The sequence below is a fragment of the Umezawaea sp. NPDC059074 genome (assembly GCF_042738955.1).
In the GTDB taxonomy this organism is placed as follows: domain Bacteria; phylum Actinomycetota; class Actinomycetes; order Mycobacteriales; family Pseudonocardiaceae; genus Umezawaea.
This window is the reverse complement of record NZ_JBHYHC010000071.1, coordinates 1-46288: the sequence shown is the minus strand read 5'-3', so window position 1 is coordinate 46288 and position 46288 is coordinate 1. Positions and strand designations below refer to the sequence as shown.

Annotated in this window: 43 protein-coding genes and 2 riboswitches; of the genes, 25 read left to right on the top strand and 18 right to left on the bottom strand. The window is 72.6% G+C overall.

Going from position 1 to position 46288, the window contains the following annotated elements; genetic code table 11:
• The first annotated feature begins 263 nt into the window (after positions 1-263).
• The 3 genes from ACFWW9_RS28250 (at position 264) to ACFWW9_RS28240 (ending at position 4131) form a co-directional block, all read left to right on the top strand.
• On the top strand, positions 264-3056 hold the full coding sequence (locus tag ACFWW9_RS28250) for a BTAD domain-containing putative transcriptional regulator (protein ID WP_390384078.1): 2793 nt from the start codon (positions 264-266) through the stop codon (positions 3054-3056).
• A gap of 241 nt (positions 3057-3297) precedes the next feature.
• Entirely contained in the window at positions 3298-3609 is a 312-nt protein-coding gene (locus tag ACFWW9_RS28245) for a hypothetical protein (protein ID WP_390384076.1), read from the top strand.
• A gap of 75 nt (positions 3610-3684) precedes the next feature.
• Positions 3685-4131, top strand: coding sequence for a nitroreductase family deazaflavin-dependent oxidoreductase (locus ACFWW9_RS28240; RefSeq protein ID WP_390384074.1), 447 nt, complete (start codon positions 3685-3687; stop codon positions 4129-4131).
• A gap of 9 nt (positions 4132-4140) precedes the next feature.
• Here ACFWW9_RS28240 and ACFWW9_RS28235 read toward each other — a convergent pair whose 3' ends face one another.
• From ACFWW9_RS28235 to ACFWW9_RS28215, 5 genes are read right to left on the bottom strand one after another with little or no spacing between them, the layout of a single operon-like run.
• A complete protein-coding gene (locus tag ACFWW9_RS28235) occupies positions 4141-4830 on the bottom strand; it encodes a transglutaminase family protein (RefSeq protein WP_390384072.1) in 690 nt (229 codons plus the stop codon).
• Between the two features lies 1 nt (position 4831).
• The gene (locus ACFWW9_RS28230; RefSeq protein ID WP_390384070.1) at positions 4832-5986 is read right to left on the bottom strand and encodes an acyl-CoA dehydrogenase family protein; all 1155 of its coding nucleotides are present in this window, start codon (positions 5984-5986) and stop codon (positions 4832-4834) included.
• 15 nt (positions 5987-6001) lie between these two features.
• The gene (locus tag ACFWW9_RS28225; protein WP_390384068.1) at positions 6002-6376 is read right to left on the bottom strand and encodes an ectoine synthase; all 375 of its coding nucleotides are present in this window, start codon (positions 6374-6376) and stop codon (positions 6002-6004) included.
• Positions 6377-6393: 17 nt separating this feature from the next.
• Entirely contained in the window at positions 6394-6645 is a 252-nt protein-coding gene (locus ACFWW9_RS28220) for a phosphopantetheine-binding protein (RefSeq protein ID WP_390384066.1), read from the bottom strand.
• Positions 6646-8115 (bottom strand): AMP-binding protein, encoded by a 1470-nt coding sequence (locus tag ACFWW9_RS28215; RefSeq protein WP_390384064.1) that lies wholly within the window; start codon positions 8113-8115, stop codon positions 6646-6648.
• A gap of 679 nt (positions 8116-8794) precedes the next feature.
• Between ACFWW9_RS28215 and ACFWW9_RS28210 the strand changes: the two genes are divergently transcribed.
• The 5 genes from ACFWW9_RS28210 to ACFWW9_RS28190 all read left to right on the top strand — a co-directional run bounded on the left by ACFWW9_RS28210 (position 8795) and on the right by ACFWW9_RS28190 (position 14738).
• The gene (locus ACFWW9_RS28210; RefSeq protein WP_390384062.1) at positions 8795-10177 is read left to right on the top strand and encodes a TrpB-like pyridoxal phosphate-dependent enzyme; all 1383 of its coding nucleotides are present in this window, start codon (positions 8795-8797) and stop codon (positions 10175-10177) included.
• A complete protein-coding gene (locus tag ACFWW9_RS28205; RefSeq protein ID WP_390384060.1) occupies positions 10174-10983 on the top strand; it encodes a hypothetical protein in 810 nt (269 codons plus the stop codon). The genes ACFWW9_RS28210 and ACFWW9_RS28205 overlap by 4 nt, the downstream gene beginning before the upstream one ends.
• A 6-nt stretch (positions 10984-10989) precedes the next feature.
• On the top strand, positions 10990-11622 hold the full coding sequence (locus ACFWW9_RS28200; RefSeq protein WP_390384058.1) for a LysE family translocator: 633 nt from the start codon (positions 10990-10992) through the stop codon (positions 11620-11622).
• 210 nt (positions 11623-11832) lie between these two features.
• Positions 11833-13056: a 4-hydroxybenzoate 3-monooxygenase gene (locus ACFWW9_RS28195; protein WP_390384056.1), complete on the top strand. Its 1224-nt coding sequence runs from the start codon at positions 11833-11835 to the stop codon at positions 13054-13056.
• 20 nt (positions 13057-13076) lie between these two features.
• The gene (locus ACFWW9_RS28190) at positions 13077-14738 is read left to right on the top strand and encodes a methyltransferase (protein WP_390384054.1); all 1662 of its coding nucleotides are present in this window, start codon (positions 13077-13079) and stop codon (positions 14736-14738) included.
• Here the strand turns inward: ACFWW9_RS28190 and ACFWW9_RS28185 are convergent.
• Entirely contained in the window at positions 14730-16181 is a 1452-nt protein-coding gene (locus ACFWW9_RS28185) for an MFS transporter (RefSeq protein WP_390384052.1), read from the bottom strand. The two genes, ACFWW9_RS28190 and ACFWW9_RS28185, sit on opposite strands and share 9 nt — an antisense overlap.
• Before the next feature lie 191 nt (positions 16182-16372).
• On the opposite strand from ACFWW9_RS28185, the gene ACFWW9_RS28180 reads away from it, so the two are divergent.
• Positions 16373-17155: an SDR family oxidoreductase gene (locus ACFWW9_RS28180; protein WP_390384050.1), complete on the top strand. Its 783-nt coding sequence runs from the start codon at positions 16373-16375 to the stop codon at positions 17153-17155.
• A gap of 10 nt (positions 17156-17165) precedes the next feature.
• Here ACFWW9_RS28180 and ACFWW9_RS28175 read toward each other — a convergent pair whose 3' ends face one another.
• From ACFWW9_RS28175 to ACFWW9_RS28155, 5 genes are all read right to left on the bottom strand, one after another.
• A complete protein-coding gene (locus ACFWW9_RS28175) occupies positions 17166-17762 on the bottom strand; it encodes a hypothetical protein (RefSeq protein ID WP_390384048.1) in 597 nt (198 codons plus the stop codon).
• A 75-nt stretch (positions 17763-17837) separates the two neighbouring features.
• The gene (locus tag ACFWW9_RS28170) at positions 17838-18761 is read right to left on the bottom strand and encodes an NlpC/P60 family protein (RefSeq protein WP_390384046.1); all 924 of its coding nucleotides are present in this window, start codon (positions 18759-18761) and stop codon (positions 17838-17840) included.
• Between the two features lie 4 nt (positions 18762-18765).
• Complete coding sequence (locus ACFWW9_RS28165; RefSeq protein WP_390384044.1) at positions 18766-19248, bottom strand: poly-gamma-glutamate biosynthesis protein PgsC/CapC; 483 nt, start codon at positions 19246-19248, stop codon at positions 18766-18768.
• A complete protein-coding gene (gene pgsB / locus ACFWW9_RS28160) occupies positions 19245-20441 on the bottom strand; it encodes a poly-gamma-glutamate synthase PgsB (RefSeq protein ID WP_390384043.1) in 1197 nt (398 codons plus the stop codon). The genes ACFWW9_RS28165 and pgsB overlap by 4 nt, the downstream gene beginning before the upstream one ends.
• Positions 20438-22618, bottom strand: coding sequence for a HAMP domain-containing protein (locus ACFWW9_RS28155; protein ID WP_390384041.1), 2181 nt, complete (start codon positions 22616-22618; stop codon positions 20438-20440). Before ACFWW9_RS28155 ends, pgsB begins: the two co-directional genes overlap by 4 nt.
• A gap of 204 nt (positions 22619-22822) precedes the next feature.
• On the opposite strand from ACFWW9_RS28155, the gene ACFWW9_RS28150 reads away from it, so the two are divergent.
• Positions 22823-23728, top strand: coding sequence for a hypothetical protein (locus ACFWW9_RS28150; protein ID WP_390384039.1), 906 nt, complete (start codon positions 22823-22825; stop codon positions 23726-23728).
• A gap of 111 nt (positions 23729-23839) precedes the next feature.
• Entirely contained in the window at positions 23840-24253 is a 414-nt protein-coding gene (locus ACFWW9_RS28145; RefSeq protein WP_390384037.1) for a peptidase inhibitor family I36 protein, read from the top strand.
• Here the strand turns inward: ACFWW9_RS28145 and ACFWW9_RS28140 are convergent.
• Together ACFWW9_RS28140 and map are read right to left on the bottom strand one after the other, a co-directional pair.
• A complete protein-coding gene (locus ACFWW9_RS28140) occupies positions 24142-24954 on the bottom strand; it encodes a BTAD domain-containing putative transcriptional regulator (RefSeq protein ID WP_390384036.1) in 813 nt (270 codons plus the stop codon). The two genes, ACFWW9_RS28145 and ACFWW9_RS28140, sit on opposite strands and share 112 nt — an antisense overlap.
• A gap of 179 nt (positions 24955-25133) precedes the next feature.
• A complete protein-coding gene (map, locus tag ACFWW9_RS28135; RefSeq protein WP_390384034.1) occupies positions 25134-25922 on the bottom strand; it encodes a type I methionyl aminopeptidase in 789 nt (262 codons plus the stop codon).
• A gap of 86 nt (positions 25923-26008) precedes the next feature.
• On the opposite strand from map, the gene ACFWW9_RS28130 reads away from it, so the two are divergent.
• Positions 26009-26272 carry a helix-turn-helix domain-containing protein gene (locus ACFWW9_RS28130; RefSeq protein WP_390384032.1) on the top strand — a complete coding sequence of 88 codons (264 nt, stop codon included), beginning with the start codon at positions 26009-26011 and terminating at the stop codon, positions 26270-26272.
• A gap of 9 nt (positions 26273-26281) precedes the next feature.
• Here ACFWW9_RS28130 and ACFWW9_RS28125 read toward each other — a convergent pair whose 3' ends face one another.
• Both ACFWW9_RS28125 and ACFWW9_RS28120 read right to left on the bottom strand, forming a co-directional pair.
• Positions 26282-27139: an NAD-dependent epimerase/dehydratase family protein gene (locus ACFWW9_RS28125; RefSeq protein WP_390384030.1), complete on the bottom strand. Its 858-nt coding sequence runs from the start codon at positions 27137-27139 to the stop codon at positions 26282-26284.
• Positions 27140-27235: 96 nt separating this feature from the next.
• Positions 27236-28624, bottom strand: a complete 1389-nt coding sequence (locus tag ACFWW9_RS28120; RefSeq protein ID WP_390384028.1) for an aldehyde dehydrogenase family protein — start codon at positions 28622-28624, stop codon at positions 27236-27238.
• 109 nt (positions 28625-28733) lie between these two features.
• Between ACFWW9_RS28120 and ACFWW9_RS28115 the strand changes: the two genes are divergently transcribed.
• Positions 28734-29333, top strand: a complete 600-nt coding sequence (locus tag ACFWW9_RS28115) for a TetR/AcrR family transcriptional regulator (RefSeq protein WP_390384026.1) — start codon at positions 28734-28736, stop codon at positions 29331-29333.
• 18 nt (positions 29334-29351) lie between these two features.
• On the opposite strand, the gene ACFWW9_RS28110 is transcribed toward ACFWW9_RS28115, so the two are convergent.
• Positions 29352-29747: a RidA family protein gene (locus ACFWW9_RS28110; protein ID WP_390384080.1), complete on the bottom strand. Its 396-nt coding sequence runs from the start codon at positions 29745-29747 to the stop codon at positions 29352-29354.
• Positions 29748-29845: 98 nt separating this feature from the next.
• Here ACFWW9_RS28110 and ACFWW9_RS28105 point away from each other — a divergent pair, with 98 nt between their 5' ends.
• From ACFWW9_RS28105 to ACFWW9_RS28090, 4 genes are all read left to right on the top strand, one after another.
• Positions 29846-30814 carry a helix-turn-helix transcriptional regulator gene (locus tag ACFWW9_RS28105; RefSeq protein ID WP_390384024.1) on the top strand — a complete coding sequence of 323 codons (969 nt, stop codon included), beginning with the start codon at positions 29846-29848 and terminating at the stop codon, positions 30812-30814.
• 75 nt (positions 30815-30889) lie between these two features.
• Complete coding sequence (locus ACFWW9_RS28100) at positions 30890-31927, top strand: enoyl-CoA hydratase/isomerase family protein (protein WP_390384022.1); 1038 nt, start codon at positions 30890-30892, stop codon at positions 31925-31927.
• 151 nt (positions 31928-32078) lie between these two features.
• Positions 32079-32654, top strand: coding sequence for an NADPH-dependent FMN reductase (locus ACFWW9_RS28095; protein ID WP_390384021.1), 576 nt, complete (start codon positions 32079-32081; stop codon positions 32652-32654).
• A gap of 47 nt (positions 32655-32701) precedes the next feature.
• Positions 32702-33298: a TetR/AcrR family transcriptional regulator gene (locus tag ACFWW9_RS28090; RefSeq protein WP_390384019.1), complete on the top strand. Its 597-nt coding sequence runs from the start codon at positions 32702-32704 to the stop codon at positions 33296-33298.
• A gap of 40 nt (positions 33299-33338) precedes the next feature.
• On the opposite strand, the gene ACFWW9_RS28085 is transcribed toward ACFWW9_RS28090, so the two are convergent.
• Both ACFWW9_RS28085 and ACFWW9_RS28080 read right to left on the bottom strand, forming a co-directional pair.
• A complete protein-coding gene (locus ACFWW9_RS28085; protein ID WP_390384017.1) occupies positions 33339-35447 on the bottom strand; it encodes a M6 family metalloprotease domain-containing protein in 2109 nt (702 codons plus the stop codon).
• A gap of 186 nt (positions 35448-35633) precedes the next feature.
• Positions 35634-36638, bottom strand: coding sequence for a prenyltransferase/squalene oxidase repeat-containing protein (locus tag ACFWW9_RS28080; protein WP_390384015.1), 1005 nt, complete (start codon positions 36636-36638; stop codon positions 35634-35636).
• A gap of 33 nt (positions 36639-36671) precedes the next feature.
• A riboswitch (cobalamin riboswitch) is annotated at positions 36672-36810 on the bottom strand.
• A 146-nt stretch (positions 36811-36956) separates the two neighbouring features.
• Positions 36957-37025: riboswitch (cobalamin riboswitch) on the top strand.
• Positions 37026-37121: 96 nt separating this feature from the next.
• Between ACFWW9_RS28080 and ACFWW9_RS28075 the strand changes: the two genes are divergently transcribed.
• The 8 genes from ACFWW9_RS28075 to ACFWW9_RS28040 form a co-directional block, all read left to right on the top strand.
• On the top strand, positions 37122-39581 hold the full coding sequence (locus ACFWW9_RS28075; protein WP_390384013.1) for a hypothetical protein: 2460 nt from the start codon (positions 37122-37124) through the stop codon (positions 39579-39581).
• Entirely contained in the window at positions 39578-40432 is an 855-nt protein-coding gene (locus ACFWW9_RS28070) for an ABC transporter substrate-binding protein (RefSeq protein WP_390384011.1), read from the top strand. The genes ACFWW9_RS28075 and ACFWW9_RS28070 overlap by 4 nt, the downstream gene beginning before the upstream one ends.
• Positions 40429-41343 (top strand): ABC transporter substrate-binding protein, encoded by a 915-nt coding sequence (locus ACFWW9_RS28065; protein ID WP_390384009.1) that lies wholly within the window; start codon positions 40429-40431, stop codon positions 41341-41343. The genes ACFWW9_RS28070 and ACFWW9_RS28065 overlap by 4 nt, the downstream gene beginning before the upstream one ends.
• On the top strand, positions 41343-42455 hold the full coding sequence (locus tag ACFWW9_RS28060) for an energy-coupling factor transporter transmembrane component T (RefSeq protein ID WP_390384008.1): 1113 nt from the start codon (positions 41343-41345) through the stop codon (positions 42453-42455). Before ACFWW9_RS28065 ends, ACFWW9_RS28060 begins: the two co-directional genes overlap by 1 nt.
• Complete coding sequence (locus ACFWW9_RS28055; protein WP_390384006.1) at positions 42452-44035, top strand: ABC transporter ATP-binding protein; 1584 nt, start codon at positions 42452-42454, stop codon at positions 44033-44035. Before ACFWW9_RS28060 ends, ACFWW9_RS28055 begins: the two co-directional genes overlap by 4 nt.
• Positions 44032-44847, top strand: coding sequence for an ECF transporter S component (locus tag ACFWW9_RS28050; protein ID WP_390384004.1), 816 nt, complete (start codon positions 44032-44034; stop codon positions 44845-44847). Before ACFWW9_RS28055 ends, ACFWW9_RS28050 begins: the two co-directional genes overlap by 4 nt.
• A 75-nt stretch (positions 44848-44922) precedes the next feature.
• A complete protein-coding gene (locus tag ACFWW9_RS28045) occupies positions 44923-45972 on the top strand; it encodes a hypothetical protein (protein WP_390384002.1) in 1050 nt (349 codons plus the stop codon).
• Positions 45973-46047: 75 nt separating this feature from the next.
• Positions 46048-46288, top strand: a 241-nt coding sequence (locus ACFWW9_RS28040) for an AAA family ATPase (protein WP_390384000.1), incomplete at its 3' end; no start/stop codon positions are given.

Here is a 46288-nt window from a genome sequence, read left to right as displayed (position 1 = left end):
CTCCCCCCCCGGGTGGGGGGTCGCGCCGGAACACCCCGTGCCCGTCCGCTCACCCCCCGGCGCGGCGCACGGCTGGGCCCCAGCCGCGCCCCTCGCGCCCCTTCGGACCACCCTCCCCGCCGCGAACGGCGAAGACCCCCTGTGCCGGTCCTCCGGGGACGGCACCTCCGTGAGGAGTGCCGTGCGACCACCGTGCCCGGAGGGGGTTGTCGCCGCGCCGAATCCGCGTTGAATCGCCTGCTCGACATCGGTAGACAGGAGTCGTGGCGGCCGAGAGCGGACAGGGCGCACCACCGGAGGTCGCGGTCGGTGTGCTGGGCAACCTGGAAGTCCACGTCGACGGCACGCCGGTGGCCATCGGGCACGCCCGGCGCAAGGCCGTGCTGGCGGTGCTGCTGGTCGAGGCCAACCGGGTGGTGCCCGCGGACCGGCTGATCGACCGGGTCTGGGGCGAGGAGCCGCCCTCGCGGGCGCGGTCGGTGCTGCGGACGTACCTGTCCAAGCTCCGCCACGCGCTGGACCGCACCGGGATCACCATCACGTGGCACGACACCGGCTACCTGCTGGCCGTCGACCCCAAGTGCGTGGACCTGCACCGCTTCCGCCGCCTGCTCTTCCAGGCCCGCGGCGCGGGCGGCCCGCGGGCCGCGCTGGCGTTGGCGGACGAGGCGCTGGCGCTGTGGCGTGGCGAGCCGCTGGCCGAGGTGGACACCGCGTGGGCGGAGGCGTTCCGCCACCAACTGCACCAGGAACGCGGTGCCGCCGCGGCCGACCGGATCGACTGGGCCTTGGCCTGCGGCAGGCACGGTGACGTGCTGCCCGAGTTGACCACGGGGGCCGCCGAGCACCCGCTGGACGAGCGCGCGGCCGGGCAGGTGGTGCTGGCGCTGTACCGGTCCGGCCGCCAGGCCGACGCGCTGGAGCACTACCAGCGCACCCGTCGGCTGCTGGGCGAGGAGTTGGGGGCCGATCCCGGCCCCGCGCTGCGGGAGCTGCACCACCGGGTCCTCACCGCCGATCCCGCGCTGGACCTCCCGCCCGCCGAACCGGTCCGCTCGGTGCCGCGCCAGTTGCCCGCGCCGCCCCCGTCGTTCGTCGGCCGAGGTGACGAACTCGACCGGCTCGACAGCGCGTTGGACGCCCCGGCCACGGTGGTCATCTCGGCCATCGCGGGCGCGGGCGGCATCGGCAAGACGTGGCTGGCGTTGCACTGGGCCCACCGCAACGCCCACCGGTTCCCCGACGGGCAGCTCTTCGTCGACCTGCACGGCTTCGGCCCCGACACCGAGCCCCTGGACCCCGCGACCGCCGTGCGCGGCTTCCTCGACGCCCTCGGCGCCGATCCCGGCGGCCTGCCCGCCGACCCCGACGCGCGGGCCGCTCGCTACCGGAGCCTGGTGGCGGGCAAGCGGATGCTGGTGGTGCTGGACAACGCGGCCACCTCCGAGCAGGTGCTGCCGCTGCTGCCCGGCAGCCCGACGTGCACGGTCCTGGTCACCGGCCGCGGCGCCCTGCCGTCCCTGATCGACCGGTACGGGGCCCGGCACCTGCACCTGGGCGTCCTCGCGCGGGACGAGGCGCGGGCGGTGCTGGTCGGACGGCTCGGCGCGGCGCGGACGGCCGCCGAACCCGACGTGGTGGACGAGCTGGTCGACCTGTGCTGGCGGTACCCGCTGGCGTTGTCGATCACGGCCCGCCGCATCGCCACCCACCCCCGCGTGCCGCTCGCCGAGTTCGCCGCCGACCTGCGTGAACTGGGCCTGGACGGGTTGGACGATGTCGACCCCGCGGCCAGCCTGCCCGCCGTGCTGTCCTGGTCGCTGCGCGCACTGACCGCCGAGCAGCGCACGGTGTTCGCCCTGCTGGGTGTCGTCCCCGGCCCCGACTTCGGCCTGCCCGCCGCGGCCTCGCTCACTGGACTGACCGAGGCGCGGACCCGCACGGCCCTGCGCGCCCTGGAGGACGCCTCACTGCTCGACCGGCAGGCCCACGGCCGGTACGCCATGCACGACCTGATCCGCGCCAGCGCCACCACCGCCGCCCGGCGTGACCTGACCGAGCGGGAACGGGAGGACGCGCTGCGCAGGCTGCTCGACTTCCACGCCCACACCGCCCGCGCCGCCGACCGGCTGCTGAACCCGCACCGCCAGCCCATCGACCTCGACCCGCCCGCACCCGGCGTCCACCTCCACCCGGTCGCGGACGTGCCCGCGGCGCTCGCCTGGTTCGACCGCGAGCACGCCTGCCTGCTCGCGGTCCACCGCGCCGCCGTCGCCCACGCGTGGCACCCCGCGGTCTGGAACCTGACTCGCGCGCTGGACAACTTCCACAGCCTGCGGGGCCACCACCACGACCGGCTCGCCACGTGGCGAGCCGCCGCCGAGGCCGCCGAGCACCTGCCGGACCCCACCGCGCGGGCCCACGCGAACCGCGTGCTCGGCTTCGTCCACGCCGACGTGGACCGCCACCAGGACGCCCTCGCGCACCTGGACCTCGCCCTGGTCCAAGCCGAGGGAGACCTCACCCACCAGGCGCACATCCACTTCGCGTTCGCGTCGGTCCGGGAACGCACGGGGGACGACCGCCGCGCCCTGGAACACGCCCGCCAAGCCCTGGACCTGTACCGCGACCTCGACCAGCCAGGAGCCGAGGCCGAAGCGCTCAACCTGGTGGCCTGGTACTCGGCGCGTCTCGGCGACCACGACACGGCTCGCGACCACTGCCGGGCCGCGCTGGCGCTGCACCGCAGCCACCTCCGCAGCCCGGACGGCGAGGCGAACACCCTGGACACCCTCGGCTACGTCGAACACCGCACCGGCCACCACGCGGAAGCGATCGTCCACTACCGCCACGCCCTGGCCCTCTACCGCGACCACGGCTACACCGAGCGCATCGCCCCGGCGTTGGAAGCACTCGCCGGCCCACACGCCGCCCTCGGCCACCACGAGGAAGCCCGCGCCGCGTGGCGCGAAGCACTGGACCTGTACCGGGAGCAGAACCGCACCACCGACGCGGACCGCGTCCACCGCCACCTCGCCGCCCTCGACCACGCGTGATCGTTCGAGGCGTCAGCCCTGGGCCGTCGAGTTCGGCGTCGAAGCCGGATACTGGAGACATCGTTGCCGGACTCGCTGCTGGACACCTACACCGCCGAACGCCACCCGATCGGCGCGTGGGTCCAGCGGTGGAGCATGGCGCAGACCGCGCTCACGATGGCACGGGGGCCGCGCGCGGAGCGCTGCACGGGGTGGTGTCCGACTCCTCGACACGCCGGACGGCGCGACCCACGTGGTGTCCATGATCAGCGGCGATTGGCAGCACTACCCGCTGCCCGGCGACCACCCGCTGATCGGCCGCCGCGTCCCCGACCTGCCCTTGGCCGACGGCACCACCCTGGTGGGGCACTTCCGCGACGGCCGGGCGGTCCTGCTCGACGTCGCCACCGGAGCCGCGGCGGCGGCCGAGGGGTGGAGCGACCGCGTCACGGTCGTGGCCGCGCCGCCGACCGCGTTCCCCGACCAGCCGATGGCCGCGCTGGTCCGCTCGGACGGCCACGTCGCCTGGTCGCGCTGGGCACGGTCGACGCCGACGCCCTCCGCGCCGTCCTGACGACCTGGCTCGGCCCACCCGCCTGAGCCCCGGTCGGTACGGTGGCGGGGCCGACTACGGAAGGGACCCGCCACCATGGCCGTCGCCGACGACCTCGACCGCGCCACCGACTCGCAGTGGGACTGGGTCGCCGAGCAGACCCGCAAGTACCTCGCCACCAACGGCGCCGAGGGGCACGAGTCCAACGGCGTCTTCACGCTCCTGCTCGCCACGACCGGGCGCAAGTCCGGCATCGCGCGCCGGACGTGCCTGATCTACGGCACCGAGGGCGAGGACTTCGTCGTCGTCGCCTCCAAGGGCGGCGACGACGAGCACCCCGAGTGGTTCAGGAACCTCGTGGCGGAGCCGAGCGTCGGCGTGCAGGTCCGCGACCGCCGGTTCACCGCGATCGCCAGGGTCGCGACCCCGGCCGAGCGCGCGACCCTCTGGCCCAGGATGGCGGCCATCTTCCCGTTGTACGACGAGTACGCGCGCAAGACGGACCGGGAGATCCCGGTCGTCCTGCTGTCGCCGCGGGACTGACCCCGCCGACTACCCCTCCGTGCGCGCCAACAGCCTGCGCTGGTCGGCGGCCTCCTCCTCCAGCGAGCCCGCCGTCGTGCGCTGGCTGTTCTCGAACAGCAGCGGGTGCGCGTCGCGGATGCCGTCGACCACCAGCTCGTACGGGAAGTCGTCGAAGCTGCCGTGCCAGTGGACGAACTCCATGTGCTTGCGGCCCTGCTCGTCGTACGGGTGGTAGACGCTGTCGGCCACGCCGTCGAAGTCCAGCGGCGCGATCTGGTACAGCCTGCACAGCATCTTGTTGAACACCGGCGTCGCGCGGATCCACCGGTCGTTCAGGTACACCTCGGTGAGGCAGTGGAAGCGGAACAGGTCGCCGCCGACGAGTTCCCGCAACCGGGGCGACGCCAGGTGGTTGCGCACGTCGCCGAGGACGATCCGGCTCGGCACCCCGGCCGCGCGGACGGCCGCCGCGTACACCAGCGACTTGTGGATGCAGAAGCCGAAGCCGCGGTCGATGATCGCGCTCGCCCGCATCCCCTGGCGGGACAGGTCGCTCTGGTACACCTCGTAGCGCAGGCCGTCGCGCACGGCGTAGAACAGGGCCACCGCGCGGGCGATGGGGTCGGACTCGTCGCCGACGGTGCGGTCCACGAGGTCGCGGACCTGCCGCGACTCGTGGTCCAGCAGGTCGGTCGGGGCGAGGGTCGTCTCGTCCACGTCACGCCTTTCTCTTGTCGAGGCCCAGCATCTTGGCGATCCGGTTGCGCTGGATGTCGGACGTGCCCGAGTAGATGACGCCGGGCACGGCGTTGCGCAGCTCCGCCTCCAAGCCGTACTCGGTGGTGTAGCCGTTGCCGCCGAACACCTCGATCGCGGCGAGCGCGGTGTCCACGTTGGCCTGGCTGGCGACCAGCTTGCTGGTCGCGATGTCCGTGGTGACGTTGTGGCCGCGTTCCATCCGCTCCGCGGTGTCGTACAGCCACTTGGCCGCCGTCTCGGTGGCCGTGCGCATGTCGACGATCCGGTTGGCCACCGACTGGAACGACCCGATCGGCGCGCCGAACTGGACCCTGGTCCGCGCGTAGTCGACGCACCGCTCCAGCCGGTGGCGCATCTGGCCGACGTTGACCACGAACGAGCAGAGGATCTCCCACTTCATCACGTGGTCCAGCACCAGGAACCCGCTGCCGACGCGCCCGACGACGTTGGTCGCGGGCACGACGCAGTCGTCCAGGAACACCTCGGCGAACGGGGAGGTGCGCAGCCCCATCTTCTCGATCGAGCCGCCGACCGTCAGGCCCGGCGTGGTGGTCTCGACCAGGAAGGCGGTCACCCCGAGCGGGCCGGCGTCGGGGTCGGTCCTGGCGTAGATGACGATCACGTCGGCCACCGGGCCGTTGCTCACGAACGTCTTGCTGCCGTTGAGCACCCAGTGGTCGCCGCGGCGGACGGCCGTGGTGCGCATGGTCAGCGCGTCCGACCCGCTGCCCGGTTCGCTGATCGCGTGCGCGCCGATCGTCGAGCCGTCGCACACGCCGGGGAGGTAGCGGTCCTTCAACGCACGAGAACCGAAGCGCTGCAACGGAACCCCCGCGCTGACCAGGTGCGTCGTGACGGAGAAGCAGAGGCCGCCGTCGTGGCACCGGCGGCCGAACTCCTCCAGCACGTACATCGTCGTGAGCAGGCTCTGGTCGAGTCCACCCCACTCGGTCCCGAACGGCAGGCCCAGCACGCCCGACCCGCGGACCAGCTTCCACGCGTCGCGGTCGAACGTGGCGGCGCGCTCCCGCTCGGGGCCGCCGACGTTGAGCGCGTCGCACCACTGCCGGACCCCGGCGCGCAGGTCCTGTTGGTCCTCGCTCCAGTCGAGCACGCTGACACCAACCGATCAGTAGTGGGAGAATTCCGGCTCGTCCAACGAGTGCCGCTCGTCGCCGTGCAGCGCCGGGCTGAACACGCACACCAGCCGCAGGTCCGCTTCCGGCGAGGCGATCAGGTAGTGCGCGTCGTTCTTGTCCAGCGCGTACAACGTGCCGGGCGTTAACGGGAAGCTGTTGCCCTCCAGGTCGACGACCTCGCCCGCGCCCTCGATGCAGTAGCAGGCCTCGAGGTGGTTGCGGTACTGGAGCCGGGACTTCGTCCCCGCGGTGACGATGGTGTCGGTGATCGAGTACCCCAGGCCGTCGCCGGCGAGCAGGAACCGACGGCTGAGGCCGTTGCCCCAGTCCACGACCTTCGCGTCGTCGATGGTGCGAACAATCATCGTGGTGAACCCCTTTTCTACTGCTGCGCGCCGGCGGTGCCGATGAACGCGTTGATGTCGTCGATGGTGCGGAAGTTGTCGGGGGACAGCTCGACGTCGTCGAGGCTGAGCTGGAACCGCGTGCCGAGCCAGTCGATGACCCTCAGCAGCGCCAGGCTGTCGATGACGCCGCCCGCGAACAGGTCGTAGTCCGCGGTGAGCTCGTCGACGCCGATGTCCGGCACGAACTCGTCCACGATGTAGCGGGTGATGACGGCCGTGTGGTCCACCTAGATCACCAGTTCCATGGTTGTGGTGATGTGCTTGCGATCCACCTTCCCGGTGGACGTGCGGGGGAGCGGGTCCTTCGAGACCCGCAGCGTCGACGGCACCGCGGCGGGCGGCAGCCGTTCGGCGCAGTGCTTGCGCAGCACCAGGCTGTTCACCGACCCGTCGGTGCGGACCACGACGTGCAGGAGGTTGCCCGCGCGCTGGTCCGGCACGACGACCGCGGCGGCCTCCAGGACGCCGGAGTGGTCGAGCAGCACCTGTTCGACCGCCAGCGTGTCGACCTGCTGGCCGCGGACCTTGACCCGGAAGTCGGTCCGCCCCTCCAGCAGCAGCGAGCCGTCCGCCGTGCGGCGCACGAGGTCGCCGGAGCGGAAGTAGCGCAGGTCGTCCGCGCCCTCCGGGTGGGCGGTGAACCGGTCCGGCGAGTCGAGGTAGCCGGGTGTCTGGAACGGCGTGGTGACCAGGAGTTCGCCGACGCCGGGGCCGTGCAGCACGGTTCCGTCCTCGCGCACCAGCAGGGCGCGCACCCCCGGCAGGGGAGTGCCGATCGGGATCTCGGTCAGGCCGGGCCGGAGTTCGTGGCTGAAGCTGTCGTTGGTCTCGGTGCAGCCGTAGACGTTGTCGACGCGGGCGTTGGGGAACAGCGCGCGTAGGGCGGGGAGCCTGTCGGGCCGGAACGCGTCGCCCGTGACGACGACCCGGTCCACCCCGTCGACCCGCGCGCCGGGGACGGCCGCGAGCAGCAGCTCGTAGAACAGCGGCACCGCTTGGACCACGTGCACGTCCTGGGACACCAGCAGGTCCAGCAGCGCGACGCCGTCCGTGGCGCGCTCGGGGTCGGCCAGCACGACGCAGCCGCCCGCGCGCAACGTGCCCCAGACCTCCAGCAGGCACAGGTCGAAGTTGAGCGGCGCGTAGTTCAGCACCCGTCTGCCGGGGCCGAGGTCGAACTCCTCGTCCGCCCACAGCGCGAACCGCTCGACGGCGACCGAGGTGAGCGGCACGATCTTCGGGACGCCGGTGGAACCCGATGTGGTCAACAGGAACGCGACCTCGTCGGCGTCGTCCGGCATCGCCTGGTCCGACGGGGCCGCGTGAACGTCCACGACGTGGGTGGTGAGCCGCGCGGCGTTGCTCGTGCCGTCCGCCGTGGCGGCGAGCACGGCCACGCAGCCCGCGCGGTCGTGCAACCCGCTCACCGTGTCCACGGGCAGGGTCGCGGCGGGCAGCAGCACCCGGCGGCCCGCCGCGAGGCAGCCCAGGACGAGCGCGACCGTCTCCGGCGTCTTCTCCGCCACCACGCTCACCGGTCCCGCCGGCAGTTGCGCCACGACCGCCGCCGCCGACCGCGTCATCGCCGCGAGCGCGCCGTACCCGACGGGCGCGCCGCGCCAGAGCATCGCGGGCGCCGAGGGGCTGGTCCTGGCGTGCTCCAGCAGCGCGGGCACGACCTGACTTCGCAAGGCCACCGTGTGGTCCACCTGTCCCAGAGGAATCGGCAGAATGCCGTCGACAAATTCGAAAATCGGATGAGAAGAGGGGGGCGGCGCTCGGAATCAATCGCAACGCCGTGTCCGAAACCCGATACAACACGAACCGCCGACGCACGGCAAGCCCCATTCGCTGGAACACAGAAATTCACTTCGATGACATTGATCGATTGCGCAAACCCGTAGTAGCCGAGTGCCTGGCAACATTAAATTCATACTGTTAATACGACTGTCGGTGACAGGATTCCGCCGTGTTCCCCGCCCAATGGCCCATACTTCCGCGGTTGCACCGTCTCAGGTCGCTCACCGTGGGTGACGCTGTTCGCCGCGATGTTTCGGCGTGGGTATGGCGCTCGACGCAACGTCTCGACCAGCGTCGACACTGCCCAGAGTGGGGCGTGGGGTAGTGTGGTGTGCGGGGCTCGTCGTACACGCTCCGTGGTTGGTCGATTCGCTGTCACGTGTGATGCTCACTCACTCGGCCGTCACCTGGTTGGACCTTGTCGGCCCCGAAACATGGTCTTAACGTCGCTGCGGTCGGGTCGATTATGGGCTGAAGGCGCGCCCACCGTACGGCGCAGCCTGCCCTCTTCGAGCCGCGGGATTATCCGCGTGCCACCACGACGACGTCTCGTGACGCGAATTATGGAGGTTTTTGATGGTCGACCGGATCAAGTACCTGCTTGACGAAGGCGACATCCCCACGACCTGGTACAACCTGGCCGCGGACCTGCCTCCGTTGCACCCGCCGATCAACCCGGCGACCGGCCGCCCCGTGACCAGGGACGAGATGGCCCACACGATGCCGGAGCCGATCATCCAGCAGGAGCTCAGCACCGAGCGCGAGTGGGAGATCCCCGAGCCCGTCCGCCAGATCTACGCGCAGTGGCGCCCGTCGCCGCTGTTCCGGGCGCGCAGGCTCGAAGCGCTGCTCGACACCCCCGCGCGCATCTACTACAAGTACGAGGGCGTCGCGCCGACCGGCAGCCACAAGCCCAACACGGCGGTCGCGCAGGTGTACTACAACAAGCAGGCGGGCAAGCGGGGTCTGGTCACCGAGACCGGCGCCGGCCAGTGGGGCAGCGCGGTCGCGCAGAGCGCGGCGATGTTCGACATGTCCGCCAAGGTGTACATGGTGAAGGTGAGCTTCCAGCAGAAGCCCTACCGGCGGTCGCTGATGGAGACGTTCGGCGCGGTCTGCGTGCCCAGCCCGAGCGTGGAGACCGCGGCGGGCCGCGCGGTGCTGGCGCTGCACCCGGATTCCCCCGGCAGCCTGGGCATCGCGACCTCGGAGGCGATCGAGGCGCACTCGACCGACGACTCCCTCGGGTACGTCCTCGGCAGCGCCGCGAACCACGTGCTGGGCCACCAGACCGTGATCGGCCAGGAGGCGTTGCGCCAGTTCGAACTGGCCGACGACTACCCGGACATCGTCGTCGGATGCGCGGGCGGTGGCAGCAACCTCGCGGGGCTGTCGTTCCCGTTCCTCGGCGCGAAGCTGCGCGGTGGCCAGGACGTCCGGGTGATCGCCGCCGAGCCCGCCGCCTGCCCGACCCTGACCAGGGGCACGATCGCCTACGACTACGCGGACTCCGCCGGTCTCACGCCCCTGTTCCGCATGCACACCCTCGGGCACGGGTTCGTCCCGCCGACCTTCCACGCGGGCGGCCTGCGCGCCCACGGCATGGGCCAGCTGGTCAGCCGCGTGGTCGAGGACGGGATCATGGAGGCGACCGCGGTCACGCAGAAGCGCTGCTTCGAGGCCGCCGTCCAGTTCGCGCGCTCCGAGGGCATCCTGCCCGCGCCCGAGTCGACGCACGCGATCCGCGTGGCGATCGACGAGGCGTTGCGCTGCAAGGAGGAGGGCCGCTCCAAGACCATCCTCTTCGGACTGTCCGGGCACGGTCACTTCGACCTCACGGCCTACGAGCGCTTCTTCGCGGGCGAGCTCGACGACACGATCCTCGACGACGAGACCGTCGAGCAGGCGCGGCAGTCGATCCCCGAGCAGGTGTGGGACCTGGCCAGGGCGGCGAAGTGACCGACGACGGCTGGGGTTGGCGGGCCCGCATCGGGATCCTCGTCATCCACAAGGATCCCGTCCCCGAGGCGGAGATCCAGGCGATGGCGCCACCCGGCGTCGCCGTGTACGCGGCCCGGTTCGAGAGCCCGCGCAAACCGGGCTCGGACTTCCAGGGCGACCACGCCGCCGCGCTCGCGGACTCCCCGGACATCGCGCGGGGGCTGGAGCACCTCGGCCAGCTGCGGCTGGACGTCATCTGCCTGTGTTTCGGGTCGAGCAGCTTCCTCGCCGGGGCGGGGTTCGACGAGCGGTTCTGCGAGCAGGCCACCCTCCGGGCGGGCGGCACGCCGGTCACGACCGCCCCGCTCGCGATGCTCGACGCGATGCGCGCGCTGGGCATCTCCCGGCCCCACCTGGTGAGCCCGCCGTGGTTCACCGCGACCAGCTACGCGGCGGCCGAGAAGTACTTCGCGGACACGGGTCACCCGTTCGCCGGGCAGATGCGGTTCGACCTCGGTGCGGGCTGGCGCGACCGCGACACCTACGAGATCTGGGACCTCGGCGGGCAGTGGGACGTGCGCCCGGAGGAGGTGTACCGGCAGGCGCGGGATTCCCTGCCCGCGCACGCCGACGGCATACTCGTGCCGGGAAGCGGCTTCCGCAGTCTGGAAGCCGTCGAACCGCTGGAGAGGGACCTGGGGGTCCCGGTCGTCACCTCCAACCAGGCCTGCCTGTGGCAGTGCCTGCGGCTGGCGGGGGTGCACGACCCGGACCTCGGGGTCGGCCGGCTGTTCACCCGTTCACTGTCACCGACGGCTGGTTAGGACGACATGCCCACGATCTCGACACTGCTCTTATTCGCCGCCGCCACGATGGCGCTGCTGGTGGTCCCCGGACCTGCCGTGGTGTACATCGTCACCAGAACGGTCGCGCAGGGCCGGGCCGCGGGACTGCTGTCCGTGCTCGGCGTCCACGTCGGGTCCATCTTCTACGTGCTGCTGACGGCGTTCGGGATGTCCGCGCTGCTGCTGGCGTCGGCTACGGCGTTCCAGATCGTGAAGTGGGTCGGCGTGGCCTACCTGGTGTGGCTGGGCGTGCAGAAGCTGTGGCTCCAGAAGACCGACGACGGCTCGGTCGCCGAGCCGCCGCCCATGTCGAACGCCCGCATCTTCGGCCAGGGCGTGCTGGTCAACATCCTCAACCCGAAGACGCTGGTCTTCTTCGTGGCGTTCCTCCCGCAGTTCGTCGACCCGGCCCGCGGCTCGGTCGCGGTGCAACTGCTGCTGTTCGGCATCGGGTTCATCGTGCTCGGCATCCTGAGCGACGGCACGTACGCGCTGCTGGCGAGCGTGCTGGCGGGCCGCATCCGCAAGACGCCGAAGGCGCGCCGCCGCCTCGACCTGTCCAGCGGCGTGGTCTACCTGCTGCTCGGCGCGGTCGCGGCGTCGATCAGCCGGGCCTGACGGGCCCCGACCTCCCCCTCGCCCCGGCCGGGCTCGTTCCCGGCCGGGGCTTCGTCGTTCCGAACCCTTCCCGAACCGGCGTTTTAGTCCGCATCGGACGGAATATCCGGTTCCCCGCACCGCCTGGCGATGCTCGTGCCGACACGATGGAGTGATCATCTCCGCCGCGTCGGCGAGCCGTCGGGTCGCGGCCTCGGCCGGTGATGTCCAGTGCTGCCGCACAGGGACCGGGCGCGGCCCGCGTCCGGGGCGGAGAAGGGACTGGCAGGCGTGGACGACCACACAACCGTGCTCATCGTGGGCGCGGGGCCGTCGGGACTGGTGCTCGGCAACCTCTTGCGCGGCGCGGGCGTCGAGACACTCGTCGTCGAGCGGGCGCAGAGGGAGCAGGTCCTCACCAGAGCGAGAGCCGGGTTCCTCGGGCCCCACAGCGCGAGAGTCCTGGCCGAGCACGGGCTCGGCGCGGGGATGCTCCACAGAGGACGAACACACGGGGTGTGCGCGTTCCGGGGAGGCGACGGCGAGTTCGAGGTGGACTACTCCCGGCGGGGCCGGGGTGAGGCGCACACGGTCTACCCGCAGCAGGACCTGGTCTCCGACCTGATCGAGGAGTACCTGGACCGGGGTGGCGACCTGAGGTTCGGTGTCACGGTCACCGACGTCGACGCGCGAACGGCCACGATCGGCTACCGCGACGCGACCGGCACGGGCCGGGCGAGAGGCCGGTTCCTCGCCGGGTGCGACGGGAGCAACGGCGTGACCCGGCACGCGCTGCCGGAGTCGGTGACCAGGCACCGGCAGGACCACGGCGTGGCCTGGCTGGCGGTGCTCGCCGAAGCCCCGCAGAGCATGGCGGCGGTCACCTACGCCCTGCACGACGACGGGTTCGCGGGCCACATGGCGCGCAGCCCCGACGTGACGCGCTACTACCTCCAGGTCCCGCCCGACGACGACCCGGAAGCCTGGACCGACGACCGGATCTGGGCCGCGCTGGACGTCCGGATGCGCACCGCGGAGTTCGGCCCGCTGCGGCGGGGCCGGATCACCGAACGCCGGATCGTGCACCTGCGCTCCGAGGTCGTCGACCCCATCCAGCACGACCGGCTGTTCCTCGTCGGCGACGCGGCCAGCGCGATCAGCCCGTCGGCGGCCAAGGGCGCCAACCTGGCGATCATGGAGGCCGAACTGCTGGCCCGCGCGCTCGTCGCCGCGCTGCACCACGACGACCACACCGCGCTCGCCGCGTACTCGAGCACCTGCCTGCCGCGCATCTGGCGGGCGCAGGAGTTCTCCCGCTGGATGATCGACCTCCTGCACGGCCCGACCGACGGCTCCGCCGACTTCCAGCGCGGCCTGCGCCACGCGCGGCTCGACAGCCTGCGCGATTCCGACGCCCACCAGCACTTCTTCGCCGAGCACTACGTCGGCATCTGACCAAACGGGGACACACCACCATGATCTCGACAACAACACCCGCGCTCGCGACAGCCGACCTCGCCCGCGTCACCGCGGCGATCGCCCTGCTCGGTGCCACCGACACCGCGTCCGCGCTCGCCGCAGCCCTGCCTTCGCTGGACGAGGACCACCGCACCGCCCTGGCAGGGCACGTCACCCTGGACCACGTCGCACTGCTGATCTTCCCCGAGACCCTCGACGGACTGGCCGAAGAGCTGACGGCGCAAGGCTTCCCGGTCGGCCCGGCGACGCCGAGCGTGGTCGTCCGCGAACGGCTGAGCAGCCGCTACGGCGTGCCGTCCGACGACCTCGACGTGCGCATCCTGCGCGTCCCGGTCACCGACCGCACGGGTCTGCCGCGCGAGGTGGAGCTGTTCGCGATGGCGACGCCGCCGGAACTGGCGCACATCGCCGAGGACGAACGCCGCACCGGTCGCGAGAGCCACTTCGCGGTGACCGTCCGGCGGCCCGATCCCGTGGTGCTGCGGGGACTCCGCGCGAGCATCGCCACCGCGATGCGCCCGGACGGCGGCGGCTACAACGGCCACGAGGACTCCACAGTCCTCTACTTCCGCGACGCGCACGGGGCCGCCCCGTCGTTCCGCAGGCTGGAACTGGTCTGCGCCGGCCGGTTCCCCCGGCTGCTCGCCACCCACCAGCGCGAGTCGTGCGCCGGCACCGAACTGCTGCGCCTGCTGACCGGCGCGTGGGCGACGCGGGCCGTCGCGACCGCCGCCGAACTGCGGCTGTTCGACCACCTGGAGACGCTGGACGACGTGTCGGACCTCGCCGCCGCCACCGGCGCCGACCGGCCGAGCCTGGTCCGGCTCCTGCGCTACCTGACAGCCCTCGGCGTCGTGCGCACGGCGGGCCCGCGCCACGGCCTCACCGAACTCGGCGCGCTGCTGCGCTCCGACCAGCCGGGCTCGATGCGCCCGCTGGCGCTGATGTACGGCGGCCCGTTCTACCGGTCGTTCGGCGCGTTGACCGACTCCGTCCGCGACGGCGAGGAGTCCTACGCGAAGGTCTTCGGCTCCCACCACTTCGAGCACCTGGCCGCCGACCCGGACCTGGCCGAGCTGTTCCACCGGTCGATGGCGTCCAGCAACGCGGTGTTCGCCGGTGTGCCCAGGGTTTTCGACTTCTCCACCGCGCGCACGGTCGTCGACGTGGCGGGCGGCAACGGTGAGCTGCTGTCCCGCGTCCTGCACGCCAACCCCGCGCTGCACGGCGTGCTGATGGACCGCCCGCACGCGTTGACCGCGGCACGGGAGCGGCTGGCCGACGTCGCCGACCGCGTCACCCTCGTCCCCGGCGACTTCACCGAGTCCGTTCCCGGCTTCGGAGACGTCTACCTGCTCTCGCGCGTGCTGCACGACTGGGACGACGACCGGTGCCGAACGATTCTCGCCGCGTGCGCGCGGTCGATGCCCGACCACGCGGAACTGCTGGTGGTCGAACGCCTGCTGCCCGCGTCGGGCGGGGCGGACGACCTGTCGATCCCGTGGGACGTCCACATGCTCTGCAACACCGGCGGCCGCGAGCGGACCGCGTCGGAGTACCGGGCGTTGCTCGCCGACGCCGGTTTCGAGGTCGTGGACACCCACCCGCTGCCGCTGGACGCGCACCTGGTGCGCGCCCGGCGGCACGGCTCACGGTGACGGGACGCGGCGGGCGCGGAGGAAACCCCAGCCCACCAGGAGCGCCGCCACGACCGTGAGCGCGAGACCCGCCAGGGTGACGCCCTGGCGGAACTCCGCGGTCTGCGCGGCCGTCCAGGTCGCCGTGGCCACCTCGCCGGTGAACAGCGCCGCGAGGATGGTCCCGGCGACCGCGACGCCGAGGCCGGTGGCGACCTCGCCCGCCGTGTCCACCAGCGCGGCTCCGACGGTGGTCCGGCCCGTGGGCAGGCCGCGCATCACATTGGTGCCCGCGACGACCCCGACGACGCGCATGCCCGCCGCGACGAGCACCAGGGCGAGCGCGATCCACGGGTAGCCGAGGCGGCCCAGCAGCCCGTAGACGGCCAGCCCGCACACGACCGCCCCGGCGCTCAGCCAGGCGGCCTTGTCGAGACCGACGCGGGTGACCAGCGGGCCGATGAGGGCGCCGCCGCCGATGAGCACGACGACCTGCGGCAGCATCCCCAGCGCGGCCTGGCCGGGCGTCCAGCCCAGGTCGAGCTGGAGTTGCAGGGTCACGAGGTAGCCCAGTCCCGCGGTCGCCAGGCTCGCGGCGGCCTTGAACGCCAGGCCGCTCGACACGAGCGGCCTGGCCACGAGGGCGAGGTCGAGCAGCGGGTGGCGGGCCGTGCGCTGGCGAACCACGAACAGCACGGCCACCACGACGGCGGCGGCCACGGTCAGCCAGGGGAGCGGCGAACCCGCGCCCCCGTCGACGAACAGCGTCGGCGTGACCAGGGCGAGCACGATCGCGGCCGTGCCCAGCACAGCGCCGACGGCGTCCACCGGGTCGCGGTGCAACTCGTCCGCCCGGTCCGCGGGGATGCCGCGGCGGATGCCGAGGAACGCGAGCGCGGCGACCGGCACGTTCACCAGCAGCAGCACCTGCCACGGGGCGAACGCCAGCACGAACCCGCCCGCCACGGGCCCGACCGCGAGGCCCACCAGGCCCACGGTCGAGATCAGCGCCGTCGCCCGGACGCGCAGCCCGTCGTCGTCGAACAGACGGAACGCCAGTGCGAGGGAGCCCGGTGTCGTCATCGCCGCCGCGACGCCCATGGCCGCGCGGACGGCGATGAGCTGCTCGACCGTGGTGACGAACGCGGTCGCCAGGCTGGCCGCGGCCAGCAGCGCGAGACCGACCAGCATGACCTTGCGGCGGCCCACCCGGTCCGCCAGCGCGGCGAGGGCCAGCATCAGCCCGCCGAACACGACGGCGTACACGCCGGTGACCCATTGGAGCGCGGTCGTCGACGCCGACAGCTCACGGCCGATGCTGGGCAGGGCGACGGTGAGGATGGAGTTGTCGAGCATCTCGAACAGGAACACCGCCGACAGCCCGGCGAGCGCCACGCGCGCTTCGCGGAGGGATCGCGGTGGGAGGGGGATCGGGGTGTCGACACCCGAGCGGCGAACGTCCACAGCACACTCCTTCGTGGTGAAGAAGTGGCGGATCGGTCGATACCGCGTGTGCGCGCATGGCCTTGACCACGCGTTTTTACTTCCAGTGCCCCGATCGTACCTCGTGGTCCACCGGCGGGCCCGGTGGGTGCGGGCGGGGAGCTAGGCTCGGGCCGTGATGATCATCGCTTCGGGATCGGCGAGGTAGCGGCGTGGACCTGGGACTGGCCGGGAGGACGGCGCTGGTCACCGGCGCGAGCCGGGGCATCGGCCGCGCGGTCGCCGAGCTGCTGCTCGCCGAGGGCGCGCGGGTCGTGGCGATCGGCCGCGACGAGGAACGCTTGAAGGAGTTGGCCGCCGAGCACGACGGGAGTGCGCTGGCGTGGGCCGCGTGCGACCTGCGGACCGACAAGGGGTGTGCCGCGGCCGTCCAGGCGGCGGCGGACGCGTTCGGCGGCGTGGACGTCCTGGTGAACTGCGCGGGCGCGGCGGGGATGGCCAACGTCCTCGAGGTCAGCCGGGCCGAGATCGAGGACGCGCTGGCACTCAAGTTCCACGGCTACCTGCGCCTCGCGCAGCTGGTCGCCCCGCACATGAAGGCCAAGGGCTGGGGCCGGATCGTCAACGTCTCCGGCGGCGCGGGCACCAGTCCCACGGCCGACAACCTGCCGACCAGCCTGGCGAACATCACCGTCCACAACGCCACCCGCGCGCTGAGCGACGAGCTCGCCCCGCACGGCGTCCTGGTCAACCTCGTGAGCCCCGGCCTCACCCTGACCGACCGGGCCCGCACGCTGTTCGCCGCGCGCTCGGAGCAGGTCGGCGTCCCCGCCGACGAGCTGATCGCGCAGGCCGGGGCGTCCCTGCCCGCGGGTCGGGTCGCGACCCCCGAGGACGTCGCCCGCGCGGTCGCGTTCCTCGCCTCGGACGCGTGCGGCTACGTGTTCGGCTCGGTCCTGTACATGGACGGCGGAGCCCGCCGGGCCACTCCGTAGCCCACGCGGGTCATCCGCCTTCGATCACACCCCGGTCGCGGGGCGCGTCGACGACCTGAGGTGTCGAGGCACTGCCTTCCAGCTGGTCCAGCTGGGCCACGACGTGGGTCAGCCGCTCGGCGAGCCGGGGGATCGTGCTGGGCGGGAGGTAGCTGTCGGCCCCGGCGTCCAGGAGACGGCGGACGGGGCCCTGGTAGCTGATCCCGAACTCCTCGTCCTCCAGTTCCGTGACGACCACCCGCGCCTTCGGGAACAGCGATCGCAGGCCGCCGATGAGCTGCGGGCTCACCGGTGGGGTCAGCAGCACGTCGGCGCTCTTGGGCGCGGCGTTCATGTCCAGCACGATGTAGTCGGGACCCAGCCGGGTGGACAGCGACGCCCGCGCCGACGACGACAGCTTCATGGCCGTGGCCACGACCTTCACGTCCTCGGGGATCGCCGACGGCAGCTCGACGGGCTCGGCGTGCGCCGCGTCGGACAGGCCGGAGATCGAGGCGATGGGCTCGCCGTCGCGGGTGACCACCAGGTTCTCGCCGGGGCCGAGGGCGTCGATGAGCGCCACGAGGTCCGCGGGCAGGCGGTCCGCGTCGACCCGGTCGCCGTCCATCAGCCGCGGGAGGTCGACGGGACGGCGGCGGCTCGGGGACTCGTCACGGAACCGATCTTGCCACGGTGGTCGGGGTCAGAGTCGTTTGGCGGTGCGGAAGGTCCGCGCGTACCCGCCCGTGCCGTCGAGGGTCGACGCGCCGCCGTCGTCGCCGAAGGTCGGGCCGTCGGCGCTCTTGCGGCTGGCCAGGACCCGGCGGTGGCCCTCGTCGTCGATGCCCAGGTAGATGCCGACCTGCGAGACCCGCGCCGACGTGGCGGTGAAGAACAGCAGGTCTCCCGGTTGCAGCCGGGAGTAGTCCCTGGTGTCCGGGCCGACGCGGGTGCCGGGCCCGGTCTCCGCCATCGCCGTGGCGCTGCGGGGGAGTCCGCCTCCCGCGCCGTCGTCACCGCGCAGCGGGTAGCCGGTGCGGTAACCGAAGACCATGCGCACCAGGCCCGCGCTGTCGAGCGGCCCCTTTTCGACACCCAGGTAGCGGTCCACGTCGGCGTCCTCGGCGAACGCGGCGTCGCCCGCGACGCGGAGCCCCGCGCCATTTCGCACGGGTGGCGCGCCGTCGACGTACTGCATCGCCACGGCCAGCACGTCCGGTGTGGTGTCGCCCGCCGCGCCGGTCAGCCACGGGTCGAACCAGTCCTCCCGTTCGGCTCCCGCCATCCACGGCCGAGGTGCGAGCCGGACCCACGCCGTGCTCGTCACCGTGGCACGGGTGTGCTTCGGTTCGCCGAAGGTGCGCGCGGGACCGGTCAGCACGACCGTGCGGGAGCCGTCGGTCAGCGTCGCCACCACCGCACCGGTGGACGTCGTGACCACCGTCCTGGGCGGATCGGTGAGCCGCTCGAACCGGTTGCCGCCCCCGTCCCGGCTCGCGCCCGAGGTCGCCACGACCGCGGCGACCGCCGTCTCGTCCCGCTCCCGCCCCGCGTAGTGCACCGAAGCCGTGCCGGACACCGCGATCACCACGGCCAGCACCAGCCACCGCACCGTCGTCGCCCCCATCTCGTCACACCGCCGGGACGAGGCCGACGAGGACACCGCTGACGAGCACGGTGTAGCTGACCAGGCTCACGCCGCCGGTCGCCAGCAGCGTCGGACCGGGCGGCTGCCGCACGAGCTGGTACGCGATCAGCCCCGGCACCACGAACCCGAGTGTCTGGTGGACGAACAGCAGCGGGAAGTCGGCCTGCACGAACACCACCAGTGACACCTGGAGCACCACGCCGAGCAGCACCACCGCCGCGAACAGCCGCTTGCCGTAGAGGATCACCATGCGCTGCAACGCTTTCGTGCCCGCGTAGGTCAGCGCGGTCATCAGCACGATGATCGCGGCTCTGCGGTAGTCCTCCACGAGCGTCAACGCCAGCCAGCCGGGCGTGATCATGCCGCCGGGGGACAGGTTGGTCGCCAGGTAGCAGCCGAGCGACAGCAGCAGGCCGATCGCGAGACCGATGGTCGCGATCTCCGGCGCCAGTTCCGCGGTGGTCATCCGTGCCCCTCCATCGTCGCGACCGGCAGCTTCGCCAGTTCCTCGATCAGCAGTTCGCCCTGGCCGTGGATGTTGCCGACGGCGACCAGGGACCAGTCGTCGCCGTCCTGCCCGGCGAGCAGGTCTCGCACGAGATCCGGTGCGGACCGGTGGCCGCCGAGGTCGACCACGCGGTCCTGCCAGGCCGCCGGGATCGCCGCCCGCGCGCTGCGGGTGGGCTCGCCGATGAGCACCACGCGCCGGGGTGCGATCCGCGGCACCAGCGCCCCCATCTGGCCGTTGCGCTCGACCCGGTCCGGGCGGCAGTTGACCACCACGTCCAGCGGGTCGCCGATGGCGCCCTGCGCGCGCAGCCGGTCGATGTTCATCAACGTCGACTCGGGGTCGTTGGCGGCGAACACGTTCGCGAACCGCAGCCCGCCCCCGCCGACGCGGTAGTGGTGCACGCGCAGCACGCCGGGATCGGGCGGGGCCGCCCACATCCCCTCCAGCGCGGCCCCGCGCGGCACGTCGAGCAGGTCGGCGACGGCCAGCGCGATGGCCACGTTCTCCTTGAACGTGATCCAGTCGAACCCGCTCATCTCGGCGTCGGTCACCGACTCCGGGTCGACCACCACCAGCGCGCAGTCCCGCTTCGCGGCCTCGGCGCGCAGGATCTCCAGCCGGTCGCGCTCGGCGGTCACGCACACCCCGCCCACCGGCATCGACCGGCAGAGCGAGCGCGCGACGTCGTCGAGCGTCGGCCCCATCTCCGCCAGGTGGTCCTCGCGGACGTTGCACAGCACGCCGATGGTGGAGCGGATCAGCTTGCGCTGGTTGACCTCCTGCAACTCCGGCAGGACGGCCATGCACTCGATCACCAGCGCGCCGGGCCGGTAGGCGGCGGCACGGCGGACGATGCCGAGCTGCTCGACGACGTTGGCGATGCCGAACTTGCGGTACACCGGCTCCTCGCCGCCGTCGGGGTGGATGAACCTGGCCGCGGTCCCGGTGGTCTTCGCCGCCGTGACCACCCCGCCGCCGCGCAGGGCCCCGGCGCACAGGCGGGTGATGGAGCTCTTGCCGCGGATGCCGTTGACCAGCACCCGGTGCGGGATGGCGTGCAGGCGGGCGTAGTGGCGGCGCTGTTCGAGGATCCCGCCCAGCAGCAGCGATCCCGTGCCCAGCAGCAGGACGCAGTAGAGGAAGGTCATTTCGCCACCTGCTCGGCCAGGGGAGCGGTGATCCGGTCGAGCGCGAGCGCCGGTCTGGGCGGGAGGGTCGGGACGGCCGCCAGCTCCCGTCCGCACAGCTCCACACAGGACGCGACAGTGCCGATCTCGTCCTGCCGCTGCGGATGTCCGTCACCGGCCCGCGAGCCCGCCGCGACCAGTTCCGCGGCCTCGGCGACCCGGCGCAGCGGCCGCACGACCACCAGTTCGTGCCAGCCGCCCAGCAGGAGCGCGAGCACGGCGACGACCAGGGCCGCGGCCCGTGCCCCGTCGCGCACGGAGTTGTTCGCCCCTACCGGGTCCTCGGCCACGACGACCCAGCCCAGCGCGGCCGCGGCACCGGTGCGGGCGACCGCTCGGGCCGTGACCAGCGTGACGCCATCGACGCGGCCGGGGGAGTGGCCGTCGCGCACCTCGGCCGTCGCGGCGCGCAGGGCGTCGTCGTGGAGCCGGTCGAACGCGAGGTAGCCGCGGGTGTCGACGATCGTGCGGTCACCGGCGTCGACCACGCGCACCCTGGCGCCCGCGGGTTGCAGCGGCGCGACCAGGCGGGTGATGTCGAGTTCGCCGACGAGCGTCCGGCCTCCGGACAGGCCCGCGTAGGCGTACACGACGGGCACGCGGCCACTGGTGTTGTGCTGGTGCAGACCCGAGCCGTCCGTCGGGAGAACGCCGTCGCGCAAGGGTTTCCGGCCACCGCGCTGGTGCACCGCGCCGTCGCGGGAGGTGGTGTAGACGCTGCGGAACGCCGAGTCGGCGGCCAGTTGGTCCACCAGCGGTTGGAGTTGGTCCGGTGGCGTGCCCCCGGCGAGGCGGGCCGCCGCCCGCAGTTCCGCCAGGCTGCCCGCGACACCGGACCGGAGCGCGTCGGCGGAGCGGTCCAGCCGCAGGCCCTGCTCGGCGACGAGGGCGGCCGGGACGTCGGAGCGCTGCTCGCCGAGGGTGAGCAGGACCGCGCCGGACCAGAGCAGCAGCCCCGCGGTCACCAGCCCGACCAGCACCCGCGCGGGCACGGTCCGGTGTCGGGAGGGGGAGGGGGTGTCGGGGTCGCCGCGCAGCCGTCGACGGCAGCGTTCCAGCGCCACGGCCGTCCGGCGCGCTTCGGCGAGCCGGGGCGAGCGCACCGGGGCGTCGCGGTCACCGGAGGCGACGGCGAGCGCGTCGGCCCGCAGCCGCCGGATCGGCGCGACCAGGCCGCGGCGCAGCAGGAGCGTGCCCGCGACGGCGAGCGCCAGCAGGGCGCCCGCCGGAACCAGACCGGGCCACCGGGCGGGCGCGGCGTCGGCGGGCAACCAGGTCGCGGTGACCACGGCGAGCCCGAGACCGCCGTCGGCCGCCCCGGTGCTGACCGGCGCGTAGGCGATGACCGGCACGACCGGTCGCGGTCCCCTGGTGGTGGCTCCGGTCAGCACGCCGGAGCCCGTCGGGGCGGTCGACGCGGCGGTGCGGAGCAGGTCGCCCACGTCGGTGGGGATCTCCGAGCCGACGTCGCCGAGGACCGTCCCGTCGGCCGACACGAGTCGGACGAACTGGTCGGACGGTGGCACCGCCAAGCGCAGCGCGGTGGTCACCACGAGGGCCTGACCAGCGCGGACGCCGGTCAGCGGCACCGCGCTCAGCACCAGGGGCACGTCACCGGACCGCGCGACCGGACGCACGGTGAGGCGGCCGAGGCCGACTCCCGCCAGCGCGTCCAGCGGGACGGGTTCGCCGCGGGCGGCCAGCAGCGCGCGGGAACCGGCGTCGATCAGCGCCGTTCCGCGCCACGACGGGTAGACGGTGCTCAGCGCGGTGAGCAGCCTGCCGGTGTCGGGGTCGTCGAGCGCGTGCGAGCCCGCCGCGATCCGGAGGTCGTGGGCGGTGGACGTGGCCGAGGCGGCGACCGTCTTGGCGAGCGCCTCGGCGTCGTGGCGACGGGCGGCGGCGACGCCCGCGGGGGAGTCGCCGCCGTGGACCGCGAGCGGGCTCCCGGCGCCGAGGGCGAGCGCGCAGAAGCAGGCGACCAGGACCAGGAGCACGAACCCGATGGCCGAGGGGACGCCCACGCCGCGGGGGAAACCGGCTTCCGGCAGTCTTTCCTGGAGTCGGTCCGACGGCCGCCGGGTCGACGGCGGGGTGGACTCGGGAGTCGACGACGATGTCGCGCCGCGAGTGCGCATGCACGCTCCTAGATCGGATCGGACCGGCTGATCCCCGAGCGGCGGCGGCACCACGGGTAATTAGTTAGGAAAGTTTCCTTCCTATCTCGGCTCAGGATGGTCCGGCCCGGACGAGCTGTCAAGACCCACCCGTTCGGCCCAGCGGTGACCACGGAGTTCACGGATGTGAAGCGGCGCAAGGGATTCCGTGTACCCTCCGGACCGGTGAGCTGCGAGAAGGCTGTGCGGTCCGTCCTCGCCCTGCTGGTCGTGCTGTGCGCGGTGGTGGCGTGCGGTGCCCTGGACGACGATCCCGGAAAACGTTTTCCGGATCCGAACTCGCCCGCCGTCCGCATCGCGGACTTCACCGCCGGGCTGGCCGCGGACCAGCCCTACCGGCCACCGGACGCCGCCGAACGGGCCGCGGCGGCCCGCGGTTTCGCCGACGCGGTGTCCCGGACCGGGCCCGCGAACCCCGACCTGGCGGGGCTGGGGTTCACGGCCGTGGACCTCGTCGACCCGGAGACCGGCAGGCCGTACACGGCGATCCGGAGCGAACCGGGCACCAATCGGGCGTGGGGGCTCTACCTCGTCGACCGCTCGGCACCGCCCTCGCTCGCCGTCGAGGTCCCCCATCCCGCGTTCGACCTGAAGACGGAGCTGGTGGGCCTGGACCTGTTCCGCCGCACGCCGGGGGCGGTGCTGATGATCGCGGGCGCGCACCGGCGGGCGGGCGGCGGCCGGGCCGACGTCGCCCACGAGGTCGACTCGGTGTTCCACGTCGTGGCGGCGGACCTGGTCGGGCGCGGGCTGGCACAGGTGCAGGTCCACGGTTTCGACGACGGGTCCGCGCCGGGGTACGACGTCGTGCTGTCGGCCGGATCGGGCGTCGCCGGTGACGCGGCGACCAGGGTCGGTGAGGGCTTCGGGCGAGCGGGTCTGGCCATCTGCCTGGCGTGGGAGCAGGTCTGCGCGGGGCTGGAGGGGGAGAAGAACGTCCAAGGTCAACTCGCCAAGACCGCGGGCACGGTCTTCCTCCACGTCGAGCTGAGCCGCACCGTGCGCGACAGCGCCGACTCCCGCGCTCTCGTCGCGAAGGCGTTGGCGGACGCCAAGATCGCTTCGCCTTGAGCGGTGATCGGTCCACAGTGGAGGAAGGAAGGTTGTTGTTAGAAAGTACTTAGCGCGGTCGGCCACCCTGGTCCACAGGCACAAGGCCTAGTCGACCAAGGGGGAATCATCGTGATTCGCAAAGCACTCGCACTGCTGGGAGGGGTCGTGGCGACGGGGGCGCTGCTCGCCGCCGCCCCGGCCCACGCCGCCGGACCGAAGGTCTACACCGCCACCGGTGACGACCCGATCTCCATCGCGGCCTACAGCTCCTGTCCGGCCGCGCGGAGCTGCACGTTCAACAACCTCAACGGCGGCACGCCGTACGGGTCGTTCGCCTCGGGTGACGGCGACCTCGCCGACTCCAGCGGCCCGCGCGGGCTCAACAACAGCACCGAGAGCGTGTGGAACCGCACGGGCCAGGACTGGTGCTACTACGACGGCGGGGGCTTCAGCGGGCTCATCTTCATCGTGGGACCGGGTTTCCAGGGCAACCTCGACCCGGTGGACCGCAACAAGGTCAGCTCGTTGCGCATCTGCCCCTGATGTCGGGCGGCGGTCCGCGGCCAGTCCCGGCCGCGGACCGCGTCACCGCGCAGGATCCTGGTGTGCAGGGCCCGGAGGTCGGCGGACGGCTCGACCCCCAGTTCCTCCACCACCGTGCGGCGGTAGGCGGTGTACGCGCGCAGCGCCTCGACCGGCCTGCCGGACACCGCCAACGCGGTCATGAACTGCGCCCGGAACCGTTCCCGCAGCGGGTGTTCCGCCACCAGTTCGGTGAGTTCGCCGACCAGGTGCGCGCCGCGGCCGAGGTGCAGGTCCGCGTCGACGCGGTCCTCCAGCACGGCCATCCGCACCTCGTCGAGCCCGTCCGCCAAGGGACCCGCGCACCGCAGGTCGTCCAGCACCGGACCCCGCCAGCGCGCCAACGCCGTCCGCAACCGGGCCGCGCCGCGCTCGACGTCGCCGTCCGCGAGCAGCCGCCGCGCGCACGCCACGTCGTCGCGGAACACGTCCAGTTCCAGTTCCGCGGGCTCGGCCCGCAGCCGGTAGCCACCCCTCGCGGTCGCGATCCGCTCCCGCCCGAGCAGCCGTCTGGTCCGGCAGATGATGCCCTGGAGTTGCGGCCTCGCCGACGCGGGCGGGCACCGCCCCCACAGCTCCTCCGACATCCGCCCCGTCGACACGACGTCGTTGGCGTGCGCGACGAGCAGGGCCAACACCGTTCGCGATTGGGGTGTCCCCACCTCGATCTCCACCCCGTCCCGCTCCACCCGAAGCGGTCCGAACAACCGGAAGTACCACATCCCGCACCCCCCTGCGGTCCCTACGCCGGTCCCCACCGGCGCTCTCGAGGGTACAAGCGGCGAAGTCCGAGGGCCGTCACACGATGGGGTGACGACCGGTCACGGCGGGTCCCGGTGGATCACGCCTGCCGGTGCGCGAGGTGGTTCGACGCCGTCAGGATCAGCGGATCGCCCTCGGTGACGGCGATCGTGTGCTCGCTGTGGGCGGTGCGGGAGCCGTCGGCCGAGCGGATGGTCCAGCCGTCCGGGTCGTAGACGATCTTGTCCGTGGTGCGGGCGAACCACGGCTCGATCGCCAGGGTCAGGCCCGGCTTGAGCACCAGCCCGCGCCCCGCCCGGCCCTTGTTGGACACGTGCGGCTCCTCGTGCATGGTGCGGCCGAGGCCGTGGCCGCCGAACTCGGTGTTGACCGGGTACCCGTACCGCTCGGCGACCGCGCCGATCGCCGCGGAGATGTCACCGAGGCGGTTGCCCGGCCGGGCGGCGGCGATGCCCGCGTCGAGGGCGCGTTCGGTCGCCTCGATGAGGTGCTCGTCCTCGGGGCGCGGGGTGCCGACGATCAGGCTCCGCGCGGAGTCGGCGACCCAGCCGTCGATGGACACGGCGATGTCCAGGGTCAGCAGGTCGCCGTCGACCAGCGCGTAGTCGTGGGGGAGGCCGTGCAGCACCGCGTCGTTGACCGAGAGGCAGATGACGTTGCGGAACGGACCTCGGCCGAACGACGGGGCGTAGTCCCAGTAGCAGGACTCGGCTCCCCGCTCGGCGATCAGCTCGCGGGCGCGGGCCTCGAGGTCGAGCAGGTTCACGCCGGGCACGGCCCGCTGGGCCAGGTCGTCGAGCAGTCCGGCGATGAACGCGCCGGTGACGCCCATCGACGCGACCTCCTGCGGGGTCTTCAGTTCCAGCACGTGCGGTCCTTCCGGTGGTTGGTATTAAAATACCACCCTAGCGGATCCGTCGGTATTTTCATACCGGTACCGGGTAGACTGGCCGCATGGTTCGCCTCCCCCTCACCGCCGAACAGCTCGCCGCGGGCAAGCGGCTCGGTGCCAGCCTGCGCCACGCGCGGGGTGAGCGCACCCTCGTGGACGTGGCGCAGTCGGCCGGGATCTCGCCCGAGACCCTCCGCAAGATCGAGACCGGCAGGCTGGTGACCCCGGCGTTCCCCACGATCGCCGCGCTGGCCCGCACGTTGGGCGTGTCGCTGGACGACCTCGCGGACACCCTGGTCCCGGTCGACTTCGAACGCACCGGCTGACCTCGGGCCCTAGCCCTGGGCGAAGACGGCGAGCGGGTCGGTGTGGCGCGGCTCCCAGCCCAGCTCGCGGCGGGCCTTGGCGGGGGTGAACCGCTGGTCGAGGGCGAACGCGTCGGCGATCGGACCCATCTCGGCGCGGGCCTGCTCCAGGCTGATCGACGTGGTCTTGCCCTCCAGGCCGACTCCGCGGGCGACCGCCTCGGCGATCTCCCGCACGGTCGGGTCCACGCCGCCGACACCCAGGTAGACCGACCCGGCCTCCGCCGACAGCGCGGCGACGTAGAGCCGGGCGAGGTCGTCGACGTGCACCAGCGCCCAGTGGTTCCCGCCGTCGCCGAGGTAGGGGATCGCGCCGTCCCGCACACCGGGCTGGACGAAGAAGTGGTCGATCAGCCGGTTGTCGCCGCCGTAGAGCAGCCCTGGCTGGACGACCACCGGCCGTCCACCCTCGCCCGCCCGCGCCAGCACGGCTTCCTCGACGGACTTCCGCCACGCCACCAGCGCGGGCGGGTTCCACGGCGCGGACTCGTCCCGCACCCCGTCGGTGTCGCCGTACACCCAGCAGCCACCGGTGTGCACGTACGTGCCCGCGCCGACCCCGTCCATCATCGCCTCGGCCGCGGCCAGGTCCTCCTCACCCGAGGTCGCCTGGGCGAGGTGCACCACGGCGTCCGCTCCCGCCGCGGCACGCCGGAGGACCTCCAGATCCGCCAACCCCCCGCGCACGGCCGTGGCCCCCGCCGCCACGACGACGTCCTCGGCCCGCTCACTGCGGGCCAACGCCTCCACGTCGTGCCCCTGCCGGACCAGTTCCGCGATCGTGGCCCGACCGATGTACCCGGACCCGCCGGTGAGGAAGACCTTCATCGTTGCTCCTTGGTTCGTGGTGTGCTCCTCCACGATGAGCCGCGCGCGGGCGTCGCGTCCAAGACCTGTTCGGTGCTCGGTGATACCCGCAGGGCATCAGGCGATGCCGTAGGTCTTGATGTTGGCGAACTGGTCCATTCCCGATCGGCCCAGTTCGCGGCCGATGCCGGAGTGCTTGGTGCCGCCGAAGGGGATCTCGATCGGGGCCCGGAGGTAGGTGTTGACGCCGACGTTGCCGGTGTCGAGGCGTTCCGCGACCCGCAGCGCCTCGGCCTGTTCGCCGAACACGCTGCCGCCCAAGCCGTAGGGCGAGCTGTTGGTCAGCTCGACGGCCGCGTCGGCGTCGGCGACGCGGTAGATCATCGCCAGCGGGCCGAACGCCTCCTCGGAGTAGAGGCGCATGTCGGGCGTGATGTCGGCGAGCACGGCGGGCTGGAAGAACGCGCCGGGGCGGTCGACGCGGCCGCCGGGGACGAGGACGGTCGCGCCCTTGTCGACGGCGTCCTGGTACTGGGCGTGCAGCAGGTCGGCGGCGGCCTCGCTGCTGACCGGGCCGACGGTGGTGGTCGGGTCGAACGGGTCGCCGAGCACGACCCGGTCGGCGAAGCCGTCGACGAACCGCGCGATGAACTCGTCGGCGACCCCGTCGGTCACCATGATCCGCTTGGGGGAGATGCACATCTGGCCGACGAGGAACAGGCGGCAGGCGACCGCGACCGCCGCGGCGGTGGGCACGTCGGCGGAGTCGAGCACGATGAACGCGTCCGAGCCGCCGAGTTCCAGCACGGCGGGCTTGACGTGGCGGCCCGCCTGCTCGCCGACCGACGAGCCCGCCCGGTCGGAGCCGGTCAGCGTCACGGCGCGGAGCCGGTCGTCGGCGATGTAGGTCGAGACCTGGTCGATCGAGACGAGCGCGGTCTGGTAGACGTGCTCCGGGAACCCCGCCTCGGTGAACAGGTGGTCGAAGAACAGCGTCGACCCCGCCGAGATCTCGGCGGGCTTGAGCAGGACCGTGTTGCCCAGCATCAGGTTCGGCGCGGTGGCCCGCATCATCTGGTACATCGGGCCGTTCCACGGTTCGACGCCGAGCGTCACGCCCATCGGCTCGCGGCGGACGATCGTCCGGCTCAGGCCGGGCACGTCGAGGACCTCGTCGGCCAGCAGTTCCTCGCCGTGGTCGGCGTAGTAGCGCAGGATGCCGGTCGGCATGGCGATCTCGCCGAGGGACTGGGCGAGCGGCTTGCCCATCTCCAGCGTGACGAGCCTGCCCAGTTCGTCGCGGTTCGCCTCGATCAGGTCGGCCAGCCGCCGGAACAGCCGCGCCCGCTCGGCGATCGGGACCTGCCGCCACACGGGGAACGCGGCGTGGGCGCGGGCGAGTAGGGCTTCCGCCTCGGCGTCGGTGGTGGTGTCGAAGGTCCGGACGACCTCGCCGGTGGCGGGGTTGGTGGTCGCGTACCTGCGGGTGGTCAGGGTCGAGGTCATGTCGTTGACGCTCCAAGGGGATCGACTTCTGTAGTTGCGACTACAGATTAGGATCGGCTCGAGCGGGGTGTCAAGATGGGCCCAGTCGAGCAGGGGGAGGGCGCGCGCGGTGAGGACCGGACGACCAAGGGGTTTCGACGTCGACTCCGCCGTGGAGGCGGCGCTCGCACTCTTCATCGAGAAGGGCTACGAGGGCGCGGCCCTCGGCGAGCTGACCTCCGCGATGGGGATCAACCCCCCGTCCCTCTACGCGGCGTTCGGCAGCAAGGAAGGCCTGTTCCTGCGCGCGGTGGAGGTGTACTCCGACCGCGTCACCGCCTCGATGACCGGCTCGCTCGGCGCGGCCACGGCGTATGAGGCCCTGGCGGCGATGACGCACAGCGCCGCCGACTTCTACACCGAGCCGTCGAAGCCGCCGGGCTGCCTGCTGGTCCAGGGTGGACTGACGGCGGGCGACCGCGCCCAACCGGCGCGGGCCGAACTGGCGAAGAGGCGCGAGGCCAACCGGGGGCTGGTGCGGCAACGCCTCGAAAGGGCAGCGCTGGAAGGCGACACCTCGGTGGTGGGCGACCCGGCGGTGATCGCCCTCTACGTCTCGACCGTCACGAACGGGATCGCCGTCATGGCCGCCGACGGCGCGACGCGGGAGCAGTTGCACGACACGGTCGACACGGCCCTGCTCTCCCTCAAGGGGCCCCTGCCGGGGTGACCGGCAGGGGCGGCGACGTCACGCGACGGCGGTTCCCTCCAGTTCGACGAGCTGGCCGGGGATGGCCAGCCGCGTCACGCCGAGCATCGTGGTGGTCGGGGCCACGCCTGCGGCCCCCAGTCGGGCGGCCAGCACGCCGTAGTGCGGGAACAGCAGGTCGACGTCGGTCGTGTAGACGGTGAGCCGGACGAGGTTCGCCAGCGACATGCCCGCCGCGTGGAGCACCGCCTCCAGGTTGTCCAGGCTCAGCGCCACCTGCGCCGCCATGTCGCCGTCGTGCAGGGGTTTCCCGTCGTCGCTCATCGCGGTCTGCCCGGAGCAGTAGAGGGTCCGGGTGTGCCCGGACACGACCTCACCCTGGTTGAACCCCAGCCCCAGCGACCACGTCGTCGGGTTGACGGCCTCGCGTTGCACTGCCACATCAGCTCCATTTCGCTTCACCTGTCGTGCGTGAGTCGATCTTCTCGGCGAATCACGACATCCTCTGTCGGGTATTCCGCTAGGTTTTCCGGGTGCGCGCCGACCGGTTGGTCTCGCTGGTGTTGTTGCTGCGCCAGCGCGGCAGGCTGACCGCGGACGTGCTGGCCCGAGAGCTGGAGGTGTCGACGCGGACGGTGCTGCGCGACATCGAGGCTCTGTCGGCGGCGGGCGTCCCGGTCCACTCCGAACGCGGTCGGCACGGCGGGTTCGCGCTGCTGCCCGGTTTCCGGACCGAGTTGACCGGGCTGAACCACGACGAGGCCCTGGCGTTGCTGACCTCGGGATCGGGGCGCGGCGAGCAGGTGTTCGGCCTCGGCTCGGCGCTCGCGTCGGCCCTGCGCAAGGTGGTCGACGCGCTGCCCGAGGGGCATCGGGCCACCGCGAGCGACGCGGCCGGTCGGTTCCTCGTCGAGCCGGAGACCGACCTGCTCTCGCGCAGGCGGACCACCGAGGACGTGCCCGCCGCGGTGATGACCGAGGTCCGGCGCGCGGTGCTCGCCGGGCGCCGGCTCCGCATCCACTACGCGGCCGCCGGTCATGAACCGGTGTGGCGGACCGTGGACCCTCTCGGCCTGGTGACCGTGCGAGACCGGGGCTACCTGCTGGCCACACGGGCCGGAGCGGACCGCACCTACCGCCTGACGCGCGTGCTGGCGGCAGAGGAACTCCCCGAACCGGCGTCGCGACCGGCCGGGGTGGACCTGGACCGCCTCTGGCGCGACCGCTGCGCGCGGTTCCTGGCCGACGGCCACCTCACCGTGCTGGTGCTGGTGACCCCGGCGCGGCGGGAGGACCTGCTGAGGACCGCGGTGGCCGTGCGCGCCGAGGAGGCCGAGGCCGACGGCAGGCTGCGGCTGGAGGTGACCTTCCAGGACGCCTGGCACGCCGAGTGGGCGTTGTGGCAGCTCGGCGCGGCAGCGGAAGCCCTTGCCCCGCGGTCGTTGCGCGCGTCCCTGCACGCCCGCGCCGCCGCGCTCGCCGCCCGGTACGCGGGCGGGTGACGGATGTCTCGGTCCACCAGATAGTCGGACGTCCTACTATGCGGTGACCCGAACAACCGAGGCAGGAGCAGCCCGATGGAGCCCGACGACGTCCTCCTGAGGCGAGAGGGCGGCCTCGGCCGCATCGTCCTCAACCGCCCCCGCGCGATCAACGCCCTCACCCACGGCATGGTCACGGCGATCGACGCCGCCCTGACGGCGTGGGCCGTGGACGACTCGGTGCACGCCGTCGTCCTCACCGGCGCGGGCGAGCGGGGCCTGTGCGCGGGCGGCGACATCCGCGGCATCCACGCCGACATCCGCGCGGGCGGCACCGCGTCAGCGGACTTCTGGCGGGCCGAGTACCTCCTCAACGCCTTCATCGCCCGCTACCCCAAGCCCTACGTGGCGATCATGGACGGCATCGTCATGGGCGGCGGTGTCGGCGTGTCGGCCCACGGCGATGTCCGCGTGGTCACCGAACGCACCGCGCTCGCCATGCCGGAGGTCGGCATCGGCCTCGTGCCGGACGTCGGCGGCACCTACCTGCTGTCCCGTGCGCCGGGTGAGTTGGGCACGCACCTGGCGTTGACCGCGGCCGTGGTCGGGGCGGGCGACGCGGTGGCGTGCGGCCTCGCCGACCACTTCGTGCCCACCGAGCACCTGGCCGCCTTCGTCGACGCGCTGGCCGAAGGGGTCGACGGCGCCGTTCGCGCCTTCGCCGGGCCCGTACCCGCCGCGGAAATCGCGGGGGAGCGGGAGTGGATCGACGAGTGCTACGCCGCCGACACCGTCGAGGAGATCCTCGACCGGCTCCGCGACCACGGCTCGCCGGAGGCGAAGGACGCCGCCGAGCGGATCCTGGGCAAGTCGCCCACCGCCGTGAAGGTGACGCTGCGGGCGTTGCGCCGGGCCCGTGACCTGCCGTCGTTGGAGGACGTGCTGGTCCAGGAGTACCGGGTCTCCACGGCGTGCCTGCGGTCCCCGGACCTGGTCGAGGGCATCCGCGCCCAGGTCGTCGACAAGGATCGCAATCCGCGCTGGAACCCGTCCGCGCTGGAGGAGGTCGCCGACGAGACCGTCGAGGCCTTCTTCGCCCCGCTCGGTGGCCGCGACCTGGAGGTGCGCCGCTGAGAGTGTGACCCCCCTCATGCCGGGAAGGTAAACGGGGTACGGTCCGTTTAAGCTGTCGTGGTGCTCGCGGCGGCCGGACCGGCTCCGTGGCTCCCACCGTCCACAACGGACGCGCACGAGGCAGAACCACTACAGGAGCAGGGGAATCACGATGACCCGCATCGGCATCATCATCGGCAGCACCCGTCCGGGGCGCAACGGCGAGCAGGTCGCGCACTGGGTGCACGAGCAGGCCTCGCGGCGCACGGACGCCACGTTCGAGCTGGTCGACCTCGCCGACTACCCGCTGCCCCACCTCGACGAGCCGATGTCGGCCGTGATGGGGCAGTACCAGAACGACCACACGAAGGACTGGGCGGCGGTCATCGGCTCGTTCGACGGGTTCGTGATGGTGACGCCGGAGTACAACCACTCCACGTCGGGCGTCCTGAAGAACGCCATCGACTACCTGTACGCGGAGTGGAACGACAAGGCCGTCGGGTTCGTGTCCTACGGCGCGGTCGGCGGCGTGCGCGCCGTCGAGCACCTGCGGCTGGTCGCGGGCGAGCTGAAGCTGGCGGACGTGAAGACCAACGTCGCGCTCTCGATGTACTACGACTTCGAGGAGTTCCGCCGCCTGGCGCCCTCCGAGGTGCAGACCGGCGCGCTCACCAGGATGCTCGACGAGCTGATCACGTGGACCACCGCGCTGGCCCCGCTGCGCGCGAAGGCGGTCGCCGCGGTCTGACCCGGCCGCGGTCGTGCGGGCCGGGGCCCGCGGTTACGGTTGTCGGCGTGGAACCGATCTCCCTTGGCCGTCCGCGTGAAGAGCGGTCCGACGCGGTGCGCAACCGGGCGCACCTGATCGAGGTCGCCCGGCTGATGGTGGACGAGCTCGGCGTCGACAAGGTGACCATGGACGGCCTCGCCGAACGGGCGGGTTTGGGCAAGGGCACCGTGTTCCGCCGGTTCGGCACCCGCGCGGGCATCTTTCACGCGCTGTTCGACCGCGAGGAGCAGGAGTTCCAGCAGCGGGTGCTGAGCGGACCGCCCCCGCTGGGTCCCGGCGCGCCCGCCGTCGACCGCCTGGTCGAGTACGGCCGGGCGCGCGTGGAGTTCCTCGTGCGGCACCTCGCGCTCGCGAGGGCGGCCATCGCTCCGGGACAGCCCGTGCCGTCCGGCCCCAGCCCGTCGCAGTTCCACGTTCAGGTGTTGCTGCGCGAGGCCTGCCCGGACGTCACCGAGATCGGCACCCTGGCGCTCCAGCTCACCGCCGCGCTCGAATACCCGATCGTGCTGCACCTCAGCGCGCCCGAGGGCTCCGGCCCGTCTCCGGTGCCGGAGCACCTGGCGGACACGTGGAAGATCCTCGTCGACCGCCTCTGCCGCTGAGGGAACGCGGGCGCGACCAAGCGCCCGCGTTCCCCGGCGACTACTTCCCGACCACCGTGCAGGAGGCGGTCGCGGTCTTGGTCGGGTCGCTCTCCGAGGTGGCCGTGAGGGTCACCGTCGACACCGCCGCGCCGCCGTCCCGCTTGGCGTGCACCGGCACCTCCACCTGACTGCCGAACTTCGCCGTGGCCAGGGCGTTGGGCACCGACACGGACCACCCGGCCTGCGCCTTGGCCGACACCCGGTACACGTCGTTGCCCAGGTACTGGCCGACGGGTTCCGGGTGCTGCCCGGCCGGTGGAGCGTCGCGGCCGGTGTTGACCAGCGGGAACTTGCACGTGGCCACGCCGTCCGCGCCGACCCGGCCGGTCGCGGGCTGCACCCGCACGCCCCGCCGCTGCGGGCCCGCCCCGTCCAGCGACTTGACGGCCACCGTGTAGGACAGGACGCCCTGGCGGTCGCGCTGCACGTCCAGCACGTAGAAGTGCAGCCGGTTGGCCTGGTCGACGTACTCGTACTCGCTGCCCGAGTTCGTGCCCGCGTGGAAGAGGGCGTCCGCGAGCTGCCGGTAGTCGCCGACCGTGATCGGCACCCTGGTCCCGTCCGGCAGCACGTAGTCGGTCATGCCGATGTCCTGCGGGTTGGCGTCCACCACCCACGCGAACGGGGCCTGGTCCTCGTTCTTCGTCTTGGCCAGCAGCACGCCCGCGTCCGGCGTGAACGAGTCCACGCCCATCCGGTCCACGACCTCGACCGTGTAGTTCTGGTAGCCGCGGCCGTCGCAGAACGGATCGGTCCGCACGTCGCAGGCCGGTGCGAGGTCACCGGTGCCCAGCGCGATGTTCACGCCCGACAGCCCGGTCGCGCCCGGTTGGACGGTGCGGGCGGTGACCTTGGCGACGATCACCCCGGAGGCGGCCAGCGCCTCCCGCGACAGGCGCAGCACGTTGCGCTCGTCGACGATGCCGAGCTTGATCTTGTTGCGCAGCATGTGCTGCGCGCCCATCGACCCGCCCGCCGTCGCCGGGATCACCCACCGCGAGTGCGGGCCGCCCGGACCGTTGAACGAGCCGCGCGACAGCATGTCCCAGATGCCGTTGTAGTCGCGGCGAGGTGGGGTGCCGTACGGGTTGTTGTAGTTGTCGCCGATGCCGAGCAGGTGGCTCAACTCGTGCGCGTACACGCCCTGGCCGGAACTCTCGGCCTGCGTGGACGACCCGCCGCCCGCGTTGGGCCAGATGCTCGACCCCGCGGCCCACGACGTCCAGTCCACGTACCGGGTGCGCGACCAGTTCGGCAGGGCGGGATCGGGCGGGCCGAAGTCGTCGGTCACGTCCTCCTTGGTCGGGAACTTCATCATCCCGAACTCCTGCCACGTCCCGGACTCGTCCTGGCCCGCCGACAGGAAGTACACGAAGTCGAAGCCCTTGGGCACCTCCGCGCCGACGTCCGCCAGCCACGCGGCGTTCCCATCGGTGCGGATGTTGCGGTTGCACGAGTCGCCCGCCGGGCAGCCCGTGCCGCCCTGGAACTCCATCGCGTACTCGTGGTCCTTGCCCGGCATCGTGTACGGGCCGAACCCGGTCAGGTCGACGCCGTAGCGCCCGCCGGAGTCCTCCATCCAGTACTCGTTCACGGTGTGGCCGCGGTTGAGGGTGTTCGGCTTGTTGAGGAAGTCCTGGTAGAACCGGGCGACCTGGTCGCGCGGCACGCCGCTGGCCTCCGCGCTGGGGTTGCCGAACACGGTCGACTGCTTCGGCTGGGTCACGACGAACGGCTGGTTCGGGTAGTCCAGCAGGACCAGCGCGCCCTTGAAGTTGCGCACCGATCCCTTGACCGACGGGTCGGCCCAGTTCGTGCCGGGGATCTTGCGGTAGTCCGCCTCCCACGTCATGTGGTCGGGGTTGACCCAGTTCTGCGGGTCAACGGGACCGGGGAACCCGGCTTTCGCCGCCACACGGGCGGAATCGCGGGACTCCTGCCACGGCTGCTGCTGCGGCCAGTGGTCGAACTGCCAGTGGTGCAGGGGGTCGTCGAGGGGAGCGGCGGTCACGCTGGAGGTGCCCGCGACGAGCGCGGCGACCGAGAACAGCGTCGTGATCAGCAGTGCGGGGCGCCGAAGCCCACGACGGACAGGTGAGTGGTCCATGCCACCTCCGTGGAGTAGAACCCCTCACGCTAGCCACCGGCGATCACCCGTCGGGCGTTGTCAGTTAACGGAAATCCCCGACGCGCGGTCGGTCCGGCTCCGAGGGCTCCGTCGTGCCTGCCATCCATATGTCCACAAAGGACTTTCCGGGTGGTTTCCCGTGGAAACCACCCGGAAGGTCTTCGCTCACGGGCAGGTCAGGACCGGGGCCTGGGCGACGCCGCCGCCGTTCAGCGACGACAGCGGGACACCCGTCAGGCCGAGGACGGCCTGCGCGGTCGCGCGGGGCGCGGTCGACTGGTCGAACCCGGTCGCGTCGTAGGCGATCGCGCCGCGGTCCGCCACGGCGCCCGCGCAGCCGACCTGCAACGACCGGAGGAACTGCCGTGCCTTGACCGCGGCCACCGGGCGGTGGCCGGCGAGCGCCTCGGCGGCGAGGCCGGTGCTGTTCGCGTTCGACGCGCCGGCGCCGACGCCGAAGCCGCCGTCGGTGTGCTGCTGGGTGACGAGCCACCCCGTGCCCTCGGCGGCGTTCACCGTGTCGCCGGTGGCGCGCAACGCCTGCACGACCATCGCGGTCGAGTCCACGTCACTGGCGCACGGGGTCGCGCCGAACGTGAGCGGGAAACCCCCGTCGGGGCACTGGGTGCCCGCGAGGAACGCCACGGCGGTCGCGGGCGCGCCCGACGGCGTGCGGTCGAGGGCCAGCAGCGCGAGCGACTGGGTGAAGGCGTTGCTGTAGTCGCCGAAGTCGGAGCGGTCGGAGAACCGGCCGGACGGCGTGAGCAGGGAGAGCAGGCCCGCCTTGAGGTCGACGCCGCCGAACGACGCCGGGTCCTTGCCGCGGACCTGCGCGGCGAGCATCAGCTTGGCGTGCGCTCCCGCGTAGGCCTCGGTGCCGCCGCCGACGTACCCGGCGGTGACCTCCGGCCTCGCCAGCCAGGTGATCGCCTTGCCCGCGTTGGTGTTCGACGTCCGCGAGGCGGCGAACGCGAAGATCGCGTCGATCGTCAAGCCCTGGTCGGGGTACTTCACCCCGCCGAACTCGACCTCGAACCGTTCACCGTCGACCAGTTGCCGGGCGAGCCACCCGGAGGCGGCGTCGGCCTTGGTCGTGGTGGCGGTCGCCGTTGGGGCGGCCACCAGGCCGAAACCGCACAGCAGGGCGACAGCGAGCGCCAAACGTCTCATGAGGAACCTTTCCCGCACTTCCACGACAGGAGTTGGTGGATCACCGCGCGGGGCGGGTAACCGGGCTCGCCCCCGGAGGGGCACACCGTTGCGGGTCAGCGCCGGGCTCTCACCGGACTTCCCCCGCTCCGCGCTGAATGGAGTTGGACGGACCACAGGCTCTCATCCCACCGGCCGGAAGAGTCGGGCGAGTGCTTCGGGAACCCGCACCACGTCCGCGTTGTGATGTCCGCAACCGACTCCGTCGGCGGTGCCGTTCGGCGGAAACCGGGTGTTAGCCTCGGCCGCCACCACAACTGAACACCGCCACCCGTGCAGGGGAAGCCGGTCGAAATCCGGCGCTGTCGCGCAACCGTGGGCCACGTTCCTGTGGCGAGTCGGGTTACCGCGCGGGTGGCTGAACCGTCCAACCCGCTGTCGCGATGAGCAGGGGTGACTTCGGCGTTCCGCGCCTGTCCTCCTCGTGCCGCAAAGGAGGAGAGCATGCGTCGTCGCCGGATCGGGGCGGCACTGGCGTTCGCCACCGCCGCTGGCCTGGTCGCCGCCCTCGTCGCGGGCACGGCCGTCGCCGCCGGTGATCGCGCCGCGGCCCGCTCGAACTCCCGGTGGCTCGCCTCGAAGCTCGCGCCGGACGGCACGCTGGAGAACCCCAACGGGGGCTCGCTGCCGGACTACGGCCTGATGCTCGACGTGCTGTTCGCGCTGCACGCGTCCGGCGACGGGGCGCTCGCCGCGCCCGTCGTCGACTACCTGGACGACAAGGGCCACGCGACCGACTACTACACGTGGGACGCCCTGGTCCCGGACTCCGGGTTCGACGCCATCATCGTCGGTGGCGCGGCCGCGAAGGTGCTGGTCGCCGCGCAGATCGCCGGACGCGACCCGCACAGGTTCGACGGCCACGACATGGTCGCCGAGACCCGTGACTCGATCCGGCGGTCCGGCCCGGACAAGGGCCGGATCAGCGACTACTCGAAGAACCCCGACTTCGCCGACTTCGTCACCAACAACGCCAACATGTTCGGCCAGGCGCTCGGCGTGATCGGCTTGGCCGCGGCGGGGGAGAACGACCGGCTCGCCCTCGACACGATGCTCACGCAGCAGTGCTCCGAGGGGTACTTCCGGATCTTCTTCGGGTACATCCCGACGACCGAGACCGGCGACCACGTCACCCCGAACGGCTACAAGGTCTCGACGTGCGACGAGGGCAAACCCTTCGACCTGTCCTCGCCGGACGGCGATACGACCGGCCTCGCGCTGTCGGCGATGCTGGCCGCGAAACGCGCCGGGGCCGAAGGGCTCGACGAGCCGATCGGCCGGACGGTCTCGTGGCTCACCGCGCACCAGACCGCGAGCGGTGGTTGGGGCGGCGGCGTCGGCACCGAGGCGGCGAACACCAACAGCACCGGCCTGATCGTGCAGGCGCTCGCCGACGCGGGCGGCTCCGACAGCGCGGTCGACCGCGGCGTCGGCTACCTCAAGTCCGCGCAGGCCACCGCCGAGGCCGACGGGGGCACCTCCCTCGCGGGCGAACTCGGCGCGATCGCCTACAACCCCGGCGCGTACACGGCCGCGCGCGCCACCGGCATCAGCGGGCTCGACACGTGGCTCCGCGCGAGCGCCCAAGCGTCGCTCGGCCTGTCCCAGGTCGGGTGGTACGCGCTCGCCAGGGGCGAGATGCCCGAGGAGCCGTCCACCACCGGCACCACGACGACCACGACCGGTTCGTCGACCACCACGACTTCCGCGGAAGCCACGACCGCCACGAGGACGGTGACCGTCGTCCCCGCGCCCCGGACCATCGCGGGCGCCAAGGCGCAGGTGGTCCAGCCGACGTCGTCCACGGTCCGCCCGAGCACCACGACACCCGGCGCGAGGCTCGGCGCGTACCTGGCGAACCGGGTGGTGAACGGCGACCACGTCGAGGTCACCGAGGACGGCAAGACGTACGTGGACTACGACGCCACGGCCGACCTGGTGCTCGCGTTGCGCGCCTTGGGCGAGCAGCCCGAGACGGTCGCGCGGGCCACGGACTTCCTCCTCGGCCCGGACGCGGTCCAGGCCTACGCCCACGGAGCGCCCTACGAGCAGGGGTCCGCCGCCTACGCCGAACCGCTGGCCAAGCTCGTGGTCGTCGCGCAGTTCGCGCGGGCGGACGACCTCGCGGCCCGGTTGCGCGGCGACCTGGTGGCGTTGCGCGGCGAGGACGGCAGGTTCACCGACCGGGGCGCGTTCGCCGACGCGGACGACACGACCGCACGGCACGCGTGGGCGCTGCTCGCCACCGCGGGCGATCCCGGCGTCGCCGTGGACGTGCTGCTGGCGGCCCAGTGCGCCGACGGCACGTTCCCCGAGCACCTCGGCGACGGGAAGTGCGCGTCCGGCGACCTCGCGGCGACGGCCGCCGCCGTGACGGCGCTGAACGCGAGGCCGCACACCGAGAGCACCGCTCCGGTGGACTGGTCTCCCCAGCGGCTCAAGGGTTTCCTCTCGGCAGTGACCGCGCTCAGCACGAGGCCGGCGTCCGGCGAGTTCGACGTCCCGGTGGCCGCCGCGGTCGCCGCCGCCCGGCAGGTGGCCGGGCTGGACGCCAGCGACACCGCGCGGACGTTGGGGGAGCTGGTGCTCGCGGACGGCGGCCTCGCGCGGGGATCGGCCGCCGCGAGCGACGGCCGGACCGACTTCGCCACGAGCCTCGCCGCCGCCCAGGGCGTCGCGGGCCGGTCGTGGCTCAGCGCGGCGTCGTCCCCGCTGTCGCCCGCCGTTCGACTGCCGCTCGCCGACGTCAAGACGGCCGACCCCCAGCCCGTGGCGGCGGCGTTCCCGACGCCGCCGTGGCTGGTCTGGGCGCTCTCCGGGTTCGGAGCGGCGCTGCTCGCCATCGCCTTCCTGCTCGTCCTCGTTCTCCGCCGCGTGATCAAGACCAAGGGGGTCGCACCGTGAGAAAGCTCGTCGCCGCCGTGTCCGTCCTGATCGGACTGTCGATCGCCGTTCCCGCGCCCGCGCAGGCCTACGACCCCACCAAGGGGTACAACGGCGTCTGCACCGGGGCCGACGCGCTGACCGGTGTCACCGTCGTGATCGACTTCCAGGAGCTGGACGGCAACGGCGGCACCGCCGCGCCCACCCTCACCCGCTGCTCGCCCAACGCCAACCCCGGCACGGACCGCACGGGCGTGAAGGCGTTGCAGGACGCGGGGATCGTCGTCGCGGGCACCGTGCGGTGGGGCCTCGGGTTCCTCTGCCGCCTGGAAGGCCGTCCGTCGGCCACCGAGACCCTCCCGCTGACCGGCAGCCCGACCTACAAGGAGGCGTGCGTCAACACCCCGCCCGCGGGCGCGTACTGGGGTTACTGGCACGCCAACGGCTCCGGCTCCACCTGGACGTACAGCAGCTTCGGCGCGTCGAACCGCAACGTGGTCCCCGGCGGGTTCGAGGGCTGGTCGTTCTCGCTGAACAAGACGTCGACCACCAACCCGGTGCCGGGCGTGACGCCGACCAACCCGGCCGTGAACGCCAACAACCCCACGATCGGCCTGTCCGTCAACGACCTGGACCGCAAGATCACCCTCGGCCAGTCCACGTCGCTGACCTGGACGTCGACCAACGCCACCGGCATCACCGCGAACTCGGTGACCCCGGCGAGCGGTGGCGGCGCCTGGTCCGGGTCGCGCACGGTGCCCGGCGGCACGCTGACCATCACGCCGACCGCCACGGGCACGTACGTCTACACGATCGCGGCGACGGGCAACGGGGTGACGGTGTACTCCAGCGCGACGCTGACCGTCCAATGAGGAGGGTCGTCGCCCTGGTGGCGGCGGTCTTCCTGATGGCCGCGCCGCCCGCGCGGGCGATCGACCAGACCAAGGGGTATCCGGGCTTCTGCAAGGACGCCGTCGGGGTCACGGTCGTCGTCGACTTCCAGCAGCTCGGCGGGACCACCATCGTGCGGTGCGACCCGCGGACCACGCGGGGCACCGGGCTGGACGCGCTCAAGGGCGCGGGCTTCCAGATCGCCGGGGTGCAGCGGTGGGGCGAGGCGTTCGTCTGCCGCGTCGAGAACCGGCCGTCCGCGGCCGAGGTCGTCCCGGTCACGGGCCGGGACCAGTACCGCGAGACGTGCGTCGACACGCCTCCGGCCGCCGCGTACTGGTCGTACTGGCACGCGGGCAACAACTGCGCGTGGGACTACAGCCAGTGGGGCGTGAAGAACCGCGACTTCATCCCCGGCGGGTTCGAGGGCTGGTCGTTCTCGTTGAACGCCACCGCCGACACCAACCCGGTGCCGCGGATCGCCGCCGTGCGGCCGGGCACCGAGAACCAGGCGTGCGACGGCCGTGAGGAGCCCAAGCCGTCGACCGACGACCCGAACGAGCAGCAACGGCCCCAAGCTCCCGCGAGCGACACCACGGTCGTGCTCGGCGACCCCGGAACGCCGGTCGCCGAACCGACGACCAGCGCAGGTGCCCCGTCGGGTGCCCTCCCACCGCCGAAACCCCGGCCGAGCGCGGCGGAACGGCCGAAGGCCAAGGACCCGTCCGGCAACGTGGCCTTCACCGGAGGTGAGGCCGCCGAGGACGTCACCGAGGTGATCAAGCGCCAGGCCGGGGCGAGCGACCTCGCGCCGTGGGCGGCCGGGGCGGCCGTGCTGGCGCTGTGCGTCGCCGGGTTCCTGGTCGCCCGCAAGCGCGCCCGCCGACCGTGATGACGTCGTACTTCCTGCCGCGCGACCTGCACCCGGCCGCGTGGTGGGTGTGGGCGCTCGGCCTCGCGGTCGCGGCGACCCGCACCACGAACCCGTGGCTGCTGCTGACGATCGTCGCGGTGGCGGGCTTCGTCGTCGTGGCGCGGCGGACCGAGGCCCCGTGGGCGCTGGCGTTCCGGATGTACCTGGTGCTGGGCGCGACGATCGTGCTGATCAGGGTGTTCTTCCGGCTCGTGTTCGGCGGCGCGGAGGGCTCGACGATCGTCCTGCGGCTGCCGGAGATCCCGCTGCCGGAGTGGGCGGCGGGGATCCGGCTGTTCGGCGACGTGTCCGCCGAGTCGCTGCTGGGCGGGCTCTACGACGGGCTGCGGCTGGCCACGATGATCATCTGCCTCGGCGCGGCCAACGCGCTGGCGAATCCCAAGCGGCTGCTCAAGGCCATGCCGCCCGCGCTGTACGAGGTGGGCACGGCGGTGATCGTCGCGCTGTCGGTGTTCCCGCAGCTCGCCGAGAGCGTGCAGCGGGTCCGGCGCGCCCGGAAGCTGCGCGGCGGGTCCGGGACGCGGCTGAAGGCGTTGCACGCCATCGTGATCCCCGTCCTGGAGGACGCGCTGTCCCGTTCGTTGCAGCTCGCCGCGTCCATGGACTCGCGCGGCTACGGGCGTGCCGGGCTCGTCGAGGCGCGGGCGCGGCTCGTCACCGGCACGGTGATGGTCGTGGGCTTGATCGGCGTGTGCGTGGGCGTCTACGCGACCCTGGACGGCTCGACACCGCGCTACCTGGCGGGCCCCGTGCTGTCGGCAGGGCTGGTGGTGGCGCTCATCGGGTTCCGGCTCGCGGGCCGCCGCGTCCACCGCACCCGCTACCGGCCCGACCGCTGGCGGCTGCCCGAGGTCGTCGTCGCCGCGAGCGGGATCGGCGTGGCGACCGTGCTGTTCGTGACCTCCGGCGTGGACCCGACGAACCTCAACCCCTCGCTGATCCAGCTGTCCTGGCCGCTGCTGTCGTGGTCACCGCTGCTCGGCGTGCTGCTCGGGGTGCTCCCGGCGTTCCTGACGCCCGCACCGGAGTCCCAGCACGCCGGCCTCGAACAGGAGCAGGCCACCGCATGATCGAGATCGCCCACCTGAGCTTCTGGTACCCCGGCAGGGCCGACCCCGTGCTGCGCGACGTCTCCCTGTCCATCGGCGAAGGCGAACTGGTGCTGTTCGCCGGGCACACCGGCGCGGGCAAGTCCACGCTGCTCGGCGCCGTCAACGGGCTCGTCCCGCACTTCACCGGCGGCCACCTGGAGGGCGACGTGTCGGTCGACGGCGTCTCGACGAGGTCCCGGCCGCCGCGCGAGTTCGCGCACCTCGTGGGGGTCGTGGGTCAGGACCCGTTGGCGGGGTTCGTGACCGACACCGTGGAGGACGAACTGGCCTACGGCATGGAACAGCTCGGGATCGCCGCGCAGGTGATGCGCCGCCGGGTGGAGGAGACCCTGGACCTGTTGGGCATCGCGGACCTCCGGCGGCGGGCGCTGCGGACGTTGTCCGGCGGCCAGCAGCAGCGGGTGGCGATCGGCGCCGTGCTGACCACGCACCCGAAGGTGCTCGTGCTGGACGAGCCGACGTCCGCGCTGGACCCGACGGCGGCCGAGGACGTGCTGGCGACGCTGGCCCGGCTGGTGCACGACCTCGGCACGACCGTGCTGATGGCGGAACACCGGATGGAGCGGGTGATCCCGTTCGCCGACCGGATGGTCCACGTGTCGGGCGACGGTTCGGTGGTCGACGGCACGCCGCCGGAGGTGTTGCGGGACATGCCGATCGCGCCGCCGATCGTCCACCTGGGACGGTGGGCGGGCTGGGACCCGCTGCCGATGACCGTGCGCGACGCCCGCCGCCGCGCGGTCTCGGTGACGCTCGGCCCGCCGCCGATTCGGGCCGAGGTCGTGGGGGAGACGGTCCTGTCCGCGTCGGGTGTGGTGGTGCGGTACGGGCCGAAGGTGGCCGTGCGGGACGTCGACCTCGACCTGCGCGCGGGGGAGGTGCTGGCGATGATGGGCCGCAACGGTTCCGGCAAGTCCTCGCTGCTGTGGGCGGTGCAGGGATCCGGTCCACGGCAGGGCGGCGAGGTCCGCGTCGGCGGCAGCGATCCGCGGGAGCTGGGCAGCGCGGAGGCGCGCAAGCTCGTCGGGATGGTGCCGCAGACCGCGAGCGACCTGCTGTACCTGCAAACCGTCTCCGATGAGTGCGCCGCGGCCGATGCCGAGTCCGACGCTCCACCCGGCCGGTGTCGAGGCCTGCTCGACCGGCTCGCCCCCGGCATCGACCCCGCCGCGCACCCGCGTGACCTGTCCGAGGGGCAACGCCTCGCACTCGTGCTCGCGGTGCAGTTGTCGGCCGCGCCGCGGATCATGCTGCTCGACGAGCCGACCCGTGGCCTCGACTACAGCGCCAAGGCGGCCCTGGCCAGGATGATCGCCACCCTGACGGCCGAGGGGCGGGCGGTCGTCGTTGCCACGCACGACGTCGAGTTCGTCGCCACGATCGCCCACCGCGTGATGGTCCTGGCCGAGGGCGAGATCGTCTCCGACGGCCCCACGGCCGAGGTCCTGGGCGGGTCGCCCGCGTTCGCCACGCAGATCGCGAAGATCCTCGGCGAACCATGGCTCACCGTGGACGACGTGCTGGCGGTGCGGCGGTGAAGCCCGCCGTGCGGTTGGGCGCGCGGTCGGCGGTCGTGCTGACGATCGCGTCGGTCGCGTCGCTGATGATGTTCGTCTGGCCGCTGCTCGTGCGGGTCGAACCGCAGTCGATGCAGCACGGGCCGGACGCGCCGTTCGTGTTCATCGGCATCCTGCCCGTCCTGATCGTCGTGGTGCTCGCGGAGCTGTCCGAGGGCGGCATGGACTCCAAGGCGCTGGCGATGCTCGGCGTGCTGTCCGCGGTGAACGCGGCCCTGCGCCCGCTCGGCGCGGGCACGGCGGGCATCGAGACCGTGTTCTTCCTGCTGGTGCTGGCGGGCCGCGTCTTCGGCCCCGGCTTCGGCTACGTGCTGGGCTGCACGTCCCTGTTCGCCTCCGCGCTGCTGACCGCGGGCGTCGGCCCGTGGCTGCCGTTCCAGATGATGTGCTCGGCGTGGATCGGCATGGGCGCGGGCCTGCTGCCACGCCGGGTCACCGGCAAGGCCGAGATCGCCATGCTGGTCGGCTACGGGATCGTGGTGGCGTACCTGTTCGGCTTCCTGATGAACCTGTGGTTCTGGCCGTTCATCACCAACGCCGAGGTCCCGTACCACACGGGCCACATCTCCTACGTCCCCGGCGCGCCGCTCTGGGACAACCTGCACCGCTTCGCGGTCTTCACCCTCCTCACCTCCACAGCGGGCTGGGACACCGGCCGAGCCATCACCAACACAGCCGCCATCCTCGCTCTCGGGCCCGCCGTGCTGGCCACCCTTCGCCGTGCCTCGCACAAGGCGTCCTACGGCGAACTCCCGACCTTCGCGGGCCGGTGACCGGTCCACGCAGCCCCTTCGGCCCTCGCGCGGAACTCCGGCGACAGGCGGTTCGCCTGCCGGCACCATGCGCGCGTGGACGATCTGGACTTCTTCGCCGACCTGGTGACCACCGGGACCGTGCTCGGCCTTGACCACACCAGCTCCCCGGCCGAGGTCGAGCGGGTGTACGGGCCCGCCGCCACGTACGACGCCCCGTCCGGGCGGATCACGGACGGTGGTCTGGTCGAGTTCGGCTGGTGGGAGGGGCGGGTGACCTACTTCGGCGCGCAGGTGCACCGGTTGGGGCTCGGCGTGGAGCCGGACGACCCGCTGGTCGGCCGGTACGGGTCGTTCCGGTCGGTGCTCGACGTCGACGACCTGCTCGCCGCGGCGCGTGCCCGCGGGTTCACCCCGGAGGAGGCCCCACGGTGGGGCGCGGGCAACGCGGGGTACGCCGAGTACCGCGAGCCCTCGACCGGGGTGGGCGTCCTGTACCTCGTCGATCCGGAGGAGGCGGGGGAACGCGGGCCCGCGGGGCGGGTGGCGAAGATGCTGGGCACCGGAGATGACCGCCGGTCCACCCGGTGGGACGCCGCCGAGCACCGGGCGGTCGCCGCGCGGGTCCGGCACCTGCTGGCGCTCGACGATCCGACGCCGTGGTTGGACCGGCACGAGCCCGCGCCGGAGGAGGAGCGGACGGACTGGTGGCGTCACCTGCGGCTGGTCGTGTCCAACCGCTACGGCGTCGAGCCCGCCGAGGTGGTTCGGCGGTGGCGGCTGCGGACGGGGCTCGACCGGCTCGCCGTCGAGCGAGGGGTCGACACCGAGGCGGAGGCGGCGCTCGCGCTGGCCGGGACGTCGGCCGAGGGGCTGGAACTCGGGATCGCCGACGTGCCGCCGGTGTCGGACGCCGTGGAGCGGTGGCTGGACGCGATGGAGGACGAGCACGCCGCGGCACGGGCGTTGGGCGGGCGGCACCTGGTCGAGGCCGACGAGGTCCGGCGGGCACGGGCGTTGCGCAACCGGATCCACGAGATCGCCGCCCACGCGCCGCACGTCGAGTCCACCGCCCTCGCCGACCGGCTGCGAGCGTGGACGGACCTGAGGCCGCTGCTGCTGGGACCCGCGGAAGGGCGTTGGTGACCCGGCCGCGCGGATGATCGTGGCTACAGTAGGAGTGGCAGGTCAGGGCAACGAAGGGTCGGACGCAACGTGTACGTGTCCAAGGTTCGGCTGCGCAACGTGAAGGGGTTCCACGGCGAGCGCAGCGTCGATCTGGACCTGCGGCGCCCGGACGGCACCCACGCCGGGTGGACGGTCCTCGCGGGCCGCAACGGGTCCGGCAAGACCACGCTGCTGCGGGGGATCGCGCTGGCGCTGGGCGGCCCGTCCATCGCCCGCAACCTGGTGTCCGACTTCGACGACTGGATCTCCGTCGGCGAGTCGGAGGCGACCACCG

What these genes read in the sequence shown, in the direction of transcription:
- ACFWW9_RS28245 (WP_390384076.1), top strand. Translation starts at nt 3,298, where the DNA reads ATGATCAGCGGCGATTGGCAGCACTACCCGCTGCCCGGCGACCACCCG.
- ACFWW9_RS28240 (WP_390384074.1), top strand. Translation starts at nt 3,685, where the DNA reads ATGGCCGTCGCCGACGACCTCGACCGCGCCACCGACTCGCAGTGGGAC.
- ACFWW9_RS28225 (WP_390384068.1), bottom strand. Translation starts at nt 6,376, where the DNA reads ATGATTGTTCGCACCATCGACGACGCGAAGGTCGTGGACTGGGGCAAC.
- ACFWW9_RS28210 (WP_390384062.1), top strand. Translation starts at nt 8,795, where the DNA reads ATGGTCGACCGGATCAAGTACCTGCTTGACGAAGGCGACATCCCCACG.
- ACFWW9_RS28200 (WP_390384058.1), top strand. Translation starts at nt 10,990, where the DNA reads ATGCCCACGATCTCGACACTGCTCTTATTCGCCGCCGCCACGATGGCG.
- ACFWW9_RS28190 (WP_390384054.1), top strand. Translation starts at nt 13,077, where the DNA reads ATGATCTCGACAACAACACCCGCGCTCGCGACAGCCGACCTCGCCCGC.
- ACFWW9_RS28175 (WP_390384048.1), bottom strand. Translation starts at nt 17,762, where the DNA reads ATGGACGGCGACCGGGTCGACGCGGACCGCCTGCCCGCGGACCTCGTG.
- ACFWW9_RS28170 (WP_390384046.1), bottom strand. Translation starts at nt 18,761, where the DNA reads ATGGGGGCGACGACGGTGCGGTGGCTGGTGCTGGCCGTGGTGATCGCG.
- ACFWW9_RS28165 (WP_390384044.1), bottom strand. Translation starts at nt 19,248, where the DNA reads ATGACCACCGCGGAACTGGCGCCGGAGATCGCGACCATCGGTCTCGCG.
- pgsB (WP_390384043.1), bottom strand. Translation starts at nt 20,441, where the DNA reads ATGACCTTCCTCTACTGCGTCCTGCTGCTGGGCACGGGATCGCTGCTG.
- ACFWW9_RS28155 (WP_390384041.1), bottom strand. Translation starts at nt 22,618, where the DNA reads ATGCGCACTCGCGGCGCGACATCGTCGTCGACTCCCGAGTCCACCCCG.
- ACFWW9_RS28130 (WP_390384032.1), top strand. Translation starts at nt 26,009, where the DNA reads ATGGTTCGCCTCCCCCTCACCGCCGAACAGCTCGCCGCGGGCAAGCGG.
- ACFWW9_RS28125 (WP_390384030.1), bottom strand. Translation starts at nt 27,139, where the DNA reads ATGAAGGTCTTCCTCACCGGCGGGTCCGGGTACATCGGTCGGGCCACG.
- ACFWW9_RS28120 (WP_390384028.1), bottom strand. Translation starts at nt 28,624, where the DNA reads ATGACCTCGACCCTGACCACCCGCAGGTACGCGACCACCAACCCCGCC.
- ACFWW9_RS28100 (WP_390384022.1), top strand. Translation starts at nt 30,890, where the DNA reads ATGGAGCCCGACGACGTCCTCCTGAGGCGAGAGGGCGGCCTCGGCCGC.
- ACFWW9_RS28095 (WP_390384021.1), top strand. Translation starts at nt 32,079, where the DNA reads ATGACCCGCATCGGCATCATCATCGGCAGCACCCGTCCGGGGCGCAAC.
- ACFWW9_RS28085 (WP_390384017.1), bottom strand. Translation starts at nt 35,447, where the DNA reads ATGGACCACTCACCTGTCCGTCGTGGGCTTCGGCGCCCCGCACTGCTG.
- ACFWW9_RS28080 (WP_390384015.1), bottom strand. Translation starts at nt 36,638, where the DNA reads ATGAGACGTTTGGCGCTCGCTGTCGCCCTGCTGTGCGGTTTCGGCCTG.
- ACFWW9_RS28075 (WP_390384013.1), top strand. Translation starts at nt 37,122, where the DNA reads ATGCGTCGTCGCCGGATCGGGGCGGCACTGGCGTTCGCCACCGCCGCT.
- ACFWW9_RS28065 (WP_390384009.1), top strand. Translation starts at nt 40,429, where the DNA reads ATGAGGAGGGTCGTCGCCCTGGTGGCGGCGGTCTTCCTGATGGCCGCG.
- ACFWW9_RS28060 (WP_390384008.1), top strand. Translation starts at nt 41,343, where the DNA reads ATGACGTCGTACTTCCTGCCGCGCGACCTGCACCCGGCCGCGTGGTGG.
- ACFWW9_RS28055 (WP_390384006.1), top strand. Translation starts at nt 42,452, where the DNA reads ATGATCGAGATCGCCCACCTGAGCTTCTGGTACCCCGGCAGGGCCGAC.